Source organism: Bacillota bacterium (assembly GCA_012727955.1).
Taxonomy (GTDB): Bacteria; Bacillota; Limnochordia; order DTU087; family JAAYGB01; genus JAAYGB01.
The window spans coordinates 115,343-158,173 of the sequence record JAAYGB010000008.1; the positions used below are offsets into that span (position 1 = coordinate 115,343).

General features: G+C 53.4%; 40 protein-coding genes, 1 tRNA gene, 1 pseudogene and 1 other annotated feature (1 of these 43 running past the window's edge). Of the genes and pseudogenes, 3 read left to right on the top strand and 39 right to left on the bottom strand.

Going from position 1 to position 42,831, the window contains the following annotated elements:
- The 8 genes in view from rsgA to rlmN are tightly spaced (at most 52 nt apart) and all read right to left on the bottom strand, a layout consistent with a single transcriptional unit that may run on beyond the window.
- Positions 1–306, bottom strand: partial view of a ribosome small subunit-dependent GTPase A gene (rsgA, locus tag GX030_02605; protein ID NLV91272.1) — the 5' end (the start) only. Its footprint begins 579 nt before the window's first position; 306 of the gene's 885 nt are visible here — the first part of the coding sequence; it begins with the start codon at positions 304–306; its stop codon lies beyond the left edge, outside the window.
- A 17-nt stretch (positions 307–323) separates the two neighbouring features.
- Positions 324–2,495 carry a Stk1 family PASTA domain-containing Ser/Thr kinase gene (gene pknB, locus GX030_02610; protein NLV91273.1) on the bottom strand — a complete coding sequence of 724 codons (2,172 nt, stop codon included), beginning with the start codon at positions 2,493–2,495 and terminating at the stop codon, positions 324–326.
- A 33-nt stretch (positions 2,496–2,528) separates the two neighbouring features.
- The gene (locus GX030_02615) at positions 2,529–3,941 is read right to left on the bottom strand and encodes a hypothetical protein (protein NLV91274.1); all 1,413 of its coding nucleotides are present in this window, start codon (positions 3,939–3,941) and stop codon (positions 2,529–2,531) included.
- Entirely contained in the window at positions 3,934–5,241 is a 1,308-nt protein-coding gene (locus tag GX030_02620; protein ID NLV91275.1) for an FtsW/RodA/SpoVE family cell cycle protein, read from the bottom strand. The genes GX030_02615 and GX030_02620 overlap by 8 nt, the downstream gene beginning before the upstream one ends.
- Positions 5,242–5,278: 37 nt before the next feature.
- A complete protein-coding gene (locus GX030_02625; GenBank protein ID NLV91276.1) occupies positions 5,279–5,986 on the bottom strand; it encodes a Stp1/IreP family PP2C-type Ser/Thr phosphatase in 708 nt (235 codons plus the stop codon).
- A gap of 33 nt (positions 5,987–6,019) precedes the next feature.
- The gene (locus GX030_02630) at positions 6,020–6,481 is read right to left on the bottom strand and encodes an FHA domain-containing protein (protein NLV91277.1); all 462 of its coding nucleotides are present in this window, start codon (positions 6,479–6,481) and stop codon (positions 6,020–6,022) included.
- A gap of 27 nt (positions 6,482–6,508) precedes the next feature.
- Positions 6,509–7,030, bottom strand: coding sequence for an FHA domain-containing protein (locus tag GX030_02635; protein ID NLV91278.1), 522 nt, complete (start codon positions 7,028–7,030; stop codon positions 6,509–6,511).
- A gap of 52 nt (positions 7,031–7,082) precedes the next feature.
- Positions 7,083–8,138, bottom strand: a complete 1,056-nt coding sequence (gene rlmN / locus GX030_02640; protein NLV91279.1) for a 23S rRNA (adenine(2503)-C(2))-methyltransferase RlmN — start codon at positions 8,136–8,138, stop codon at positions 7,083–7,085.
- A gap of 100 nt (positions 8,139–8,238) precedes the next feature.
- On the opposite strand from rlmN, the gene GX030_02645 reads away from it, so the two are divergent.
- Positions 8,239–8,511 carry a hypothetical protein gene (locus tag GX030_02645; GenBank protein NLV91280.1) on the top strand — a complete coding sequence of 91 codons (273 nt, stop codon included), beginning with the start codon at positions 8,239–8,241 and terminating at the stop codon, positions 8,509–8,511.
- A 265-nt stretch (positions 8,512–8,776) separates the two neighbouring features.
- Positions 8,777–8,853: transfer RNA gene (locus tag GX030_02650), tRNA-Pro, on the top strand.
- 116 nt (positions 8,854–8,969) lie between these two features.
- Here GX030_02650 and spo0A read toward each other — a convergent pair.
- The 12 genes from spo0A to GX030_02710 form a co-directional block, all read right to left on the bottom strand.
- Positions 8,970–9,833, bottom strand: coding sequence for a sporulation transcription factor Spo0A (spo0A, locus tag GX030_02655; GenBank protein NLV91281.1), 864 nt, complete (start codon positions 9,831–9,833; stop codon positions 8,970–8,972).
- Positions 9,834–10,038: 205 nt separating this feature from the next.
- Positions 10,039–10,731, bottom strand: coding sequence for a zinc metallopeptidase (locus GX030_02660; GenBank protein NLV91282.1), 693 nt, complete (start codon positions 10,729–10,731; stop codon positions 10,039–10,041).
- A gap of 86 nt (positions 10,732–10,817) precedes the next feature.
- Positions 10,818–11,612 carry a DUF116 domain-containing protein gene (locus tag GX030_02665; protein ID NLV91283.1) on the bottom strand — a complete coding sequence of 265 codons (795 nt, stop codon included), beginning with the start codon at positions 11,610–11,612 and terminating at the stop codon, positions 10,818–10,820.
- A 48-nt stretch (positions 11,613–11,660) separates the two neighbouring features.
- Entirely contained in the window at positions 11,661–12,611 is a 951-nt protein-coding gene (locus tag GX030_02670) for a methionyl-tRNA formyltransferase (protein NLV91284.1), read from the bottom strand.
- Positions 12,612–12,615: 4 nt separating this feature from the next.
- A complete protein-coding gene (def, locus tag GX030_02675) occupies positions 12,616–13,089 on the bottom strand; it encodes a peptide deformylase (protein ID NLV91285.1) in 474 nt (157 codons plus the stop codon).
- 45 nt (positions 13,090–13,134) lie between these two features.
- On the bottom strand, positions 13,135–15,588 hold the full coding sequence (gene priA / locus GX030_02680; GenBank protein ID NLV91286.1) for a primosomal protein N': 2,454 nt from the start codon (positions 15,586–15,588) through the stop codon (positions 13,135–13,137).
- 113 nt (positions 15,589–15,701) lie between these two features.
- Positions 15,702–15,908 carry a DNA-directed RNA polymerase subunit omega gene (locus GX030_02685; GenBank protein NLV91287.1) on the bottom strand — a complete coding sequence of 69 codons (207 nt, stop codon included), beginning with the start codon at positions 15,906–15,908 and terminating at the stop codon, positions 15,702–15,704.
- Positions 15,905–16,534, bottom strand: a complete 630-nt coding sequence (gene gmk / locus GX030_02690) for a guanylate kinase (GenBank protein NLV91288.1) — start codon at positions 16,532–16,534, stop codon at positions 15,905–15,907. Before gmk ends, GX030_02685 begins: the two co-directional genes overlap by 4 nt.
- Before the next feature lie 19 nt (positions 16,535–16,553).
- Positions 16,554–16,814: a DUF370 domain-containing protein gene (locus GX030_02695; protein ID NLV91289.1), complete on the bottom strand. Its 261-nt coding sequence runs from the start codon at positions 16,812–16,814 to the stop codon at positions 16,554–16,556.
- 61 nt (positions 16,815–16,875) lie between these two features.
- Positions 16,876–17,745 (bottom strand): YicC family protein, encoded by an 870-nt coding sequence (locus GX030_02700; GenBank protein NLV91290.1) that lies wholly within the window; start codon positions 17,743–17,745, stop codon positions 16,876–16,878.
- 167 nt (positions 17,746–17,912) lie between these two features.
- Positions 17,913–20,708 carry a calcium-translocating P-type ATPase, SERCA-type gene (locus GX030_02705; protein NLV91291.1) on the bottom strand — a complete coding sequence of 932 codons (2,796 nt, stop codon included), beginning with the start codon at positions 20,706–20,708 and terminating at the stop codon, positions 17,913–17,915.
- Positions 20,709–20,869: 161 nt separating this feature from the next.
- On the bottom strand, positions 20,870–21,664 hold the full coding sequence (locus GX030_02710; GenBank protein NLV91292.1) for a tetratricopeptide repeat protein: 795 nt from the start codon (positions 21,662–21,664) through the stop codon (positions 20,870–20,872).
- A 130-nt stretch (positions 21,665–21,794) separates the two neighbouring features.
- Between GX030_02710 and GX030_02715 the strand changes: the two genes are divergently transcribed.
- A complete protein-coding gene (locus tag GX030_02715; GenBank protein ID NLV91293.1) occupies positions 21,795–23,597 on the top strand; it encodes a fibronectin/fibrinogen-binding protein in 1,803 nt (600 codons plus the stop codon).
- 72 nt (positions 23,598–23,669) lie between these two features.
- Here GX030_02715 and purH read toward each other — a convergent pair whose 3' ends face one another.
- The 19 genes and pseudogenes from purH to GX030_02810 form a co-directional block, all read right to left on the bottom strand.
- Entirely contained in the window at positions 23,670–25,220 is a 1,551-nt protein-coding gene (gene purH, locus GX030_02720) for a bifunctional phosphoribosylaminoimidazolecarboxamide formyltransferase/IMP cyclohydrolase (GenBank protein ID NLV91294.1), read from the bottom strand.
- A 192-nt stretch (positions 25,221–25,412) separates the two neighbouring features.
- A complete protein-coding gene (gene uraA, locus GX030_02725) occupies positions 25,413–26,711 on the bottom strand; it encodes a uracil permease (protein NLV91295.1) in 1,299 nt (432 codons plus the stop codon).
- A 42-nt stretch (positions 26,712–26,753) separates the two neighbouring features.
- On the bottom strand, positions 26,754–27,290 hold the full coding sequence (gene pyrR / locus GX030_02730; GenBank protein ID NLV91296.1) for a bifunctional pyr operon transcriptional regulator/uracil phosphoribosyltransferase PyrR: 537 nt from the start codon (positions 27,288–27,290) through the stop codon (positions 26,754–26,756).
- 239 nt (positions 27,291–27,529) lie between these two features.
- The gene (locus tag GX030_02735; protein ID NLV91297.1) at positions 27,530–28,456 is read right to left on the bottom strand and encodes an RluA family pseudouridine synthase; all 927 of its coding nucleotides are present in this window, start codon (positions 28,454–28,456) and stop codon (positions 27,530–27,532) included.
- A gap of 18 nt (positions 28,457–28,474) precedes the next feature.
- The gene (locus GX030_02740) at positions 28,475–29,059 is read right to left on the bottom strand and encodes a signal peptidase II (protein ID NLV91298.1); all 585 of its coding nucleotides are present in this window, start codon (positions 29,057–29,059) and stop codon (positions 28,475–28,477) included.
- A 6-nt stretch (positions 29,060–29,065) separates the two neighbouring features.
- On the bottom strand, positions 29,066–29,740 hold the full coding sequence (locus GX030_02745) for a hypothetical protein (protein NLV91299.1): 675 nt from the start codon (positions 29,738–29,740) through the stop codon (positions 29,066–29,068).
- 59 nt (positions 29,741–29,799) lie between these two features.
- A complete protein-coding gene (locus GX030_02750) occupies positions 29,800–30,105 on the bottom strand; it encodes a hypothetical protein (GenBank protein NLV91300.1) in 306 nt (101 codons plus the stop codon).
- A gap of 167 nt (positions 30,106–30,272) precedes the next feature.
- Positions 30,273–33,062 (bottom strand): isoleucine--tRNA ligase, encoded by a 2,790-nt coding sequence (ileS, locus tag GX030_02755; protein NLV91301.1) that lies wholly within the window; start codon positions 33,060–33,062, stop codon positions 30,273–30,275.
- Between the two features lie 62 nt (positions 33,063–33,124).
- Positions 33,125–33,378: a binding site (T-box leader), on the bottom strand.
- Positions 33,379–33,481: 103 nt separating this feature from the next.
- Positions 33,482–34,060: a DivIVA domain-containing protein gene (locus GX030_02760; protein ID NLV91302.1), complete on the bottom strand. Its 579-nt coding sequence runs from the start codon at positions 34,058–34,060 to the stop codon at positions 33,482–33,484.
- 28 nt (positions 34,061–34,088) lie between these two features.
- Entirely contained in the window at positions 34,089–34,877 is a 789-nt protein-coding gene (locus GX030_02765) for a photosystem II S4 domain protein (GenBank protein NLV91303.1), read from the bottom strand.
- Positions 34,878–34,906: 29 nt separating this feature from the next.
- Positions 34,907–35,179, bottom strand: coding sequence for a YggT family protein (locus tag GX030_02770; protein NLV91304.1), 273 nt, complete (start codon positions 35,177–35,179; stop codon positions 34,907–34,909).
- A complete protein-coding gene (gene proC / locus GX030_02775) occupies positions 35,179–35,991 on the bottom strand; it encodes a pyrroline-5-carboxylate reductase (protein NLV91305.1) in 813 nt (270 codons plus the stop codon). Before proC ends, GX030_02770 begins: the two co-directional genes overlap by 1 nt.
- Before the next feature lie 31 nt (positions 35,992–36,022).
- Positions 36,023–36,460 carry a cell division protein SepF gene (locus tag GX030_02780; protein ID NLV91306.1) on the bottom strand — a complete coding sequence of 146 codons (438 nt, stop codon included), beginning with the start codon at positions 36,458–36,460 and terminating at the stop codon, positions 36,023–36,025.
- Positions 36,461–36,492: 32 nt separating this feature from the next.
- Positions 36,493–37,173: a YggS family pyridoxal phosphate-dependent enzyme gene (locus GX030_02785; GenBank protein ID NLV91307.1), complete on the bottom strand. Its 681-nt coding sequence runs from the start codon at positions 37,171–37,173 to the stop codon at positions 36,493–36,495.
- 221 nt (positions 37,174–37,394) lie between these two features.
- Positions 37,395–38,867, bottom strand: a pseudogene (locus GX030_02790) (ATP-binding cassette domain-containing protein).
- Positions 38,864–39,883 carry a branched-chain amino acid ABC transporter permease gene (locus tag GX030_02795; protein ID NLV91308.1) on the bottom strand — a complete coding sequence of 340 codons (1,020 nt, stop codon included), beginning with the start codon at positions 39,881–39,883 and terminating at the stop codon, positions 38,864–38,866. The pseudogene GX030_02790 and the gene GX030_02795 overlap by 4 nt, the downstream one beginning before the upstream one ends.
- An 18-nt stretch (positions 39,884–39,901) precedes the next feature.
- Positions 39,902–40,783 (bottom strand): branched-chain amino acid ABC transporter permease, encoded by an 882-nt coding sequence (locus GX030_02800; GenBank protein NLV91309.1) that lies wholly within the window; start codon positions 40,781–40,783, stop codon positions 39,902–39,904.
- 100 nt (positions 40,784–40,883) lie between these two features.
- On the bottom strand, positions 40,884–42,014 hold the full coding sequence (locus GX030_02805) for an ABC transporter substrate-binding protein (GenBank protein ID NLV91310.1): 1,131 nt from the start codon (positions 42,012–42,014) through the stop codon (positions 40,884–40,886).
- A 310-nt stretch (positions 42,015–42,324) separates the two neighbouring features.
- Positions 42,325–42,831, bottom strand: a 507-nt coding sequence (locus GX030_02810; GenBank protein ID NLV91311.1) for a Na/Pi cotransporter family protein, incomplete at its 5' end; no start/stop codon positions are given.

Here is a 42,831-nt window from a genome sequence, read left to right on the forward strand (position 1 = left end):
TGCCAGTACCACCAACCGATCGATTAGGGTCGGCGAGGGATCCGGCTGGGCCACCGATTGAACAACCACCACTTGGTCGACGTTAGCCACAGGGGGCCGAATCATTTCGGAGTGACGAGGGAGAATCTCCTCAACGACCCCCTCCTCCCCATCCTCCAGGGATACCTCGACCCGATCTCCCGGCAATACTCGCCGCTCACCCAGGCGTAGGCGACCCCGAAGGCGACATACCACTACCTCATCTTCGCCGTCAATTAGCACTGAATAGAAACCGCCAACACCTTTTAGTATGACGCCCTTGGGCAAACAATCACCTCACCCTCTTACGGAAATGCCTGCTCCGATACCAGTCGATTGCCGATGTAAACCTGGATTCTCGCGTCGCCACCTTGGCCACTGACCTGGCGAGTGACCACACTGCCACCCTTATGCACACCACGATAGGCCTCCCTGGCTCCCAAGTCATCGATCACCAGGATGACAACCTCGGTGTCTGGTCCCGGCGGGATTACAACCTGTACTTCAGCCTGTTGGAAAGAAGGTTCACCGCCAGTGGTTTCCCTTGCCTCGAGCTCCTCCTCAGCCTCAGTTTCCGGCTGCTGGGGCTCTGGCTCACCGATCTGATCCTGGGGAGGCAGCTGTTCATCCTCCCTACCACTGGGTTCTATGGGCAGTTCAGGCTCTTGTGGTGCTTCTTCAACGGCCCCTTGCCCCGGCTCCTCATCCCGGTCTTCGTCATCGGGTTCTTCGATCCCGTGGCCCTGATCCTCGTGGAGCTGGGTACCGGGACGACCTAAGCTATAGACAAAATCCACGGTATCTCCCGGGGCAACGGTGGTTCCCGGCGCCGGGTTTTGAGAAATTATGTGCCACCGGGGAATCGATATTGAGGTATCGCCCCAAGCGTTACCCAGGACCAGTCCCAATTCAGCCAGACGCTCCTTGCTGGCCTCCAAGGTCATGTTCCGAAAATCCGGAAGGGTTAAATTACCTGTAGTAACTCTCTCACTACTGACACTGATGTTTACCGCCGAGCCCTCCTCGAGATAGGAGCCGGCCTGGGGTTCTTGGGCAATCACCTGATCCAAGGGCGCCTCAACCCCAACCACAGGAGTTTCAATGCCCACCACTAGCCCCGCCTGCGTAATGCGCAAGCGAGCATCCCGCACCGTTAATCCCACTAGCGAAGGCACTTCCACCATTCTAGGTCCTTTGCTCACAGTGACAAACACCGTGCGATACATCTTAATCCGTCGATTAGGACTGGGATCCTGGTTGAGAACCTGTCCCGCGGGAGCCTCGGTACTGTAAACCTCTCGTTCCACCGCAAGCTTCAGTCCATGCCTTTCCAACAACTCCCGGGCCTCGTTCTGCGTCCTTCCGACGACGTTGGGCACAACTACCTCTTCGGGAAAAATCAACTGGGGAATCTTGGTGGCGCCCCAGATCAACAGCCCAATAAACAATAGGGACAGCAGGACAATCGAACGCACCCGCCCCTTGCGACGCACTGGTCGTGTCTCCTTTGGTGGTTCCTCGTCCCTGATCCGCGTCTGGGCCTTGGTTTCATCGCCCAACCTATGGATCATCGTGCGACCAGTGGTCTCGGCAACGGACTCAATCAAGGTAGTGGCCTCCACTTCCGGTGACGCCATTCCCGGGTGTCTGCCAGTAGTGGTCAAGGATTCTGCCACCCTTTGCAGATCTTGCAGCATCTCGGAAGCAGTCTGATAGCGCTCCTTTAGATCCTTGGCCAACGCCTTGACAACGATTCTGTCTAGTTCCCGCGGAATACTGGGATTCAGCTGCCGAGGAGGTTTGATCGGCTCCTGTACGTGTTGCAGGGCGATGGCTACCGGCGTATCCCCAGTAAAGGGCAAGGTTCCCGTGAGCATTTCATATAACAACACACCCAGGGAGTATAGGTCCGACTGCTTTGTCGCCATCCCGCCTCTGGCCTGCTCCGGGGAAAAGTATTGGGCAGTTCCCATCACAAAACCAGTCTGAGTCAATTCAGAATAACTTGCTGCCAAAGCGATACCAAAATCCGTTACCTTGACCTGATTATCTTCGGTGATAATTATGTTATGGGGCTTAATGTCCCGGTGGACCAAATGATGACGATGTGCGTGCTCCAGGGCCATGGCCACTTGCTGGGCAATATGGACAGCAGTGCCCAAGGGAATCGATTGCCGGCGAATGATGTCCTTGAGGTTACGGCCTTCCACATACTCCATGACAATAAAATACACGTCATCTTCCTGACCCACATCGTAGATGTTGACTACGTTGGCATGGGACAGACTGGCAGCGGCTTGGGCTTCCCGGCGAAAGCGCTCGACGAATTCCCGATCACCGGCGTACTGCTCCCGCAGCACCTTAACCGCGACAAGACGACCCAGGAGCATATCCTTCGCTTTGTAAACCAAGGCCATGCCGCCTGCGCCAACTTTCTCTAGTATCTTGTATCGATTCGAAAGGACCTTCCCCAGCAAATTCGTCACCTCATACCGTTCCCCGTCTGCTGCTTAATGGGAGGAGCTTAGTGCTGCCTCAATCACTCGGCGGGCAATCGGAGCAGCCACAGTCCCCCCGCCGCCCCCATTTTCCACAATCACCGCTACCAAAATCTCTGGATCATAGGCGGGAGCAAACCCGACAAACCAACCATGGGACCGTCCATGGGGATTTTCCGCTGTACCGGTCTTTCCGGCCACCTCTAGGTTAGGAACCGCAGCGGCCTTTCCAGTACCATCCTTAACCACCTTCACCATTGCCTCTCGCACAAAATTAGCCACCTGTCGAGAGATGGGATAGCCAATCATCTTGGGCCGATGAAAATAAACCAAATTGCCGGCGGAATCCCTGATAGCCTTGACCAAAATCGGTTCCGGCAAGCCTCCCTGATTGGCGATCACTGCAGTGATCAAAGCCATTTCCAAGGGAGTAACCAAAAGCTTTCCCTGTCCGATACTCTCCTCGGCTAGCTCTGTAGGGCTCATCTTGTCTGGTGCCAGTCGCCCGGAGCGATAGGGCAACCGCAGATTCAAATCTCGACCAATTCCAAACCCTTCCGCCGCGGAGCGGAGCCCTTCCTCGCCCAGCTTCTGACCGATTTCGACAAAGGCCACATTGGAAGAAACTGCTAAGGCCGAATATAGGTCCAGGTGGCCATAGGCCTTCCCGCCATAGTTTTCAATCTCATGTCCTGAGACGGTAATTTTTCCCTGATCGTTGAAGGTATAACCAAAACCAATGGCACCACTCTCCAGTGCCGCGGCTAAAATCAGGATTTTGAAGGCTGAACCCGGTGGATATAATCCTTGGATCGGGCGGTTTAGGAAGGGACTGTCGGGATGTTCCACCAAGTCTTCCCAGGTCTTGTCCACTTGCCTCAGATCAAAGCCAGGACCGGATACCATCGCCAGAATCTCTCCGGTCTCTGGCGCTAAGGCCACCACCGCTCCGGCTCTGCCACCCAGTGCCGCCTCGGCTGCAGCCTGAATCCCTAAATCGATAGTAGTATACACATCCTGGCCGGGCAAGCTTTCTCCCAAAGCTTCAGCCCGCCACCACCCTCTAAGGGTTTGTTGCTCCTTTGCACCGGAAAGCTCCTGGTTCAGAGATGCCTCCAGACCAGAAAGGCCATACCGGGAAGAAAAGTAACCGATGGTAGGAGCTAGGCCCGGCAAGAGAACCGGATAATCCCTCAGATACACTTCTCCTTCTCTATTACTGCGAGCGATAACTTCTCCACCTCGAGCGTAGATTCCTCCCCTCTGCACCCTCAGTCTATGGGCGGTATGACGGGGATTACCGGGGTTTTCGTTGAGGCGAGGTGCCGCCAAAATCTGCCAATACACAAAGGGCAGCATGATCAGCAGTACGCCACAGGTCATCAGTTTGGCAACCTTTAGGATCACCCTTTTGTTCTTACCCATAAACCATCTCTGCCTTCCGCTCCGGGGAAGCCGTTGACTCTCCATCCAGGGCTGCACTATGGGAAATGTTAGCCAGCAGCCCCACCACTGCGTAGTTGGTAACCAGAGAAGTACCTCCATAACTGACAAAGGGCGTAGTGATTCCCGTCAAGGGAATCAGGCGGGTGATGCCACCTCCAACGAGAATGACTTGCAGCCACAACATTCCCGCTAGACCCACAGCCAACAGACGTCCAAACTCAGATTCCGTGGTTAAGGCAGTGTGGAGACCCTGCCACAGCAGCAATAGGAAGCAACACAACAGGACCAGAATACCCGCCAAACCCCATTCTTCCGCGATAGCCACCAAGATGAAGTCTGTTCCTACGGCCGGCACCACGTGGGCCATGCCACGACCTGGACCTACACCGGTAATTCCCCCCGCTGCGAGGCCGTAAAGGCCCTGGATCAGCTGGTACCCTCTTCCTGTGGGATCGATCCAGGGGTTAATCCAGGTACTAAACCGCACCTTGACATGATCAAAAAATCGGACCGCAGCCCAGCTACCGGCCAGTCCCGCAAGAGCCGCCCATGCCAAGTACCACCAGCTTCCTAAAGCTGTAACCAGCATCAGGACCAGGATGCCAGTAAACAAAATCGCGGCTCCCAAATCCCTCTGGGCCACCAGGGTTAACATCGCTATGGTCCACACCGCCACCGCAGGACCTAAATAGGGAAAAACATTGGCTTCCTTCCGAGAACTCTGGGTCGGTGTAGCACGGGCTTTAGTCAAATCCACCAAAATCCCAGCTAAGAAAACAACCAACAACAGCTTTCCCGGCTCGGAAGGCTGAAACTGCAAACCCCCAATGTTTAGCCAGGCTTTAGCACCACCCACCCGCTCTCCCCACAGGGCCGTTACCACCAGCAATACCAAGGTGCCTACGCCGCAGATATATCTAAGGTGACGCAGCTGTTGCCAAATCTCGCTCAAGGCCAACCCACACCAAAGGGCCAATCCCAAGATCCCAAACAATGTTTGCCTGATAACCAAAGCAGGAGCGACGGACTGCAGGGTCAGTAGTCCAATCCCATTTAAGGCAACAACCAAGGGCAAGAAAGCACCTCCGGCCCGGTACCCAATAATCCGAAAAAAGCCATGGACTGCCAAGGCGCCGGCACAAAGCAACAGGATTGGCCAAGTTGCTGACCACCAGGACTGCCCTGTATTCCATGCCATCAACAGACATCCGGCGCACAGCAGAAGGGTAATCTCACCGAGAAAGACCAGTTCTTTATTCCGCTCCCCGACGGTTATCATCTACCAGCACCATCCCCTTGTCTTCTCCCACCGGCGGCTAATCCAATCCAAAGGCAACTACCGTAATATTATCCTGGCCACCCCGCTCATTGGCTAAGTCAACCAATCGGTCCGCTGCCTCTTGTAGGTCAGGGGACTGATGGATAATCGCAAAAACTTCTGCCGTAGATACCACATCCACGAGACCATCGGTGCACAGCAGGATCACATCCCCTGGGCCAGGCTCCACCGTTGACAGGTCAACCGTCAGATTGGGCTGGGTACCCAAGGCCTTGGTTAGGACGTTTCGGTGGGGATGGCGACGAGCGTCACCTTCAGTGAGACATCCATCTCTGACTAGTTGTCCCACTACTGAGTGATCATTAGTGAGCTGTTTTCCCTCGCCCCGATGACTAACCAAATAGGCCCGAGAGTCACCGACGTGACCAATCAACACCCTCTGGTCGACTACCTTGGCCAATGTCACCGTTGTTCCCATGCCCCTTAGCTGCGGCTTTGCCTGCGCTGCCTGCCAGACGGCCTGGTTAGCCAGGGCAATCGGACGTTCAAGGTCGGCAAGGGAATGTACCAAGTCCCAATCGTAACCCACCAGGGCATCGACGGCAGTCTGACTGGCTATCTCACCGCCGTTGTGGCCTCCCATCCCATCGGCAACAATAAACAAGCCGAGCACCTCATCGAAAAAACCCACGTCTTGATTAACCCGTCTTACTTTTCCGACGTCAGACCTGGCACCAATTCTCATCTAACGCTTGCACTCCCCGTTTAACACCTTAATCTAAGGCTCAATCCCTTGCGACCGATACTCCCGGTAGGAAAACCGTAGGATAGTCTCCCCCACCTTGATCACATCGCCATCAGCTAAAGCTCGTAAAGACCTGACCCTTTCCCCATTGACAAAGGTATGATTGGTACTGCCGGCATCTTCGATATAATAGCGATGATTGCGCCGCAGGATCCTGGCATGAAAGCCCGAAGCAAAGCGATCTCGCAACACCACTTGGTTCTCGGGATCCCGTCCGATTCTGATCTCGTCTCCGATAAACTGGATTCTGCTCTCGGGCCACAGATGGCCGATGCTGCCGGTCTCCTCCTCCAACTCCCCGCCGATGATTTGAGCTTCATCGGCGTCAACTACTTCTTCAAGTTGGCTAAACCCACTACGAACCACCTGGACAATGAACCAAAACATTCCCCCTAGGACCACTAGCTGTCCTAGTTTCTGCCAAATGGGGGGCATTATCCCCACTCCTTTGCTGAAGGAAAGTCAGGACAGTACCGTCACCACCAGCTCCGTCAAACCTATCTTCACCCGGTCACCGGACTGCAACATCCTGCTCTCCACCCTCTGGCCGTTAACTACTGTACCATTGGTACTATCTAAGTCTTCTATAAAATACTGTCCGTCCCGGAAAACCACTCGAGCATGACGTTGCGACACCGTTGGGTCCGCCAAAAAAATGTCCGCGGCCTCATCCCGTCCAATCACGGCTTCGCCAGACACATTATACCTCTGACCGGGATATTTGCCTACCACTACAGTGAAAGTAATCTTAGCGGGTAGCTGGGGTCTTTTCCACCGCTGTGTGGGCTGGTCTTGGTGATCATCCCCCCCGGCCCGAACAGCGGTCCTTTCCTGCCCGATCCGGTACAGCCCAGTAACTGAATCCACCTTCGCCGGTGATTCGTCTTCCCGAGGACCGGAAGGCAATATTGGCTCCGGCTGTATCTTGGGAGTACGGAACCAACGAAAGAATAGCTCTTCCAGCCAAGCCTCTATTCGATGCAACAACCTGGCGATAATAGCTCACCTCCCACAAGCCTCCGACCCATGGCCTCCACTAGTTCAACCTTGGTGACCCACGCAGTTGACCGCAGGCAGCCTCGATATCTGTTCCTCTTTCTTTCCTAATCGTAACCGAGACTCCTTCTTCCTCAAGGTAGCGAGCAAAGCGAACTACACTACCTTCCTTGCTGCGAGAAAATCCGGTACCACCCACCGGGTTGATCGGAATCAAATTGACATGGCAGGCTAGACCTGAGATCAACTGAGCCAGCTGAGCAGCAGACTCTAAGGAATCATTGACACCGGCAATTAGCGTGTACTCAAAGGTGATTCTGCGCCCCGTCTCTTGTACATAACAGCGACAGGCTTCGATTAATTCCGGCAACGGATAAGCCTTGGCTACAGGCATCATCTCCTGCCTGCGTCTTTGATCTGCAGAATGCAGTGAAATCGCCAACACCAGCTGTAAGCGTTCCTTCGCCAGACGATAGATGCCGGGAACGATCCCACAGGTGGATATCGTTATATGCCGCATGCCAATGGCCAAGCCCTGGGGATCGTTGAGCAAAGCGATGGACCCCAGCACCGCATCGTAATTTAGCAACGGCTCACCCATTCCCATATACACAACATTGGTAATTTGGCGTCCCGTTGCAGCCCTAGCCAACAGAACTTGTCCCAGGATTTCCTGGGACGTCAAATTACGGGCAAAACCCAACTGACCGGTAGCACAAAAGGTACACCCCATGGCACAACCAACCTGGGTCGACACGCAGACAGTGGTCCTATTTCCCTCGGGAATTGCCACGGTCTCCACTTGGCTGCCGTCTATAGCCTCAAGAAGCAACTTAACGGTGCCATCCACCGACCCACGTCTAATCACAATTTTCCAAGGCCAAAACCTGAAATCCGACAATTGTTCTCGCAAAGCCCGGGGAAGATTGGTCATCTCCTCCATTCCTGTGGCTTGCCTTTGATAAATCCAATGATAAATTTGCTTGGCTCGAAAGGCCTTGTGTCCTAAGCCCTGGACCAGTTCTTCTAATTCCCCCAGGGACAAACCCGCGATCGCCCCTTGGTAGTCAATGCCAGCCTTGCCAGTGTCCACCATTACCACTCACTCCATGTTACTTGTAGCTTCTGGTTCGTATCGGCTCACCTTGTCCGGTACAGACTAAGGGCAAAGAGAACCCACCGAAAGGAAGATCACCGTGGGTAAAAGGAACAAGGTCCACTTCTTAGCAGCCTACACAGAGTACCTACTGGATCAAGGTATCAAGTCTGAGTACTATTACCTAGGCGATGCCAGTCGCTTCGCCCGATTCCTGTTGGCCAATGCAACGGAAGAAGACTTGAACTCATTCCTATCTATGTCCGCCTCCAAACCCACCTATGAGAAACGCTTACGAAAGACCTTGAAAAAATTCTACCAGTTTGCCGACGAGCACCTCGGTGTCAATACTGAACTAATCAATTTTCTGTGAGTATTTTCCCTCGTGAAGTCCCGATCAAACAAGGGGACAGTCAGACTACCCAAGGGCCTAGTTTGACTGTCACCCCAGCTTGTTCTCCGATCATAAATATCTTCTCAATTAACTAGGAAAAACCTGCGCAGCTAGCCAACCTGTAGAGTCATTGCACCGGACAGCTCCAACTAGACTGCGTTCCAACATACATTTCCACAAACAACAGTTGACAAAGGAAGGGCTGATGCTATATACTTTCTTTTGTCGATGACATTAATAGCTACGGGGTATGGCGCAGTTTGGTAGCGCGCTTCGTTCGGGACGAAGAGGCCCTCGGTTCAAATCCGAGTACCCCGACCAGTGGGAACTGTTACCTAAGGTAACAGTTCCTTTTTTGTTTCCAATAATAAAGACCGATGGTCTACTTACGCAAGTAAATCGTCGGCCTTTGTTATTTCACAGGCAACCTACCAGGCTCAATTGGCCACTAATTGAAAGCGCATTCGATCCACCAGTTTTGCAATAATGAGGGAATTGGTGGGGAATTTGCCCTTGGCGGTAGAGCCGGTGAGTTCCTGCAGGTATTCTCTGTTACCGTGCTCCCATGCCGCGATCACGGCATTTCTGATGGCAGCCTCCACTCCACCGGCGGTGGTCTTGTACTTCTCCGCAAGCTTCGGGTACAATTCCTTAGTCAGTGAACCGCCTAGGAGAGTGTTGTCCTGCACTAATAACAGCACAGCATCCCGCAGGTAGTTGTAGCCTTTAAAATGGGCAGGAATACCCATATTATGTAATAGTCTTGTCACAGCGATCTCACAATCCTGCTCCGAGGGAGGATTGTGTACCCCAGGCCAAGTCGGTTCCTGTTTCTCCAAACTTCGGTATGATTGGCTCGTTCGATAGGATTGATGAGTTGAGGTCGAGGACCGCTGTGTGCCCGAGGAGCCATCATCGGCGAATTGGCGAATTCTCTCCGCCAGGACCTCCATATCGAAGGGTTTGACAATAAAATAATCGACATCTAGCTCAGTGAAACGACGAATGATATCCTCCCTGCCAAAGGCCGTCAGCACGATGATCCGAGGCCTTTTTTCCAAATTTAGAGTGTCTAATTTCTCCAACACCCCGATACCATCTAGATGCGGCATTGTCACATCTAAGATCACCACATCGGGCTGGTGGGCTTCAATCATCACCAGAGTCTCTTCGCCGTCGGGAGCGATGCCGACAACAGTCATTCCTGCAACTTCTACTAGAAACTGTCTTAAAGTGTTACATAAACCCAGATCATTGTCCGCTATCAGTATTTTTAGCACAAACTCACCTCCTTGCAGCATGCACCTAATATCTGGCAAGTCGCAATTCTGTGCGACTTTTGATACTGTATAGGCCTTTTCCCTCTTTAGTCAGAAATTCCTTCTCTCTTAGGTAAATTTACCAAAATTCCCATTATAAATAAAAGCGCCCAGCAGAATCTGGGCGCTTTTGCTTAGCTGTCTATAGATCTTTGAATCCTATCCTAAACCACCGCCATACCACTGATTAATCGTCTCTGGCTCCCCGTAACAGCAAGAGGCGCACTAACTGTAGCGCCGCCATTGCCACAGCGGCAACATAGGTCAAGGCCGCGGCATTCAAGACCCGGCGGGCCTGAGGAACCTCTGAACTGGTAAGAATGCCAGTGCTGCTAAGCAGCTGAATGGCACGGTAACTGGCATTGAACTCTACCGGCAAAGTAACCACCTGAAAGGCCAAAGCTGCGATAAAGAACCAGATCCCTATGTTCATTAAAGTAGTACTGGCAAAGATTAGTCCGATAAAAAACAAAGGAAAGGCCATCTGAGAACCAATACTGGCAATGGGAAACAGGTTATTGCGAATCCCCAAGGGCACATAGTTCTGGGCGTGCTGGATGGCGTGGCCAGTTTCATGGGCTGCTACCCCCAGGGCTGCCAAGGAAGTGCTTTGGTAAACTTCCTGGGAAAGGCGCATCACACGACTTCTGGGATCATAGTGGTCCGTCAAACGACCACCGACCAACTCCACGGGTACATCGTGAAGCCCATGGCGATCCAGCAAGGTACGAGCAACCTGTGCCCCCGTTAACCCTGACATGGAGCGAACCCGGGAGTACCTCTGAAAAGTACTTTGCACCTTACTTTGGGCATAAAGGGCTAGAATGATGCCCGGAATCAGTAACAGGAACGTAGGATCAAAATAGAATGGGAAAAACATCTTCTCTCCTCCTTCTCATCTCTCCCTGTGAGTTCTCTCTAAAAACAATTATATACTAAGTGCCCAGAAAACTCCCTACAAATTTGTCACCGAGCACTTACGCTTTCCCGGTGATATTTATCACTGGGTACCTTGTCGGCTAAACGAAGAATCGCCTGCTCCACTAGTTCCAGATTCACCGTTGTGTTATAGCAGGGCCCGTTGGGGCGCTCATTGGTAACGCCGATCACCAAGAGAGGGCGGGTATCCTGCAATCCGCTGACCAAATCCCGCTCACAGGCAATGGCCACCACCGCTCTGGGTCTTATATCTTTCAACAACTTGCGGGCAAGGGTCCCTCCCGTGGCGATAGCAACATGGACACCATATCGATCCTTCAAGTCCAGCAGCTTACCTACCCTACACTTACCGCAACGGACACAGTTGGTAACATCTACGGTAACCTTCCGAGGACAATCGGCCCATTGCATGCAAATTGGGGCCAAGAGCAAAATCTTGTCGGGAGACACCTGCACCGGCAACCGCTCTGCCAACCGATTGTGCAGCTGAACAAAGGACCCTCGGATACTATCCCTGTCCACAGCCAATAGTCTCCCTAATGCCACCGCCGGCCGATAGAGTAGGTATAACGCACCACTGGCTATTTTGTACAAGGTGCCCGAAAAGCTGCCTCTACGACTCAAGAGATAGACAACCGCGATCAATCCAACAAAGGCGATGAGGGCTAATACCGCAAAGGCAACGAAGAGCGAACCCACAAACAGCTGCTCCCACCGCAAGTCCTGGACCATAACCAAGAGGCTGAGAGCCCCTAAAGTGACCAGGCCCAGACCTACTCCAGCCATAAGCTTTAGGTAGAGTTTCTCACTACTGCCATTCATTATCGACTTTATGAACCTCCGTTTGCAATGGTTTCTGCCCAACCCTACTTATGGGAGACGCTCTGCCCTAAATCTTTGTCCCGGCTCTAGGCGATACCCGTTAGCAAAGTCCACTCCCGACATCTTACTCCGATTTTCCGGTTGCACCGTCACCAGTCTCACAGATCCAGGGGCGGCCGCTACCTCTACTCCACCGTTGTCAACCTTGACGATGGTCCCCTTCTCCACCTCGCCTAGCTCGTCCCCATCATCAGCAACCTCTACCTGCAGAATCTTCACCATCGTATCTCCCAGGTAGGAGAAGGCCCCGGGCCAGGGCTGCATACCCCGGACGAAATCACGGATCCGGTTGGCAGGTTGATTCCAATCAATGAGTCCATCTTCCTTGCGAAGCATTGAAACATAATTTGCCTCATCATGATCCTGAGGCCTGGCGGTAACGGTGCCATCGGCCAAGCCCGCCAAGGTTCGAATCAGCAAATCGGCGCCAAGGACTGCCAACTTGTCATGGAGAGTTCCGGCGGTGTCCTCGCCGGTGATCTCCACCGTTTCCTGCAGCAAAATATCTCCGGTATCCCACCCTTCATCCATCAGCATGGTGGTTACCCCAGTTTCTTTGTTTCCATCGATGATAGCCCAGTGAATGGGCGATGCCCCTCGATACTTGGGAAGCAAAGAACCATGGACATTGATGCAACCGTAAGGGGGAAGGGATAGAATCGAAGGTGGGATCTTCTGCCCGAAAGCAACCACTACAATAACCTCCGGTGCCAGAGCTTTCAGCTCTTCCACTACCGCTGGGTCAGCCACCCGCTGTGGCTGTAGCACCGGAATATTGTGGGAAACAGCTAACCTTTTCACCGGCGATTGCCGTACAGACTGACCACGACCGGCGGGACGATCTGGCTGGGTGACTACCCCGACTACTTCGTGGTGCTCCATCAATGCCTGTAACGACGGCACCGCAAAATCCGGTGTTCCCATAAATACAGCCCGCATTACCTCACTCCCCTTCGGAATCCTCTTCAACTTTCACTTCAACTAATTTATCGATAAATAGAACTCCATCTAGATGATCAATCTCGTGTTGGAAAATTCTGGCGGGATATCCCGAGACCCGATAGCGTACCGGCTTGCCATCTTCTTGCCACCCCGAGACGACAATTTCCGTAGCCCGCTGGACATATCCGCGCTTACCGGGGATGCTCAAACACCCCTCTACGTCAATATCCTGGTCCTGGCTCATCTCATCGATGACGGGGTTGAACAAGGCGACAATCTCATCGCCGGTGTCCACCACAATGATCCGCTCGGAAATACCAATTTGGGGAGCAGCCAGTCCAATTCCTTCCGCGGCGTGCATAGTCTGGATCATGTCCTTGATCAATTTCCGATGCCTCTTGGTGATCTTAGCAACGGGTTTCGCCACTTGGCGCAGAATTGGATCGCCATCCTCACGAATTTCTAGTACAGCCAAATATTGCATCTCCTCTCCAAACTTAGCTAGCAAACCTAGCCAGTATTACAGTAAAGATATCGGATCTATATCAACGGATACCCGGAGGTTCTCCTCCCTATCGTATGCCCCATTATTGACCATGTCAAACAAATCCTCTAGCTCTGGGCGCCGGGGATGCTTCACCAGCACATGCCATCGGTAACGTCCCTTAAGCTTCGACAAAGGCGCTGGAGCCGGGCCTAAAATCTCGACCCCTTCCCCCAGACCACCTTGCACCCATCCCCGACAGCGCTGGGCGATCTCCTCCGCTCGCTGCATCGTCAGCCTTTCATCGGGACCACTGACCAAGACCCTCCCCAACAGGGTAAAGGGAGGATAGTTCAGTCGCTCCCTAAACTCCAGCTCTTGGCGAACAAACAGCTCATAGTCATGGCCTTCAGCCGCGATAATGCTGTAGTGATCCGGTGTGTAGGTTTGTATCACCACTTCTCCGGGAACACCTCCCCGACCAGCCCTTCCCGCGACCTGAGTGAGCAGCTGAAAGGTTCTTTCGCCGGCACGAAAATCCGGCAGGTTCAAGGCAGTGTCCGCCGTCACCACACCGACCAAACTGACTCCCGGAAAATCTAAACCCTTGGCAATCATTTGTGTCCCGACAAGAAAGTCCGCTTGCCTGCGCTCAAACTGACCCAAGATCCGCTCATGGGCTCCCTTAGTGCGAGTGGTATCTACGTCCATGCGCAGGATTCGAGCCTGGGGAAATTCCTTGGCCAATTCCGCGGTGACTCGTTCCGTCCCCGCGCCAAAGGGCCGCAGATACTTGCCACCACACTCTGGGCAATGGCTCGGAAGCAGCTCATGATGACCACAATAATGACATACAACGGAGTTTTCCAGGTGATGCAAGGTCAAAGAGACCCGGCAATTGGGACAACCCAGTACCGCGCCGCACTCACGACACAAAACAAAAGAAGCGAAGCCCCGCCGGTTAAGCAGCAGAATCCCTTGATTGCCCTCTTCAAGGCAGGCCTCGAGAGCTGAGCGCAACCTAGCGCTAAACATGCTGCGATTCCCTTGCTTCATCTCCTCTCGCATGTCAACAATCTCAACGGGAGGAAGCTGCCGACCATCAAATCGCTCTCTCATCTCCAGCAGGGTATAGGCTCCCTGTTGACTGTGCCAATAGGATTCGACGCTAGGGGTGGCACTGCCCAAAACCACCGTAGCTCCTGTGATCTGAGCCCGAAATATTGCTACATCCCGGGCGTGATAGCGAGGACTTTCCTCCTGTTTGTAGGAGGTTTCATGTTCTTCATCGATAACAATAACCCCTAGATCGGTAAGGGGTGCGAAAACAGCCGACCGCGCGCCCACCACCACCCGCACCCGTTGATTGCGAATTCGTCGCCATTCATCGTATCGCTCCCCCAAGGAAAGCCTGCTGTGCAGGACAGCCACATCGGTCCCAAAGCGTTCCTTGAAGCGCCGTACTGTCTGTGGGGTCAAGGAGATCTCCGGTACCAAACAAATAGCTGTCTTCCTTTGTTGGAGCGCCCTTTCAATCAAGCGCAGATACACCTCGGTCTTGCCACTGCCGGTGACACCGTGTAAGAGGAAGGTCTGTCCCTTGCTCTGATCCAAACTGGCAAAGAGTTCCTCCAAAGCCCGTTGCTGCCAGGGGTTGGGAGTGACTTCCGGTGGACGGTGAAAGTGACGATGGCTGTAAGGGTCTCGCCTTTCCTCCTGGGGAGTGACTTTCACCAGGCCTTTATTCTTCAAGGCCGTTACCGTAGCATGGGTGGTTTCTGCCCGTCGGGCCAATTCCGTCGGTGAATACCGGCCATCGTTGGTGGCCAGAACCCGCATCACTTGGGCCTGCTTGGGAGCCTTTACTGCCAGCTGGGCAATCACCCCTTCTACATCATCCACCCCATCGGCCAACCAGCAGCGATTAACCAATTTCGGCTTCACCTTAGGGTCAAGCCAAAGATAGTCCCAGCGTACCAGATCCCGCTGGAGCAATTCAGCAATGGCCGGACCTTGGTTGACCAACTCTGAATGGACAATCCCATCGGGATGCTCCTTGAGATACTCCAGCAGCTGGTTTGCCCCATCGGCGATATCCTTGGGAATGTCGCCGGCGGCAGCGGCGTCGGTGAGCCTGAGTGCTCTTACCGCGGTAATATGAATGCCGGCAGGCACCATCGCCCTGATCCCATCGATCAACAAGCACTGATATCGCTGCGCCATCCAGCGAGCAAGCTCCACTTGCTCCGGAGTGAGCAGAGGCTTTGCGTCAACCAGACCATGAATTTCTCTAGTTGCCGACACCCCTGGTTCTGGAGGAAAGCCAACGACATAACCGGTCACCCTTCGCCTTCCAAAGGGAACAAACACCCGGTGACCCAGCTGAATCGAATCCACCAAGGCCTCAGGTATCTCGTAATCGAAGGGGCGATTCACCCTCCGATTGGTAACGTCAACAACTACCGACGCATATTGCTTTCTCGGCCTCATAGTAACACCGTCTTTACTTCCACATTCCTCAACTCTCTTCCTCTTACCCGCAAACCAAGAAAAAACCTGCCTCAGCCAAGGGCTGTGACAGGTTACGTCCCTGCAATCTGTCGCTATTTAATGCCTTCCCTGACCCGATGGTAGTTAACCTTCCCCTCAGCCATTTCACTGAGGGCGATGGTGACAGGTTTATTGGAGTCAACTTCCACCATGGGCTTGGACCCTTCCAGAAGCTGACGGGCTCGCTTCGCGGTGGCCACAACTAAGGTATATCGACTGTCTACGTGTTTTAGTAATTCTCCTAGAGGTGGTTGTTTCATAAATCCTGCCCCTCCTTATCCAAAATCCTCTGCATAGAGAGATAATAATCAGTTCTGGCAACTTTACACTGTTCCGCGGTGATAATCGCGCTGAGCTGCTGAGCGGCATCCTCTACCCGCTCATTTACTATCGCGTAGTCATAGGCTACGCCTTCCTTTAGCTCGTCATAGGCGGCGGCCAATCTGCGGTCAATGGCCTCGGAAGTCTCAGTATCCCGCCCCCGCAGTCGGGCCTCCAACTCGGTGATGGTCGGCGGCAAAAGAAACACTAGGACCGCATCAGGCATCCGCTCTCGAATCTGCTTGGCCCCTTGGATATCTACGTCCATGACCACGACGTAACCCTTCGCCAAATGTTCTTCTACGAAGGACCGTGGTGTGCCGTATTTGTGCCCAACGAACTCCGCCCACTCCAGGAGTTGTCCCTGCTCGATGGCGGTCTGAAAGGCTTCCTCCGACAGGAAAAAGTAATTAACCCCATCAACTTCATGGGGCCTTTTCGGACGAGTGGTAGCGGAAACCGAATAGACCAAGTCATTACGTAGTTGCATTGTTGCATTTAGTACAGTGTTCTTACCGACTCCCGATGGTCCCGACAGGACCAGCAGAAAGCCCTTTTCATTCAATCGCAAAACCCTATCCCCTTTAGTCAATAGGCTCACCAGCGCCTTCTCGAGAATTCAGGCGGTGGGCCACTGTCTCTGGTTGAACCGCTGACAAAATAATGTGTTCGCTATCGGTAATGATTACCGCTCTGGTCCGTCGACCATAGGTGGCGTCGATCAATCGGCCTCGCTCTCGAGCATCCTGGATCAACCGTTTGATTGGTGCCGACTCAGGACTGACGATAGCCACCAAACGGTTTGCGGCAACGACGTTGCCAAATCCAATATTGATCAGTGTAATCAACTGCTCCACTGCTCCCTTTCACAAAAGCGGTAATAACTATCCAGCTCTTGATACCTATCTATTCTATATTCTGGACTTGTTCACGGATTTTCTCCAATTCCGCCTTCCCCTCAACCACCAGCTGAGATGCCGTCGAGTCGTTGGCCTTTGATGCAGTGGTGTTTAGTTCCCGTTGAATCTCCTGAATCAGAAAATCCAACTTCCGACCAATGGGGCCCTCCTGTTGGAGAATGGTCCGAAACTGATTAAGGTGACTGTCCAGTCTAACCAGTTCCTCCGTCACGTTGGTCTTGTCAGCAAAAATCGCCACCTCAAGGGCCAAACGCTCCTCATCAACGGGCACCTGCTGCACCAGCTCTGCCACCCGCTCCTTGAGCTTCTGGTGGTAACTGGCCACTACCTTGGGAGCCTGTTCCCGCAGCTGCTGCGTCAAGGCTTCTAGTTTGGCAACCCGTTGCAGGATATCCTGGGCCAAAGCTTCACCCTCCCGGGCCCGCATCGCCAACAGGTTATCCAAAGCCCGATGCATCGCTTCCCGCAGCGTCGGTTCCACATCTTCCGGGGCCACAGATTCTGGAATCAAAACATCGGGTTGTTGTAAAATATGCTCACCCCGGGCCTGGTAATGGATCCCCAGGGTCTTCTCCAGTTCCTTCAGGGCAGCCTCATAGCCTTTAACTAGGCCCCAATCGATGGTCACAGTTCTATTTGTGTCGGCAAAATCCTCCACGGTGACCACTATTTCCGCTCTCCCACGATGAAGACGCTGGGATACTTCTTGCCTGACCACATCTTCAAAGCTCATGAAACCCCGGGGAACTCGGATAAAAAAATCTAGGTACCGGTGATTGACCGTCTTGATCTCTACGGTCACCCGAACCTTATCCTCTGCAACCCCCATACCATAGCCTGTCATACTGAACGCCATTAGCTACATCACCTTACAAAGTCGACGGAAGGACCCAATAGGAATCCCTTGGTTCCCATTGAGCCCCCTTTGCCAACAAAAATACGTACTCTAAGTACCAATGTGGACCTAAGGAGCACAAACAATGCTTAGTGTAAGATTTCCCCAATCGTGCTGGCCTTTCCTGCTCATTTGAGGACTTCCTGCCCCACCGTCACCGTCGCCACCCGACGGGAAAACAAAGAACGGATCCCCCGCAGGATAATATCGGCAACAATCGACCAGCCAGAGAAAATCAAGACGATCTGCCAATGCTGCCAGCCAAGGGCAACGGTCTTAAACACCGGCTGCAGCCAGGGTAAGTACATCACAGCTATTTGCATACCTAGAGAAATTAGAACCGCGATCACTAGGTAAGGATTAGTGAAAAGGCCGACCTCTAGAATTCCTCGATCTTCAGACCGGCACTGAAAGACAAAAAAGAGCTGGGACATTACCAAGGTGGTAAAGGCCATCGTCCGGGCAATATCCAGGTCACGTGAATTCATGAAAAGCTCATAGACAAACACCAACAAGGTACAGGTTCCAATGAGAAAGCCTCGAACCAGGATTTTTACATGCAAACCCCGAGAAAATACTCCTTCATCGGCATCACGGGGTGGGCGCTGCATCACCGAAGGATGCACCGGGTCAACGCCTAAAGCGATTGCGGGAAGACCATCGGTCACCAGATTCATCCACAGAATCTGAATCGGCACCAAGGGCAAGGGCAAGGACAGCATTGTCGCCAGGAACATGGTCAAGACCTCACCAACGTTGCAGCCCAGCAGGTAACGGATAAACTTGCGGATGTTATCGTAAATTCCTCGACCTTCTTCCACAGCCGCGACGATGGTAGCGAAGTTGTCATCGGCCAGTACCATATCCGACGCCTCTTTAGTCACATCGGTACCATTAATTCCCATACTCACACCGATATCCGCTTCCTTGATGGCTGGAGCATCATTGACCCCATCACCGGTCATAGCTACCACTTCACCGTCGGCCTTCAAGGCTCTGACTATCCGTAGTTTGTGCCGAGGGGAAACCCGGGCAAATACCGATGTTGTCCGCAGTACCTGCCGCAGCTCTTCATCGCTCATGGCATCGATGGCTGTTCCGGCCAGGCCCCTTTGTCCCGACTTGATCAGACCCAACTGGAGGGCAACGGCTTCCGCGGTCTGGAGATGATCACCGGTCACCATGATGGTGCGAATTCCCGCCTCAGCTGCAACTCTAATCGCCTGTCTAGCCTCTGGTCGCGGTGGATCTATCATACCCACTAGCCCAACCAATACCAGCTGCGATTCCACCTCTGATTCCACCCAATCCCGTCTTCTGCTCCTGTCGGAGGGAAGCTCTCGATAGGCTAAGGCCAAGACCCGAAGGGCTCCCTGAGCCATGGATTCATTAATCCGGCGCATCTGCCTCAGATCACTGGCAGTGATGGGACGGACTCGCCCGCCATCCTGAACTCGATTGCACAGCGGAAGGATCACGTCAGGGGCACCCTTGACCCAAGCCAATACCCGCCCCCCTTCCTGGGTGATGGTGGTCATCCTCTTCCGATCGGAATCAAAGGGCAGTTCTCCAATTACCTGGTTGCGGCGCTGGGATTCATCCAGGGGCTGGCCCAATTTGGCAGCTAACACCAGCAAGGCTCCCTCGGTGGGATCCCCAAAGAGTTGGTAATCTTTGCTTCTACCCTGTAATCCTAGTCTTCGACTCACCGCTGCCATCAAGCCGGCACCGCTGTCTCGTGGTTGCAGCTGGGCGTGATTGCAGATGGCACAAACCTTGGCGGCCAAGGCTAGGTCCGGCGCGTCGGGGGATACGGGCCTGCGGTCTTCAAGAACCTCTCCTACTGGAGTGTACCCGCTACCGGTTACCTGCAGTCGTCTCCCGACTAGCGCCATCTCCGTTACCGTCATCTGATTCTGAGTTAGAGTGCCGGTCTTGTCGGAACAGATTACCGTGGCACAGCCCAAAGACTCCACCGCCGGCAGCCGGCGCACAATGGCGTTGCGTTTAATCATTCTCTGGACCCCAAGGGCCAAGGCAATGGTCACCACCGCCGGTAACCCTTCCGGAATCGCGGCAACGGCCAAACTCACCGCAGTGAGAAACATCCGATACACTGGAAATCCCCGAAGGACACCAGCGACAAACACAAGGGCGACAACCAAGAGGCTTCCTGCCAACAGCCACTTGCCCAACTGATGCAAACGCCTTTGCAATGGTGTTTCCTCGTCATCGGCAGTCCCAATGAGATCAGCGATTTTACCTATCTCAGTATCCATGCCGGTGGAAACCACGATCCCAATTGCCCTGCCCTTGGTAACCGTTGTCCCCATAAAGGCCATATTTACTGTATCCCCTAAGGCGACATCACCGGTGAGCACTCTCTCGGCGTCCTTGGTTACAGGAATGCTTTCTCCCGTCAGGGCCGCCTCCTCTACCTGAAACATGTTGGTTTGGAGCAAACGAATGTCCGCGGGAACCCGGTCTCCTCCCTCTAAGGTCACGATATCCCCAGGGACCAATTCCCTGGAATCAATTTGCAGAGCCTTACCATCCCGAGTTACCAAGGTATAAGGAGCCGCCAATTCCTGCAAGGCCTGTAAAGAGCGCTCGGCACGATACTCTTGAATGAAGCCTAAAATGGCATTGACAAAGACTATAGCTAGAATAGCAATGGCATCAACTACTTCACCTAACAAGAAGGAAATCGCTGTGGCTCCCATCAAGACAAGGATCATAAAGTCCTGGAATTGGGCCCAGAAAATCTCCCAGCCTGAAACCGGCGGAGCGGATTCTAACTCATTGGGACCATATTGCCGCAACCGCCTTGCCGCCTCTTTCTCCGTTAGTCCCCGCTTTTCATCGGACTGCAACTGCTTGACCACAGCAGCCGCTCTGAGCCGATACCACTTCTCTGCTACCATTGCTCCAAGGGGCCTCCCTTCCAAAGCTTCCATGACTGTCTCATCATTATTCAAAGAGAAGACAATTCATGCCGCCCGGAACAAGCCGCAACAAAGGAAAAACGCCTTAAGATGACCTCAAGGCGTAGCAAAAGCATTTTCCATTGTACTAGGAAGTAAAGCTATGGAGTCTGTATTCTTTCCCGCAGTTTGTGCGCTGGACCAAACTCAGGGTCCAGGTCAAGGGTTCTTTCGATCCGATGTAAGGCCTCATCAAATTGCCCCAACGCGTGGTAATAGGTGGCCAGCTGAAAATGTACCTGGGGCACCCGAGGGTCAAAAAGCTCCACTTTAGTCAAGATCTCAACAGCCTCTTCGTATCGACTGGTCGCCGCCAATTGCTCAGCCAGCAACAAAGCTATCCCCAGATGATCGGGAGCCAGTTCCTGCGCCTTGTGCAAAGTCTCAAGGGCTTCCTCAGTCCTGCCGGCCTGAACGTCAATCCGACCCAGTCCAAACAAGGCGTCAACGGCATCGGGCTCGTGCTCCAAAGCCCTTTCATAGGCCACCGTTGCGCTCCCCACATTGCCAACTGCGAATTCGACGTCCCCCAATAGGCTGTACAAGAAGGCGTTGTCTATGTCCAAACCGATGGCTGCCTGCAGATGAGTCCGAGCTCGCTGCAGATACGGAGTGGGATCCTGTCCCTGATCCGCCGCGTCCTGGCTGGCCGCCAGAAAAACCAAAGCCTGGCTAGCCTCGACTTCTGCTTGACTTTCCCGACTAATTGCTTGGTCCCTGGCCTGGGAAAGGACCTCCACCGAGTAACGCAGGGCTCCGATGCTGCCGAGGATCAAGCCATCGGAAATCAGTCTCTCAGTGTTCATATAGCCAAGACCAACCCCGGCGCCCAACCCCAGGATCACGACCAATACCAAGGCCACGGTGAATCTTCTCATGCTCTTCAGTCTATCCATATTAGATCATCCCTTCTCCCCTAAGAACGAGGTACCAGGTGATGCCATCTGTTTATTCTTCTTGCTCATCCTCGGTTTTCCTCCTGGGAATAACTTTGCGCGCCAAGACACCGAAGGCTATAATGGAGTTATGCATCTTATCCATAATGGGGTGGAAGAAATGGCCTTTGACGGACTCACGGTCTATGCCGTTGCCCAACAGCTTGAAGCAACCTTGGTGGGCGCCCGGATCATGAAAATATACCAACCTTCTCGCTTTGACTTGGTCCTGCACTGTCGACGACCGGGCGGTAACCATCAACTGGTTATCTCCGGGCATCCGCAATACCCTCGCATCTATCTAACAGAGGCAGATTATGTCAACCCCCTCAACCCACCGGCTTTTTGTATGTTACTGCGCAAACACCTGGAGGGGGGGAAAATCACCGCGGTCCGTCAGATTGGATTTGAGCGGATTATAGAAATCGATGTTGAGGCCTTATCTGACACCGGTGAATTGGCCTTGAGAACCCTCATTGTCGAGATCATGGGGCGACATAGCAATGTGATTATCGTTGACGGAGAGTCCAGAACAATCCTTGATGGGCTCAACCGGGTCACCGCTCAGATGAGCCGCTACCGCGAGATCCAGCCCGGCGAAATCTACATCAGTCCACCCCCCCAGGATAAGGCCAATCCCTTGACCAGCGATTGGCCACAATTTATCAGCCTGCTGGCTCCCAGCAGCCCGACCGCGAAGGTGAGCAACGTCATCGTCCGCAGTTACCAAGGCATTAGCCCGGTGACAGCAGGGGAAATCCTCCTGAGGGCAGGGTTTGGCGTCGGCGCCACCGTAGCAGATCTGCAAGGGGACTGGGAAGCCCTCTACCACGAATTTACCCAGCTATTCTCGCAGCTGACTACGGGAGAGGCCGTTGCGACCTTGGCCCTTGACGGGGATGGCTCCCCTGTGGAGTTCGCTCCCTATCCCCTGAGGGACATAGGCACATCTCTAGTGAAATGCCGGGATATCTCCCAGGCGGCAGATCGCTACTACGACTATCGGATTAACTACCATCGCCTCAAGGAGATGGCTGGAGTCTTGAATCGAATTATATCAACGAATATCAACCGGTTGGAAAAAAAGATCTCTAAACAGCAAGATACCTTAGAGCTGGCGGCCCAAGCCGATACCTACCGAATTCAAGGTGAGTTGCTTACCGCCAATTTGTACCAAGTTCAAAAGGGACAGGACTCCATCACCGTTACTAATTTCTACAGTGAAGATCAAGAGCCAATTTCCATTTCTTTGGACCCGTCCCTATCTCCGGCGGAGAATGCCCAGGCCTACTTCAAACGCTACACCAAGGCCAAGAATAGTCTTCAGATCACGGAGCAACAGCTGCAAGAAAGCCGATCGGAACTGGAGTATCTTGAGGAAGTACAAACCGCCATTGCGCTGGCAGAGACAATAGGAGAAATTGAGGAGATCAGAGAGGAACTAATTGCTGAAGGATACCTCAAGACTAAACCCACAAAGGGTAGAAAGCAAAGAAAACCGGATCCAGCTCCTCCTTTGCAGTTCATCAGCCAGGATGGCTTCCCCATCTTCGTGGGCCGAAATAACCGGCAAAACGACCAAGTGACCTTTAGTATTGCCTCCAGCAGCGACATCTGGCTGCATGTTAAAGACATTCCCGGCTCCCATGTGATCATCAAAAGCGGTGGAAAACCCGTTCCCGATACCACCCTCGTCCAAGCCGCGGAAATCGCAGCATACTACAGTAAGGCTCGGGACTCCGCCACTGCTGCTGTCGATTATACTACTCGGCAAAAGGTGAGAAAACCCAAAGGAGCAAAACCCGGTAAGGTGATCTATGACAGCCACCGGACAATCCTGGTCACTCCAAAGCCCCACAGCGCCTCACGGGAAGACAGCCGACAAGAAGACTAAGTAGTCTACAGAAACAGCCTCCCTGCAAATTGAGCAAGGAGGCTTTCGTTTTTACTAACCTCGTGAAACCTCTTAGTGGCGGAAGTGGCGAACCCTGGTAAAGAGCATGGGAATTCCCAACTCATCACAGGCCCTAATTGAATCTTCATCGCGAATGGAGCCGCCAGGTTGGACAATGGCTCTCACGCCCTGGGTTGCAGCTAGGCGAACCACATCATCAAAGGGAAAGAAACCATCGGAGGCAAGCACACATCCCGCTGCTTTCTCCTTGGCTCCATCAAAGGCGATTTTCGCCGCGAGGATTCGATTCATCTGCCCGGCTCCCACTCCCACGGTGCCCCCATCTTTGGCCAATACAATAGCATTGGACTTGACATGCTTGACAACCTTCCAGGCCAGCAACAAGTCAGTAAAGGCATCCTCGGGTACAGCGGCCTGAGTCACCGTCTCCCAAGTTCTGGGATCGTCATCGGCATCGTCGGGGGTCTGCACCAACAAACCACCTTCTACAAACTTATAATCCCAGCTGCTGGATCTGGTATTTATCTCCGGCAGCTGCAGCAGGCGGAGGTTCTTCTTGACACTGAGAACTTCCAGTGCCTCTTTGCTGAAACCCGGGGCCACGATTACTTCCAGGAAGATCTCTGACATCAACTGGGCTGTGGCCCCATCTACTGGACGGTTACAGGCGATAATTCCGCCAAAGATACTGACGGGATCCCCGACATAGGCCCTTTGAAAGGCTGCAGCCAAATCACCCTCGGTGGCCAGACCCACCCCGCAGGGATTGGTGTGCTTCAGGGCCACCACCGCCGGTTGGGAAAACTCTCTCACCGCCTGCAAGGCAGCATTAGTATCGTTGATATTGTTAAAGGAGAGCTCCTTGCCTTGAAGCTGCTCTGCTTTGGCCACCCCCGCCGAAGTTGAGCTAGACGGGATATAAAAGGCCGCCCGTTGATGGGAGTTTTCTCCATACCTCAGCGGAGTTTTCAAGGTAAAGCTGAGGTCTAGCTGTCGAGGAAAATCCCCGGGAGCATCACCAACAGATCCTGCCAGATAACCGGCTATCGCCTCATCGTATCCTGAAGTTCGGCGGAAGGCCTTGAGGGCCAGTTCCCGCCGCACCTGGCGAGCTGCCTCGGGCTCTGCCGCTAGCCCATCCAGCACCCTGGAATAATCCCTGGGATCGCAAACAGCCCAAAGGAACTCGTGGTTCTTCGCAGCAGCCCGCAGCATACTGGGGCCGCCGATGTCGATATTCTCCATTGCCTCGGAAAAGGTCGCACCGCCATCGGCCACAACCTGCTTAAAGGGATAGAAGTTGACCACCACAATATCAATTAGTGGATAGCCCAGGGCAGCAAGGGCACTCCGGTCCTCCGGTTCCTGCCGACGGGCCAGAATCCCCGCCATAATTGCCGGGTGCAGGGTTTTGACCCGGCCCCCAAGCATCTCCGGCACCCCGGTCACCTCTTCTACTCCAGTGACCGGTATCCCGGCAGCCTGCAAAGTAGTCTTGGTTCCACCCGTCGAGATAATAGTAAATCCCTGGGCCTGTAACTTCTGGGCAAATTCAACAATACCGGTTTTGTCCCACACACTGATCAGCGCGCACCGTTCCACTGCGTTCTCTCCCATCTTTACTATCTCTGGTCTAAAAAACAAAACCTGGGCTAAGGTTCAACCCAGCCCAGGCGGTCGGCAGTATTTCCCTTCGCTCCCCAGTGGTTCTCCACTACAATCCGCCAGTTGCGAAGGAACTTGCTTTTGCTTCTAGTTTATCCAACGGGCATCTGCCCGTCAATCCCTATCCCGTTACCTTTCCGAGTCAGAGCCTTCGGCAGCGGGACCGACTCTTCTCTCCTCGGGATCCTGGGGCAGAACCAGGTTCAAGATAATCCCGGTGATAGCCGCCAGAGCCATCCCCTCAAACTGCAGTGGCCCGATGGCAATCTTCGCTCCCCCAATTCCCAGGACCAGAATCACCGACGAGATGATCAGATTTCTCTTGTTGCCAAAATCAATGCCACTTTCTACCAAAGTTCGCAGTCCCGAGGAAGCAATGGTGCCAAAGAGTACTATCGTAATTCCACCCATCACTGCATCGGGAATTGTTTGAATTAGGGCCCCCATCTTCTGCACAAAGGAGAGGATCACGGCAATTACCGCAGCAGTGGTAATAACTTTTACAGAGTATACTCGCGTAATAGCCATCACACCGATATTTTCGCCATAGGTGGTGTTCGGTGGTCCACCCAAGAGACCGGCCAAACTAGTGGCAAGGCCGTCTCCCAGCAAAGTTCTGTGCAAACCAGGGTCCTTGTAGAAATCACGACCTACAACTCTACTAATGGTGAGCACATCACCTAGGTGCTCCGCCAAAGTAACCAGGGCCACCGGGGCTATCAGGGCCATTGCCTCCCAGGAGAAGGCTGGAGCGTGCCCCTTTGGAAGGGCAAACCAAGCGGCATCGAGAACCGGTTGGAAGTCGACGATACCATTGAGCACTGCAAAAATATACCCGGCAACGATCCCAATCAAAATCGGAATCACCGCAAAGAAGCCCTTGAAGAAGATAGAACCGATTACCGTCACAACTAGGGTGAAAAGCGACACCCTCACATTGGGGTCTGCCAAGGTAACCTCGGCCTGGGACAGGCCCGCCATATCTACCCCGGTAGATGCCAGACCTAGACCGATAACCACGATGACAGAGCCAATCACCACCGGCGGCAGCAGCCTGTCCAACCAATCTAAGCCAATCACCGCGATGACTCCGGCTACCAGCACGTAGACTAGTCCGGCAATCATCGCTCCACCCAGGGCATATCCCGGACCATGGGCAGAAGCAGCAGCGATTAAGGGTGCAATGAAGGCAAAGGATGAGCCCAAATAAGCTGGAACCTTACCCTTGGTTACCAACTGAAAGAGCAGGGTACCAAGACCGGCGGTTAACAACGCCACCGACGGCGGAATTACCGTCATTCCGGTGCTGCCATTTACCAACAGCGGAACAAGGACCGTAGCGCCAAACATGGCGAATAAGTGTTGAAAGCCAAGAGGAATCAGCTTGCTGAGGGACAAACTATCATGAACATCGACTTTTGGTTGCATCTATTTATCCTCCCCTTATTTTCCCTGGAAGAAAAGGTGTGTTTACAACTCCCCGATCCAAACGGCATCGACATCGTCGACTTCTTTGACCATCACACTGATCAGTTCTTTCCGAGACGTCGGAACGTTCTTGCCAACAAAGTCGGCTCGAATCGGTAACTCACGATGTCCCCGATCGACGATGATGGCCAGTTCAATCCGCTTGGGCCGGCCTTGGTCAATGACAGCGTCCAGGGCTGCCCGGACCGTTCGGCCGGTAAACAAGACGTCATCAACGAGCACGACAACTTTGCCATTGAGGCTGCAGGGAATGCTGGAGCCCTTCACCATCGGCTGCTCTGCGACCGTGGTCAAATCATCACGATACAGAGTGATGTCCAGCGAACCCACGGGAACTTCTACCCCTTCGAACTGCTTAATCTTCTCCGCTAACTGCTGGGCCAAGGGGTATCCTCGCGTTAGAATCCCCAAAAGCACCAGATCCTTAGTGCCCTTGTTCTTTTCCACAATTTCATGGGCAATGCGGGTGATCGCTCGATTCAGGGCGGCCTCATCCAGCAGCATTGTCTTCAGTCGCATTTTCCAAAACCTCCTCCTTCCCCCTGTGATATCGATCTCGACTTCTGCCTGTTCGGAGCAGAAAAAAACCTCCCTGCAAAAATAGGCAAGGAGGTTTCGTCATCGACATAGATACACACCGAGAAGGTATGTACAAATATCTCACTATATCTCTGCTCCTTGCCAGCCTCACGGGACTGGATTAAAGGATCAAGCTTAAGTCAGATACAGTCTACCACCCTTCACCGGAAGGGTCAAGATTAATTTAAGGTTTTTCTCAGATATTCTAGAGCAGCACAGAAATCCTCCGGCAACGGAGCCCGACAGGTAATGATTTTACCATAGATAGGATGAACAAACTCCAGGGTTCTGGCATGCAAGCCCTGTCCCTTAAGGGGAAGGCCGCTTCTCTTGGGGCCATAGACTTCATCTTGGGCGATGGGGTGACCAAGGTGTGCCATGTGCACTCGAATCTGGTGGGTTCTGCCCGTTTCTAGATCCGCTTGGAGCAAGGTGTATCGACCGAACCTCTCCAACACGCTAAAGTGCGTAACGGCGGGCTTACCCTTTCCCTCGGGCAATACAGCCATCACCTTCCGATTCTGGGGATGTCTGCCAATGTTGGTCCTGATGGTCCCCCCATCTTCTTTGACATTGCCATGAACTATCGCCACGTATTGACGCTTGACAGTCTGTTCCTTAATCTGCCTGGCTAAGCCCAGGTGAGCTCGGTCGTTCTTGGCCACCACCAGTACTCCCGTCGTATCCTTGTCAAGGCGATGAACGATCCCGGGCCGAAGAACCCCCCCTATCCCAGACAACTGGGAACAATGGGCCAGCAGGGCATTGACCAAGGTACCATTGGGATTACCGGCGGCGGGATGGACCACCATTCCCCGAGGTTTATTGACGACGATAATGTGCTCGTCCTCGTAGAGCACATCCAGTGGGATCTCTTCCGGTTCCACTGCCAACGGTTTCGGAGGAGGGATCTCAACGACCACCCGCTCCCCTCCCATCAGTTTGTGACTAGACTTAACCGGTCGATGGTTCACCAATACCTGATTGTCATCGATGAGTTTCTGGCCAAAGGACCGGGAGGGTACAACTCCTTTCATCACCAGAAAGACATCAATCCTTTGACCGGCGGCTTCTGCCTCCACTTCCAGTTCCAAGACCTGTGCCATCGCCACGTTGCTCCCCTCCTAATCGGCCCTGAGCAAACTCCAGCCCACCAGTGTTAAACCTACACAGAGGGCAATATCTGCTCCGTTGAAGACTGGCCAAAACCCTACATCCAAGAAGTCAATTACATAGCCCCACAGAACGCGATCGATCAAATTCCCCAGTGCACCGGCGGTAGCCAGGGTCAGTCCCCACTTCATTGCCTCACCAAATCGAATTAGCCTTTTCCAGGCCCAAATCACCGAAATTAGCAGTACACAAGTAAAAAGGGCCAACACTGAACCGTGTCCCGACCAGATCCCAAAGGCCCCTCCGGGATTGTACACCAGGGTAGCATCGAGCCACGGTGCCAGGAGAGGTCGAGACTGATAGGGCACCAGATTCCCTTGGGCCCACCCTTTAGTAATCCTGTCGCCTGCAACTACCAACAACCAAACTGACCAGTGACGCCACACCCCGCTGCTCCCCTTTGCCTGCAAGCTATGCCGTTGCTTGCATTGTAACATGACACCCAATTTGAAGGCAATGGTGGCGGTCAAGGCAGAGCCCAAGGGGCCATGGGCGCGAGAAGCCCCGAGGGTCCCTCCCCTCGAGGCTGTTGCCACCAAATCCTACCTTTCCGTAATGAAAGCCGGATCCTCAGGATCGGGATAGATCTCATCTAAATCCGAGGCACCGTCTCCCCGCAGATCAACCAGGCGGTCCATGGGATCGGCGACCCCGTCTTCGTCATCATCGTTATCGAGATCCTCATAATCAAGCTCGCCGGATACATCCTGGGGCGAATTGGCGGTTCCATACCCCGCCAAAGCCTGCCAAGTGTCTTCTCCGTCAAATCCAGCAAACTCATCCCTGTCGTCTCGGAAGGAATAACCAGCGGGCAAGGCCTCCTCTTCCGCCGGTCGAGCCTCCCTTAGCTCCTGGGTGTTTGCCTCTTCCGCCACCTTACAATCATAGCACAAAGTGGTGTAGGGAATCGCCTCCAGCCGGGATTCATCTATCCCCTGACCACAGGCCTCACAGATTCCGTAATTTCCACTATCCAAGTTGCTCAGCGCCTCTTCCACCTTCTGGAGCTGATTTCTGGCATGGTCCCTCATTGCCAGGTCCTGTTCCCGGGCAAAGGTCTCGGAACCGGAGTCCGCGGGATGCTGATCGTAGGCTGACAATTCGCCTACGGCCCAGGATTCCGGTTCTTCCAATCCCCATTCATCCAGCCGCTGGATCTGATCGGTAAGTCGGCTTTTTTCTTCCCACAAAAGCTGCCTGATCCGCTCCTTGTTCACTAGTGAAGTCCTCCCAAAGCTCCCCCATGCCAAGGGGATGTCTTTAGTAACCTGGTGCCTCATTGAGGAATAGATAACTCAAGCTCAACCAATCGGGCGATCTGGGCAATGAAATGCCCGATCACGGGAAGATTGAGGGAGGCTAATTTACCCAGTGCGTACACAAAAATCGCACCGACAAAGGTAAATCCCACGGCGATTCCAAATCCTCGGAAAATCCCGGCGAGAAAGTTAAAGTAAAACAATCGCCAGGGGCGGCGATACAAAGCCACAAACTCAGCAATACTGGACTTGTGCATCTGAGCCGAGATTTCCGCTAACTTCTCGCCCAGCCTCTCGAGGATTAGGGAATCCCTTTCTTCCATGACGCCTCCCTCCCTGCCGATGGTGACCTTTCGGCATTAACTACTGTGTCCTGCCACAGGGATTATCAATCAGAGGATAGTCACCAGTCCGACCAGAGACTAACCAAGGAGAGATAAAAAGAGCACCCTACCATCCTGCGACAATGGTAAGGTGCCTGGAAAAACGCCTATTCTTGATCGACAAAATAAGTGGTCACAACATCGTTACAACGATGACACAGACCCTCCATCTCCTGATGCCCGACCTCTGGGGTATACTTCCAGCAGCGCTGACATTTTTCCCCTGGGGCCCTTTCCACTACCACCGCTAAGTCTCCTTCATAGCGGCGAGCCTGCTCTGGAAGCTCCTCGCCACTGGAGCGTATGTCAACGGAGGAAACAATGAACAGGCGGGCTAGCTCCTCGTTGGAGAATTTCTGAAGCAGGGCCTCCTGCCCCTGGGAGGATGGGTATAGAACAACCTGGGCATCGTTGGAGCTGCCGATTTCCTTGTTGGCTCTTGACTCCTCAAGGGCCTTGGAGACATCGGAGCGCACCGCTAACAGCTGCGTCCACACCTCTTCCAGCTGATCGTCCCTCCACTCCTCGGGGATTTCCTCCACCAAAGCCAAGTGCACGCAATCGGCTTCCTTCTCTCCCGGGATAAACTGCCAGACTTCGTCGGCAGTATGGGGAATAATCGGACCCAGCAGCTTAGCTAGAATTCTCACCAGATGATACATCACCGTTTGAGCAGCCCTGCGATCCAAACCATCGGGTTCGTCGCAGTATAAAGTGTCCTTCAGGACATCAAGGTAAAAGCCGCCCAACTCCACGGAACAGAAGTGGTGGACCGAATGGTAGATGATGTGGAATTCACACTCATTGTAGGCGGTTAACACCCGATCCTGCAACCGACTAACCCGATTGAGCATGAACCGTTCTAGCTCCGGCAAATTGTCGTAGGGTACGGCATCGGAAGCTGGATCAAAGTCGTTAAGGTTACTGAGCAGGAATCGCATGGTGTTGCGAATTCTGCGATAGGCATCGGCCCGTTGGTTCATGATTTCATCGGAGAACCGAATATCGCCGCGGTAATCCGATGAGGCCGCCCACAGCCGCAAAATGTCAGCACCCCACTTGTTACACACATCCATCGGTGCGATGACGTTCCCCAAGGACTTTGACATCTTGAAGCCTTCGCCGTCGAGAATAAACCCGTGGGTCAAGACAGCTTTGTAGGGAGCCTGCCCATAGGCTGCGACGGAAGTTAGCAAGGAGGATTGGAACCAACCACGATGCTGATCGCTGCCCTCCAGATAAAGATCCGCTGGCCATGTCAATTCTGGCCGCTGCTGCAGTACTCCCCCATGGCTGGTTCCAGAGTCAAACCAGACATCCATGATGTCCGTTTCCTTGCGGAACTTGTCATGGCCACAGTGGGGACAGGTATATCCTTCCGGTAACAGCTCCTCTGCCTCTCTGGCAAACCAAGCATCGGAACCTTCCTCAGCAAAAATCTGGCAAAGGGATTCCAAGGTGTCATCATTGATGATGAACTCACCGCAAGAATCGCAGTAGAAAATCGGGATGGGAACTCCCCATACCCTCTGGCGGGAGACACACCAATCGTTGCGTTCAGCTACCATATTGCTGATCCGATCGATTCCCCAGGCAGGAATCCACTTGACATCCTGGATCGCTGCCAAGGCTTCCTTTCTAAACCCTTCCACAGAAGCAAACCACTGGGAGGTAGCCCGAAACACCACTGGATGTTTGCATCGCCAACAGTGGGGATATTGGTGCTCCACCTCTTGGGAGTGCAACAATGCTCCTACTTCCCGCAGGTCCTGGACAATTACTGGGTTGGCAGCATCCAATTCCATGCCGGCATATTTTCCTGCTTCCTGGGTAAACCTACCCTGCTCATCCACGGGTGCATAAACCGGCAGTCCGTACCTTAGTCCAACCTCGTAGTCCTCGAGACCATGGCCCGGTGCGGTGTGGACACACCCGGTACCCTGCTCTAAGGTCACATGTTCCCCGAGAATAACCAGAGAATCGCCGCCGGTGAGGGGATGTTCACACACCACCCGCTCCAGCTCCGAACCAGACCACCGGGCCAGAACCCCCTTGACCTTTAGACCCGTTTCCTCACAGACCTGAGCCACAAGATCGGCAGCCATGATTAGCTTGCCTTGATCGGTGTCCAGCAGGTGGTACTCAAAATCAGGATGAAGGGTGATAGCCAAGTTGGCAGGAATGGTCCATGGTGTAGTGGTCCAAATCACGAAATAAACCCCATCCTCGGTGATGACGCCCTGGGTCTCCTTGACGGCAAACTTCACGTAAATAGCCGGCGAGGTATGATCATGGTACTCAATCTCTGCCTCCGCCAGGGCAGTCTCGCACTGGGCACACCAATACACCGGCTTGAGCCCCTTGTAAATATAACCCTTTTTCGCCATTTCTCCGAAGATCTGAATCTGTTTGACCTCGTACTCCGGAGTCAGGGTTAGGTAGGGGTTGTCCCAATCTCCCCAGATGCCTAAGCGCTTAAACTCCTCCCGTTGGACCGCTACCCACTTGAGGGCAAACTCTCGGCACTTTTTCCGCAGCTCCAGGGCTGAAATGCTGTGCCGGTCCAGGCCCAGGGACTTGACCACCGCGTGCTCTACCGGCAGTCCATGGGTATCCCATCCCGGTACATAGGGGGAGTAATATCCCTGCATGCTCTTAGAACGCACCACAAAATCCTTGAGAATCTTGTTCAACGCGGTGCCTAAGTGAATGTGGCCATTGGCATAGGGAGGTCCATCATGGAGAATAAAGGATTCTCTATCCTTCCGGGATTCGATTAGCTGCTGATATGCTCCACGCTGCTCCCAATCTGCCTGCATCTGCGGTTCCCGCTTGGCCAAATTGCCCCGCATTGGAAATTCCGTCTTCGGCAAAATCACTGTCTTGCGATAATCCATTGCCTTCCCCTCCACAAAATTCAACTCGTCGGCAAAACTTGTGTATAAAAAAATCCCGTCCCCTTGAGGACGAGATCATTTTCCCGCGCTACCACCTCAGTTGAAACAAACCAAAATAAAGGTCGTTCCCACCTCGCTGGGGCCAATAACGGTGCCCTGCCGACCAAAACTACTACTGGGAACCTCTGTCCACCAGTCTTCGCTTCGGTGACTCCGAGATGATCTTCGCTGAAGTCCGCCATCCCGAGCTCTCACCTTACCTCGGTTCTCTGTATGGCCGTCGAGCATCAGCTACTCTTCTCTTCATCGTCTGTAGCAATATCCGATAGGATCATCCTGCGATCATCCACAATGAATTATACACTGTATTATACTAAACTGACACCAGGGTCGTCAACACGAGGTATGGCGATTCAGCCTCATGCCTCGTCGTCGCTGGCGGCAATTTCCGCATCTGGAACAATCCCAGAGGTGAAGCCTCCTACGCCCACGCTGGGTACCCGGCGAATCCTGCCGGTTTCCACCCCTTCCAGTAGCTCCAGGGCATCCTGGGTCTGCCTAATAAAGGCTCGCATTTGTCGGATCAGTTCTGCCTGTCTTCTCTCAAGCTGACGGACTTGGTCCTCCGTCTCCATCACCGCTTCTCGAGCACGCCGCTGGATGGTCTCCGCCTCATTTCGGGCCTGCATCACGATAGACTCAGCTTCTTGGCGTGCGGCATCGATCATCGCTTTGGCATCAAGCTGTGCCGACTCCCTTACAGACTCCGCGGTTTCCTTTGCCAGCTCTACCGCTTCCAGAATACTGGACTCCATCCGAGTGCTGTGGTCCAACTTCTCCTGGAGCTTGGCAATGGTGGCCTTCAGTTCCTCGTTTTCTCGGTAAATCGTCTCGTATTCGGTGAAAATCCGACTGGTGAACTCATCTACCTGCTTAGGATCATATCCTCGCCAGACCGTCCGAAACTCCATATTCTGGATATCCATCGGTTTTAGCATCACCAACACCTCCCATTAGATGCCAGGACTAGATGAATCGCTTTAAGAGCACACTTATCCGACCCTTCCTCGTCGTTCCCATTACCTCTGCGATTTCCACTCGACCTCTGCCCCTAATCGAAATCACGTCGCCCTGAGCTACGGAGGCGCTGGGGTTAGTAACCGACTGCCAGTTGACCTTGACCCTTTCGGCTTTGATCTCCTTGGCCATTTTGGTTCGAGACGTACCAAATCCAGCCCCAGCGATGGCATCCAAACGCAGCGAAGCTACCGTTGTGCGAATTTCCTTTACTCGCTCAGACCCCACCGCCAACTGTTCTGGCTCAATGGGGAAGACACGAATAGGGACCCGATGAACAGCCTGCCAGTGATTCTGGATGTAGTCGGCCACATCCTTGACCACCACTACCTGGCATCCCGTATCGGTTAGCAGTATATCTCCGACCTTCGACCGCTTGATCCCAGAAGCCAACAAACTTCCCAAAAAGTCCCGATGGGAAACTGCTTCAAAGGAAAAATCCCCTTCGGCCTGCAGGCACTGCAAAGGTAGTTCCAGGATCTCCGTCAAGTAATAGTCGGGATAGATGGCCAGGATCCTTCTCTCTGCCTCTCGGTATCCGCCACTGGAAAAATAGGCCAGCCCCTGGATGCCCCGCAGGATTCCAACGGCGATATCTACCCCCCTGGGATCGAGAAAATCGGTAAACCTGGGATCGTTGTTGCGGTATACCTGCTCAGCCAAGTCAATTACTCGGCTGCCTAACTCCCGTTCTTCGGGATCCGATAAATGGGACAACAGCCGTTCACGATCAAACATAGAAGCCTCTCCTATTCTTCAACCCATCGTCACCAAAAAACAAACCGTATCATTGAAATCAGTAAGCGACGCACCATACCAAGGATAAAGAACACAATAATCGGGGATAAGTCAAACCCGTTCAGTGGAGGAATCATGTTCCGGAAGGGAGCCAGGACCGGTTCCGTCACTCGGTAGATGAACTGAATCACCGGATGATCGGGATCAAGATTTGGCAACCAAGATAACAAAATCCTAGCCAGTAATATCCATGTATAAAGCTCGATCCCGGTGCTGACCAACCAAATCAATAAACCTCGCATCAGCTATCCCTCCCCATTTCTTCGGCCCTTGCCTTTGCCGCCAACACTGCCTCGATAATTCCCGAGCGCACGCCCTTTGCCTCCAATACCCGGAGTCCGGCAGCAGTAGTTCCTCCCGGAGAGGTGACCTGAGCCGCAAGAACCGCGGGATGCTCACCGGAAGACTTCACCATCTTTGCCGCACCAATCACTGTCTCAAGGGCCAATTGCCTAGACACCTGGCGACTTAAGCCCGCAGTTACCCCGGCACTGATGAGGGATTCAAGCATCAAATACACGTAGGCAGGCCCACTTCCGCTCAGAGCCGTCACCGCATTCATCTGCGTCTCAGCCACAACCACGACGCTGCCGACGCTTTCCAGCAGGCGGCACAACCGCCCTTGTCTCTCATCGCTGACATTGGCTGCAAAGCTCACCGCGATGGCACCATGACCAATCAGGGCCGGCGTGTTGGGCATAACTCGAGCCACTTCACATCCCGCGGGCAATTGTTGCTGGAGGAAGTTTAGGTCAATTCCCGCCGCCAGGGAAACCACCAAGTGATCCTCCAGCTTGGGAGCAATAATCTTAAGTAACTTCGGCAATTGCTGGGGTTTGACGGCAAGAATGATGCAGCGGCTAGTGCCCACCAAATCTGCCAGCGTAGGCACAATCCGACAGCCCGTTTCCTGGGCAACTTTGCCGACCCTTTCCCGATCAATATCGTAGAGACCCACGGCCTGGGCCGCGACGGAACCGCTGCTGACAAATCCCTTGACCAAGGCGGATCCCATGGCCCCGACGCCAACAATTCCGATGGTCCATTGATCCATGGACATCTCCTCCCGGTGACCCTTGGCACACCTACTCTTCCGACAACCCGCTGTCCTGCATGATAGCACTTTCCCGAATTGCCGCTGCATAGCTATCGGCATCAACAACTACAGACTTGGGAGCAAAGACAAAAATTCCCTCTGCTACCCTCTGGACATCACCATCCAGGGCATAGGCAACGCCGCTCATGAAATCAACGATTCGCTTCGCCAGATCTCGCTCCAAGGCCTCTAAGGTTACGATCACCGCTTTGTCATTTTTCAGGTGATTAGCCAATTCCTCAACGTCTGAATACCCTTGAGGCGCCAGGATCAAAACCTTGGCTTCTTGACCACTTGCCGGTCCTTCCTGCCCTGTCCCCTCATAGGACAAGGAGTCCCCACCGGTGCTGACTTCATCCTCGACCGCGGCCACCTCATCTTCAAATCCGATGATGCTTAATAGTTTGTCCCACATCTTCCCTGCCACAATCTTCACCCCATCCCAAAGGTCTGCAACAATCACGCAAAGAGAGCCGAACCAATTCTTACCATAGTCGCTCCCTCTTCAACGGCGATGGCATAGTCATTGGACATTCCCATCGACAACTCATCCATGTGCACGCCCGGCATGTTCTGTGCTTTAATCTGCTCCGCCAGCCTGCGCAAACTGCGAAACACCGGTCTGGTGTCCTCAGGATTGGAGTGATGGGGAGCCATGGTCATCAAACCCTTGACCGTCACATGGGGCAGTTGATGTATCCCTTCCAGCACCGAATGCAGCTCCTCTGGCGAAAAGCCGAATTTCGTTGCTTCCCCTGAGACGTTCACTTGCAACAAACACGGCGTGACCTTACCGAGCCTTGCCCCTTGCTTGTCAATTTCCACCAACAATCGCCAGCTGTCAACGGAATGAATCAAATCAACCAGCTGCAGGCAGCGTGCCACCTTATTCCGCTGTAGGTGTCCGATCATGTGAGCGACAAAATTCTTACCTTCCAGTTGAGTTAACTTGGCTTCAGCCGCTTGCACTCGGCTTTCGCCAATGTGGGTAATTCCCGCGTCCAGCAAGGCCTGTATCTCCGGTACATCTACGTACTTAGTGACCGCGACTATCGTCACTTCTTCCGGAGACCGCCCCGCCCGCTCACAGGCCATAGCAATCTGGTTCTTCACAAATTCAACGTTCTTAGCAATACTCATGTCGTAACGACACACCTTCTACCAATCACTATTAGCAAATCTTCGCCATACCGCAATAAATCCAATACCAAAGGGCAATTAACGTAAGACTTTCTGATTTTGTCACAGATATTACAAGTGCTTCTCCAAGCCCAGGGTATAATCCTGCCGCCAGTAAGGTCATTTCTCCCAACAACAAGGGCCAGACACCGCAGCGTCTGACCCCTTCTGACATCCCCTATCTAGCCACCCAGATAGGCCCGTTGTACCCGATCGTCGGCAGCCACCTCTGAGGCCGGCCCCGACAAGGCAATACGACCGTTCTCAATCACATAGGCTTGGTCCGCGATGGAAAGGGCCATATGGGCGTTTTGTTCGACCAACAGCACCGTCATGCCCGCAGCTCTAATTTCCTCGACAATGGCAAATATCTCCCTCACCAACAAAGGCGCCAGTCCCATAGAGGGCTCATCAAGGATCAACAATTGTGGAGCAGACATCAACCCCCGACCCATGGCCACCATCTGCTGCTCCCCGCCGCTTAAGGTACCCGCGGCTTGGTGCCGGCGCTCCTTCAGGCGGGGAAATAGCTCAAAGACCCACTCCAGGTCCCGATTAATCCCGGCGGCGTCCTTGCGCCGATAGGCTCCCAGTTCCAGATTCTCCAATACCGTCATCTCGCCAAAGAGCCGACGCCCCTCTGGAACATGGGAAACACCTTTACTGACAATCCCATGGGGAGACACCCCGGTGATATCCTCGCCTTCCAGGATAATCTTCCCCTGCCTGGGGTGCAGTAGTCCGGAAATCGTTCGCAAAGTTGTGCTCTTGCCGGCACCGTTAGCTCCGATGAGGGTTACAATCTCTCCCCGTTGAACAGAAAGAGACACACCTTTCAGGGCGTGTATCGCACCATAATAGACATTCAGGTCTTTGACTTCCAGCATCTACTTCGCCTCCTGTCCCAGATAAGCTTCGATCACCTTTGGATTGGCCTTAATCTCATCGGGAACTCCTTCGGCGATTTTAACTCCGTAGTCCAAGACCGCAATGCGATCGCAGATCTGCATGACAAACTTCATATCATGTTCGATCAGCAATACCGTCAGGTCAAATCGCTCCTTAACCCACTGGATTAGTTCCAACAACTCAGCGGTTTCCCTGGGGTTCATCCCGGCTGCCGGCTCATCCAACAACAACAGCTTTGGATTGGTGGCCAAGGCCCGGGCAATCTCCAATCGCCGCTGTTGTCCGTAGGGCAAGCTGCCGGCCATCTCATCCCTACGCTGGGCCAGGTCGAAGATCTCCAACAACTCCAGAGCTTCTTGATAGATCTGCCTCTCTCCCCGCAGAAAACGCGGTAATCGACCGATGGCTTCCAAGAGGCCATACTGCGAGCGGGAGTGAAACCCAATGGTAACATTGTCCACTACTGACAGATTTTGGAACAACCTAATGTTCTGAAAGGTACGGGCAACCCCCAGTTGATTTACCTGAAAGGGCTTTAGCCCCACCAAACTCCGGCCCAAGAAGTCGATGGAACCCGACGTAGGGATATACATCCCCGTCAGACAGTTAAAGACGGTGGTTTTCCCTGCTCCGTTGGGGCCAATTAAACCGAAAATCTCCCCGGGGGCCAAGTCCAGATCTAGGCGATTTACCGCCCGCAATCCCCCGAACTGCATTACCAAATTCCTTACAGATAGTAACGTCATTGGAATTCCCCTCCCCGACCGGATCCCCGACCGGACACTTCACTCTGCACCGGCGCCACCGGGGAGTGGGTTTTTCTCCTGCGCACCGGTAACAAGTCCGTCAGTTCCAAATGTCCCAACAAGCCCTGGGGTCGCAGCGGCATCAAAGTCACCAAAATCGCGGAGTAAACGATCATCCGGTACTCGGAAAAGCCCCGCAGTGCCTCCGGAAGGATAGTTAAGGTAGTTGCCGCCAGCACTGAACCCGTCAGGCTGCCCATGCCGCCTAACACAACCATCGTTAGGATTTCAATGGATTTCATGAAAGCAAAGGATTTGGGGTCGATGAACATCTGAAAGTGGGCAAACAAGGCCCCAGCCACGCCGGCAAAGGCAGCACCGATGGCAAAGGCCAACACCTTATATTTCGTGGTGTCAACTCCCATTGCTTCGCTGGCGATCTCATCCTCTCGAATCGAAAAAAGAGCCCTACCATGAGATGAGTTCTTAATATTGCTGATTACTATCAGGGTAAGGATAGCGACCGCCTCGACCCAGAAAAAGGTGGTCTTCGGAGGAATCCCTGGCAGACCTCGAGGCCCACCGGTAAAGGGGAGATTGAGGATCAAGACCCGAATAATCTCTCCAAATCCCAAGGTAGCGATGGCTAAGTAGTCACCCCGGAGTCGCAAAGTCGGCAGGCCAATAACCACGCCCAACAATCCGGCCATCAAGGCCGCAGAGAACAAAGTTACCACAAAGGGCCAGCCAAGGTTGATGGAGATTAGTGCTGAGCCATAGGCTCCCACGGCCATGAATCCCGCGTGACCGATAGAAAACTGACCGGTATAGCCGTTAATTAAGTTGAGGCTGGCAGCCAGAATGATGTTGATTCCTACCAACGTGAGAATGCCGATGAGATAATAGTCAATGTACCAAGTATAAACACCAACATTTACAGCAATTAGGCCAAGGACTAGCAACCCTATAATTCCACGATGAAGCCAAATTCGCCAAGTAGCAGGTTCCCGGGTCATTGCTCTCACCTACCTTCCCTAAACCTTTTCCCGCTGATGCTGTCCCAACAAGCCCGCAGGTTTCAGCAGCAGAATAATGATCAAGACGGCAAAGGCCACGGCATCCTTCCAGCTGGAACTGGCCAGGGCCACCACCGCAACCTCGGCCACTCCCATCAAAAGGCCCCCTAGCATCGCTCCGGGGATACTGCCAATTCCACCGAGAACCGCCGCGACAAAGGCCTTGAGTCCCGACATAACCCCCATCATTGGGTCAATTCGAGTGTAGTAGACGCCAACAAGCACCCCTGCGGCCGCGGCCAAAGCCGAGCCGATGGCAAAGGTAGCCGAGATTACCAAATTAACATCGATCCCCATTAACATTGCGGTGTCCGGATCAGCCGAGGCCGCCCGCATCGCTTTACCGATCTTGGTATGGCGAACAACATAGTGCAGCACAATCATCAAGATCACGCTGATGGCAAGGATCATCACCTGCCGGTTGTCGATCATTACCCCACCCAAGGTCCAGGATCGATAACTGACAACATCGGGAAAGGCTCGGGGATTAGGCTTCCAGACCAACAAGGCCACATTCTGTATCAACAACGACATCCCAATAGCAGTAATCAAAGCAGCTATCCGAGGCGCACCCCGTAAGGGACGATATGCCACCCGCTCAATAACCACGCCGACCACCGCGGCGGTGAGCATTGAGACTACCAAAGCCATGGTAAAGGGCATCTGGAAAATTTCAATGGCAAAAAAACCAGTAAAAGCCCCCAGCATATAAATCTCGCCGTGGGCAAAGTTAATCAGCTTGATGATGCCATACACCATTGTATACCCAAGAGCAATCAGAGCGTAAATACTTCCCAGTGACAGGCCGTTGATTATCTGTTGCACCGCCTGGGCTACCACCTCTTGCACACCAATCACCTACCTCGCTTTTTCACCCTATAAGGTCGACGGCATCCAAGAGTGATTCGTCTTGGATGCCGCCTACAGAACTATCGATGAACTACGGATGAACCGTAGCAACGAACTCCTGTTTTTCGGGGGTCACCTTCAATACCGCTACACTCTTAATTGGATTACGATTCTCATCCATACTCAGCATACCTGTGACTACTTCTAAATCCTTTGTTTCGGCCAAGGCATCCCGGATCGCCCTGGGGTCGGCACTGCCGGCTCGGCGAATTGCATCCACCAGCACCATGGCGGTATCGTAACCTAGAGCAGAGAAGGAAGCCGGTTCCTCACCGTAGGCCTCTCGGTATGCCTTAACGAAGTTCTGTACTCGAGGTGACTGGTCGTCGATGGAGTAGTGGTTGGTGAAGTAGGAGCCGTAGACAGCCTCGCCACCAATGTTGACTAACTCCGGTGAGTCAAATCCGTCGGGCCCCAACAAAGGAGCATCTATGCCCAGCTGCCGGGCTTGACGGGCAATTAGACCCACATCGGTGTAGTAAGCCGGAACGTAGATGGCTTCAGGATTTTGTCCTCTAATCTTGGTTAACTGAGCCCTAAAGTCCTGGTCACCGGCGTTATAGGATTCTCTCACAACCACCTGGCCGCCGAGCTCTTCAAAGGTCTCAACGAAGGCCTTATCCAGACCGATGCTGTAGTCACTGGCGATATTAACCAAGGTGGCCACTCGCCGCAGTCCCAGGTCATTGTAAGCAAATTGGGCCATAATCTGTCCCTGGAAAGAGTCCTTGAAACAAGCGGTAAAAACGTATTCTCCTGCCGAGGTCACGTTATCGGCCGTTGAGGTCGGACTAATCATCGGCACCCGAAATTGCTGTGCCAGCGGGCCCGCGGCCAGACTGTTAGCGCTGATAATCGCACCTACGATGGCCGAAACCCGATCCCGTACAATCAGTTTGCGTACGATGTTGGTTGTCTCGGCGGCATCGCCTTTGTTGTCCTCGTGAATGTACTCAATTCTCATCCCCAACACACCGCCGGCAGCATTAACTTCATCAAAGGCGAGCTTTACTCCGTTGTGGGCCGATTGCCCAAAGGTAGCAACTTCTCCCGTTAGCGGGCCAACGCCCCCAATCTTAATCACATTAGCAGCACCAGCTAGGCTTGAGAATGCCAGAATAAGGCTTAGAACCACCACTAACCCCAGTACTTTTCTCCTCATAAATAATTCCTCCTTTTACTTGTGCCAGCATCCTCAGCCCGTGGCAGATGCCGTGACAGCACCTATTTGCCACCACAGGAATACCCTGGCAGAGATATTTACTCCAGATTATAGTCCACGGGATCCGTGATGTCAATATGATTTTTTGCAGTTTCCCGCCGTCAATGGGTCTGATTCGAATTTTTCCGGCGGATCCTATACGATTTTTGTCAAACAGAGGTGAGAAAATGCCGCTGGCGTGGCCCTTTGCAAAGTCAGGGCCATCTAGCGGCACCAATAGTTAAAAGTGTGTTACACAGGGAATTCTTGGCTATTCCGCGTCCACTAGTTTGGCAATTACCGGGACAAAGGGCAGCGCCAAGGTCGAGGCGGCAATATTGAACATGGTATGGGCGTTGGCAATCTGGGCAGAGGCTCTTGGCGAACAAAGGACAACAAGGTGATGGAATTTGTCGAACCAGGGAAGCACACAAAGCACTGCCACGAGATTGAGCAAAAGGTCTGTCAGGGCCGCTTTCTTGGCCAAGGAATTCATCCCTACACTGGCTAGTAGGGATGTACCCACTGTGCCGATGTTGGCTCCTAGAGTGATGAAAATCCCTAACCTGGGATCCAAAATGCCAGAGCCAACCATCGCGATGACGATTCCCGTTACCGCGGAACTACTCTGAAGCATCAGGGTAACAACTACTCCGATCCCGATGGCATTCAAGGGCCCCGTATTCTGGGCGGCGGGAAAGAGTCTTTGGGCCACCGTGACCCCAAAGGGCGCCAAGGATGCCTGCATCAGCTGCATCCCCATGAAAAGACCACCTAA

Coding starts and splice junctions, on each gene's coding strand:
- GX030_02615 (NLV91274.1), bottom strand. CDS start 3,941: ATGGGTAAGAACAAAAGGGTGATCCTAAAGGTTGCCAAACTGATGACC.
- GX030_02620 (NLV91275.1), bottom strand. CDS start 5,241: ATGATAACCGTCGGGGAGCGGAATAAAGAACTGGTCTTTCTCGGTGAG.
- GX030_02625 (NLV91276.1), bottom strand. CDS start 5,986: ATGAGAATTGGTGCCAGGTCTGACGTCGGAAAAGTAAGACGGGTTAAT.
- GX030_02630 (NLV91277.1), bottom strand. CDS start 6,481: ATGCCCCCCATTTGGCAGAAACTAGGACAGCTAGTGGTCCTAGGGGGA.
- rlmN (NLV91279.1), bottom strand. CDS start 8,138: ATGGTGGACACTGGCAAGGCTGGCATTGACTACCAAGGGGCGATCGCG.
- spo0A (NLV91281.1), bottom strand. CDS start 9,833: ATGCTGCAAGGAGGTGAGTTTGTGCTAAAAATACTGATAGCGGACAAT.
- GX030_02660 (NLV91282.1), bottom strand. CDS start 10,731: ATGTTTTTCCCATTCTATTTTGATCCTACGTTCCTGTTACTGATTCCG.
- GX030_02665 (NLV91283.1), bottom strand. CDS start 11,612: ATGAATGGCAGTAGTGAGAAACTCTACCTAAAGCTTATGGCTGGAGTA.
- GX030_02670 (NLV91284.1), bottom strand. CDS start 12,611: ATGCGGGCTGTATTTATGGGAACACCGGATTTTGCGGTGCCGTCGTTA.
- priA (NLV91286.1), bottom strand. CDS start 15,588: ATGAGGCCGAGAAAGCAATATGCGTCGGTAGTTGTTGACGTTACCAAT.
- GX030_02685 (NLV91287.1), bottom strand. CDS start 15,908: ATGAAACAACCACCTCTAGGAGAATTACTAAAACACGTAGACAGTCGA.
- GX030_02700 (NLV91290.1), bottom strand. CDS start 17,745: ATGGCGTTCAGTATGACAGGCTATGGTATGGGGGTTGCAGAGGATAAG.
- GX030_02705 (NLV91291.1), bottom strand. CDS start 20,708: ATGGTAGCAGAGAAGTGGTATCGGCTCAGAGCGGCTGCTGTGGTCAAG.
- GX030_02710 (NLV91292.1), bottom strand. CDS start 21,664: ATGGATAGACTGAAGAGCATGAGAAGATTCACCGTGGCCTTGGTATTG.
- GX030_02715 (NLV91293.1), top strand. CDS start 21,795: ATGCATCTTATCCATAATGGGGTGGAAGAAATGGCCTTTGACGGACTC.
- uraA (NLV91295.1), bottom strand. CDS start 26,711: ATGCAACCAAAAGTCGATGTTCATGATAGTTTGTCCCTCAGCAAGCTG.
- pyrR (NLV91296.1), bottom strand. CDS start 27,290: ATGCGACTGAAGACAATGCTGCTGGATGAGGCCGCCCTGAATCGAGCG.
- GX030_02735 (NLV91297.1), bottom strand. CDS start 28,456: ATGGCACAGGTCTTGGAACTGGAAGTGGAGGCAGAAGCCGCCGGTCAA.
- GX030_02750 (NLV91300.1), bottom strand. CDS start 30,105: ATGGAAGAAAGGGATTCCCTAATCCTCGAGAGGCTGGGCGAGAAGTTA.
- ileS (NLV91301.1), bottom strand. CDS start 33,062: ATGGATTATCGCAAGACAGTGATTTTGCCGAAGACGGAATTTCCAATG.
- GX030_02760 (NLV91302.1), bottom strand. CDS start 34,060: ATGCTAAAACCGATGGATATCCAGAATATGGAGTTTCGGACGGTCTGG.
- GX030_02765 (NLV91303.1), bottom strand. CDS start 34,877: ATGTTTGATCGTGAACGGCTGTTGTCCCATTTATCGGATCCCGAAGAA.
- GX030_02770 (NLV91304.1), bottom strand. CDS start 35,179: ATGCGAGGTTTATTGATTTGGTTGGTCAGCACCGGGATCGAGCTTTAT.
- proC (NLV91305.1), bottom strand. CDS start 35,991: ATGGATCAATGGACCATCGGAATTGTTGGCGTCGGGGCCATGGGATCC.
- GX030_02785 (NLV91307.1), bottom strand. CDS start 37,173: ATGAGTATTGCTAAGAACGTTGAATTTGTGAAGAACCAGATTGCTATG.
- GX030_02795 (NLV91308.1), bottom strand. CDS start 39,883: ATGACCCGGGAACCTGCTACTTGGCGAATTTGGCTTCATCGTGGAATT.
- GX030_02805 (NLV91310.1), bottom strand. CDS start 42,014: ATGAGGAGAAAAGTACTGGGGTTAGTGGTGGTTCTAAGCCTTATTCTG.